Source organism: Panacibacter ginsenosidivorans (genome assembly GCF_007971225.1).
Taxonomy (GTDB): Bacteria; Bacteroidota; Bacteroidia; order Chitinophagales; family Chitinophagaceae; genus Panacibacter; species Panacibacter ginsenosidivorans.
This window is the reverse complement of record NZ_CP042435.1, coordinates 980,413-1,038,083: the sequence shown is the minus strand read 5'-3', so window position 1 is coordinate 1,038,083 and position 57,671 is coordinate 980,413. Positions and strand designations below refer to the sequence as shown.

General features: G+C 37.6%; 47 protein-coding genes and 1 other RNA gene (2 of these 48 only partly in view). 22 read left to right on the top strand and 26 right to left on the bottom strand.

Features of this window, described 5'->3' with window-relative positions; all coding sequences use genetic code 11:
• Both FRZ67_RS04360 and FRZ67_RS04355 read left to right on the top strand, forming a co-directional pair.
• On the top strand, positions 1-42 hold the 3' portion of the coding sequence (locus tag FRZ67_RS04360) for a vanadium-dependent haloperoxidase (RefSeq protein WP_147188366.1). The gene continues 1,317 nt to the left of window position 1, outside the view; the window shows 42 of its 1,359 coding nt (coding positions 1,318-1,359); its start codon lies beyond the left edge, outside the window; the stop codon is at positions 40-42.
• Between the two features lie 275 nt (positions 43-317).
• On the top strand, positions 318-2,006 hold the full coding sequence (locus tag FRZ67_RS04355) for a CRTAC1 family protein (protein ID WP_147188365.1): 1,689 nt from the start codon (positions 318-320) through the stop codon (positions 2,004-2,006).
• A gap of 202 nt (positions 2,007-2,208) precedes the next feature.
• On the opposite strand, the gene groL is transcribed toward FRZ67_RS04355, so the two are convergent.
• From groL to FRZ67_RS04340, 3 genes are all read right to left on the bottom strand, one after another.
• On the bottom strand, positions 2,209-3,843 hold the full coding sequence (gene groL / locus FRZ67_RS04350) for a chaperonin GroEL (protein WP_147188364.1): 1,635 nt from the start codon (positions 3,841-3,843) through the stop codon (positions 2,209-2,211).
• 127 nt (positions 3,844-3,970) lie between these two features.
• Complete coding sequence (locus FRZ67_RS04345) at positions 3,971-4,252, bottom strand: co-chaperone GroES (protein WP_147188363.1); 282 nt, start codon at positions 4,250-4,252, stop codon at positions 3,971-3,973.
• A 300-nt stretch (positions 4,253-4,552) separates the two neighbouring features.
• Positions 4,553-6,085 carry an aryl-sulfate sulfotransferase gene (locus FRZ67_RS04340; protein WP_147188362.1) on the bottom strand — a complete coding sequence of 511 codons (1,533 nt, stop codon included), beginning with the start codon at positions 6,083-6,085 and terminating at the stop codon, positions 4,553-4,555.
• 366 nt (positions 6,086-6,451) lie between these two features.
• Between FRZ67_RS04340 and FRZ67_RS04335 the strand changes: the two genes are divergently transcribed.
• Entirely contained in the window at positions 6,452-7,378 is a 927-nt protein-coding gene (locus tag FRZ67_RS04335) for a cation diffusion facilitator family transporter (protein ID WP_147188361.1), read from the top strand.
• A gap of 182 nt (positions 7,379-7,560) precedes the next feature.
• On the opposite strand, the gene FRZ67_RS04330 is transcribed toward FRZ67_RS04335, so the two are convergent.
• From FRZ67_RS04330 to FRZ67_RS04305, 6 genes are all read right to left on the bottom strand, one after another.
• Positions 7,561-8,217 carry a hypothetical protein gene (locus FRZ67_RS04330; protein WP_147188360.1) on the bottom strand — a complete coding sequence of 219 codons (657 nt, stop codon included), beginning with the start codon at positions 8,215-8,217 and terminating at the stop codon, positions 7,561-7,563.
• A 430-nt stretch (positions 8,218-8,647) separates the two neighbouring features.
• Entirely contained in the window at positions 8,648-10,795 is a 2,148-nt protein-coding gene (locus tag FRZ67_RS04325) for a right-handed parallel beta-helix repeat-containing protein (RefSeq protein ID WP_147188359.1), read from the bottom strand.
• A 148-nt stretch (positions 10,796-10,943) separates the two neighbouring features.
• Entirely contained in the window at positions 10,944-12,791 is a 1,848-nt protein-coding gene (locus FRZ67_RS04320; protein WP_147188358.1) for an alpha-amylase family glycosyl hydrolase, read from the bottom strand.
• A 171-nt stretch (positions 12,792-12,962) separates the two neighbouring features.
• Positions 12,963-14,363 (bottom strand): MFS transporter, encoded by a 1,401-nt coding sequence (locus FRZ67_RS04315; protein ID WP_147188357.1) that lies wholly within the window; start codon positions 14,361-14,363, stop codon positions 12,963-12,965.
• Positions 14,364-14,454: 91 nt separating this feature from the next.
• On the bottom strand, positions 14,455-15,738 hold the full coding sequence (locus FRZ67_RS04310) for a glucose-1-phosphate adenylyltransferase (RefSeq protein WP_147188356.1): 1,284 nt from the start codon (positions 15,736-15,738) through the stop codon (positions 14,455-14,457).
• A gap of 357 nt (positions 15,739-16,095) precedes the next feature.
• A complete protein-coding gene (locus FRZ67_RS04305; protein ID WP_147188355.1) occupies positions 16,096-17,514 on the bottom strand; it encodes a glycogen synthase in 1,419 nt (472 codons plus the stop codon).
• A gap of 144 nt (positions 17,515-17,658) precedes the next feature.
• Here FRZ67_RS04305 and FRZ67_RS04300 point away from each other — a divergent pair, with 144 nt between their 5' ends.
• Positions 17,659-19,110 carry an MFS transporter gene (locus FRZ67_RS04300; RefSeq protein ID WP_147188354.1) on the top strand — a complete coding sequence of 484 codons (1,452 nt, stop codon included), beginning with the start codon at positions 17,659-17,661 and terminating at the stop codon, positions 19,108-19,110.
• A gap of 112 nt (positions 19,111-19,222) precedes the next feature.
• A complete protein-coding gene (locus tag FRZ67_RS04295; protein ID WP_147188353.1) occupies positions 19,223-20,200 on the top strand; it encodes an ROK family protein in 978 nt (325 codons plus the stop codon).
• 150 nt (positions 20,201-20,350) lie between these two features.
• Here the strand turns inward: FRZ67_RS04295 and panB are convergent, their stop codons facing one another.
• Positions 20,351-21,169, bottom strand: a complete 819-nt coding sequence (panB, locus tag FRZ67_RS04290) for a 3-methyl-2-oxobutanoate hydroxymethyltransferase (RefSeq protein ID WP_147188352.1) — start codon at positions 21,167-21,169, stop codon at positions 20,351-20,353.
• Positions 21,170-21,432: 263 nt separating this feature from the next.
• Here panB and FRZ67_RS04285 point away from each other — a divergent pair, with 263 nt between their 5' ends.
• Complete coding sequence (locus FRZ67_RS04285; protein ID WP_147188351.1) at positions 21,433-21,990, top strand: hypothetical protein; 558 nt, start codon at positions 21,433-21,435, stop codon at positions 21,988-21,990.
• Between the two features lie 124 nt (positions 21,991-22,114).
• Here FRZ67_RS04285 and FRZ67_RS04280 read toward each other — a convergent pair whose 3' ends face one another.
• The 5 genes from FRZ67_RS04280 to panC all read right to left on the bottom strand — a co-directional run bounded on the left by FRZ67_RS04280 (position 22,115) and on the right by panC (position 27,178).
• Entirely contained in the window at positions 22,115-22,999 is an 885-nt protein-coding gene (locus FRZ67_RS04280; protein WP_147188350.1) for a Ppx/GppA phosphatase family protein, read from the bottom strand.
• An 86-nt stretch (positions 23,000-23,085) separates the two neighbouring features.
• Positions 23,086-25,152, bottom strand: coding sequence for a polyphosphate kinase 1 (gene ppk1, locus FRZ67_RS04275; RefSeq protein WP_147188349.1), 2,067 nt, complete (start codon positions 25,150-25,152; stop codon positions 23,086-23,088).
• Positions 25,153-25,229: 77 nt separating this feature from the next.
• Positions 25,230-25,721 carry a D-glycero-beta-D-manno-heptose 1-phosphate adenylyltransferase gene (rfaE2, locus tag FRZ67_RS04270; RefSeq protein WP_147188348.1) on the bottom strand — a complete coding sequence of 164 codons (492 nt, stop codon included), beginning with the start codon at positions 25,719-25,721 and terminating at the stop codon, positions 25,230-25,232.
• Between the two features lie 233 nt (positions 25,722-25,954).
• A complete protein-coding gene (gene panD, locus FRZ67_RS04265) occupies positions 25,955-26,299 on the bottom strand; it encodes an aspartate 1-decarboxylase (RefSeq protein WP_147188347.1) in 345 nt (114 codons plus the stop codon).
• A gap of 30 nt (positions 26,300-26,329) precedes the next feature.
• A complete protein-coding gene (panC, locus tag FRZ67_RS04260; protein ID WP_147188346.1) occupies positions 26,330-27,178 on the bottom strand; it encodes a pantoate--beta-alanine ligase in 849 nt (282 codons plus the stop codon).
• A gap of 111 nt (positions 27,179-27,289) precedes the next feature.
• On the opposite strand from panC, the gene FRZ67_RS04255 reads away from it, so the two are divergent.
• From FRZ67_RS04255 to FRZ67_RS04240, 4 genes are all read left to right on the top strand, one after another.
• Positions 27,290-28,108, top strand: coding sequence for a glycogen/starch synthase (locus FRZ67_RS04255; RefSeq protein ID WP_147188345.1), 819 nt, complete (start codon positions 27,290-27,292; stop codon positions 28,106-28,108).
• Positions 28,109-28,137: 29 nt separating this feature from the next.
• Positions 28,138-29,610, top strand: a complete 1,473-nt coding sequence (locus tag FRZ67_RS04250; protein WP_158638297.1) for a DUF4270 family protein — start codon at positions 28,138-28,140, stop codon at positions 29,608-29,610.
• A 156-nt stretch (positions 29,611-29,766) separates the two neighbouring features.
• Positions 29,767-30,894, top strand: coding sequence for a lactonase family protein (locus FRZ67_RS04245; protein ID WP_147188343.1), 1,128 nt, complete (start codon positions 29,767-29,769; stop codon positions 30,892-30,894).
• Positions 30,895-31,223: 329 nt separating this feature from the next.
• Positions 31,224-33,242: a T9SS type B sorting domain-containing protein gene (locus tag FRZ67_RS04240; RefSeq protein WP_147188342.1), complete on the top strand. Its 2,019-nt coding sequence runs from the start codon at positions 31,224-31,226 to the stop codon at positions 33,240-33,242.
• Positions 33,243-33,321: 79 nt separating this feature from the next.
• Here FRZ67_RS04240 and FRZ67_RS04235 read toward each other — a convergent pair whose 3' ends face one another.
• The 5 genes from FRZ67_RS04235 to thrA all read right to left on the bottom strand — a co-directional run bounded on the left by FRZ67_RS04235 (position 33,322) and on the right by thrA (position 39,676).
• The gene (locus FRZ67_RS04235) at positions 33,322-33,855 is read right to left on the bottom strand and encodes a DinB family protein (protein WP_147188341.1); all 534 of its coding nucleotides are present in this window, start codon (positions 33,853-33,855) and stop codon (positions 33,322-33,324) included.
• Positions 33,856-34,049: 194 nt separating this feature from the next.
• Positions 34,050-34,871, bottom strand: coding sequence for a hypothetical protein (locus tag FRZ67_RS04230; protein WP_147188340.1), 822 nt, complete (start codon positions 34,869-34,871; stop codon positions 34,050-34,052).
• A gap of 20 nt (positions 34,872-34,891) precedes the next feature.
• Positions 34,892-36,187 (bottom strand): threonine synthase, encoded by a 1,296-nt coding sequence (gene thrC, locus FRZ67_RS04225; protein WP_147188339.1) that lies wholly within the window; start codon positions 36,185-36,187, stop codon positions 34,892-34,894.
• A 96-nt stretch (positions 36,188-36,283) separates the two neighbouring features.
• The gene (locus FRZ67_RS04220; RefSeq protein ID WP_147188338.1) at positions 36,284-37,207 is read right to left on the bottom strand and encodes a homoserine kinase; all 924 of its coding nucleotides are present in this window, start codon (positions 37,205-37,207) and stop codon (positions 36,284-36,286) included.
• A gap of 24 nt (positions 37,208-37,231) precedes the next feature.
• Positions 37,232-39,676 (bottom strand): bifunctional aspartate kinase/homoserine dehydrogenase I, encoded by a 2,445-nt coding sequence (gene thrA / locus FRZ67_RS04215; RefSeq protein WP_147188337.1) that lies wholly within the window; start codon positions 39,674-39,676, stop codon positions 37,232-37,234.
• Positions 39,677-39,816: 140 nt separating this feature from the next.
• Between thrA and FRZ67_RS23345 the strand changes: the two genes are divergently transcribed.
• Positions 39,817-39,963 carry a hypothetical protein gene (locus tag FRZ67_RS23345; RefSeq protein WP_158638296.1) on the top strand — a complete coding sequence of 49 codons (147 nt, stop codon included), beginning with the start codon at positions 39,817-39,819 and terminating at the stop codon, positions 39,961-39,963.
• Between the two features lie 112 nt (positions 39,964-40,075).
• Positions 40,076-40,249 carry a hypothetical protein gene (locus FRZ67_RS23340; RefSeq protein WP_158638295.1) on the top strand — a complete coding sequence of 58 codons (174 nt, stop codon included), beginning with the start codon at positions 40,076-40,078 and terminating at the stop codon, positions 40,247-40,249.
• A 222-nt stretch (positions 40,250-40,471) separates the two neighbouring features.
• Here the strand turns inward: FRZ67_RS23340 and FRZ67_RS04210 are convergent, their stop codons facing one another.
• On the bottom strand, positions 40,472-43,003 hold the full coding sequence (locus FRZ67_RS04210; RefSeq protein WP_147188336.1) for a zinc-dependent metalloprotease: 2,532 nt from the start codon (positions 43,001-43,003) through the stop codon (positions 40,472-40,474).
• Positions 43,004-43,529: 526 nt separating this feature from the next.
• Between FRZ67_RS04210 and FRZ67_RS04205 the strand changes: the two genes are divergently transcribed.
• The 4 genes from FRZ67_RS04205 (at position 43,530) to FRZ67_RS04190 (ending at position 46,628) form a co-directional block, all read left to right on the top strand.
• The gene (locus tag FRZ67_RS04205) at positions 43,530-44,393 is read left to right on the top strand and encodes a MotA/TolQ/ExbB proton channel family protein (protein WP_147188335.1); all 864 of its coding nucleotides are present in this window, start codon (positions 43,530-43,532) and stop codon (positions 44,391-44,393) included.
• Between the two features lie 72 nt (positions 44,394-44,465).
• Positions 44,466-45,134, top strand: a complete 669-nt coding sequence (locus tag FRZ67_RS04200) for an ExbD/TolR family protein (protein WP_147188334.1) — start codon at positions 44,466-44,468, stop codon at positions 45,132-45,134.
• Positions 45,135-45,182: 48 nt separating this feature from the next.
• Positions 45,183-45,743, top strand: coding sequence for an ExbD/TolR family protein (locus FRZ67_RS04195; RefSeq protein ID WP_147188333.1), 561 nt, complete (start codon positions 45,183-45,185; stop codon positions 45,741-45,743).
• Between the two features lie 54 nt (positions 45,744-45,797).
• Positions 45,798-46,628: an energy transducer TonB gene (locus tag FRZ67_RS04190; protein WP_147188332.1), complete on the top strand. Its 831-nt coding sequence runs from the start codon at positions 45,798-45,800 to the stop codon at positions 46,626-46,628.
• A 390-nt stretch (positions 46,629-47,018) separates the two neighbouring features.
• On the opposite strand, the gene FRZ67_RS04185 is transcribed toward FRZ67_RS04190, so the two are convergent.
• Both FRZ67_RS04185 and FRZ67_RS04180 read right to left on the bottom strand, forming a co-directional pair.
• Positions 47,019-49,073, bottom strand: coding sequence for a M56 family metallopeptidase (locus FRZ67_RS04185; RefSeq protein WP_147188331.1), 2,055 nt, complete (start codon positions 49,071-49,073; stop codon positions 47,019-47,021).
• Positions 49,074-49,078: 5 nt separating this feature from the next.
• Positions 49,079-49,459, bottom strand: coding sequence for a BlaI/MecI/CopY family transcriptional regulator (locus FRZ67_RS04180; protein WP_147188330.1), 381 nt, complete (start codon positions 49,457-49,459; stop codon positions 49,079-49,081).
• A 354-nt stretch (positions 49,460-49,813) separates the two neighbouring features.
• Between FRZ67_RS04180 and FRZ67_RS04175 the strand changes: the two genes are divergently transcribed.
• Positions 49,814-50,104, top strand: a complete 291-nt coding sequence (locus FRZ67_RS04175) for an isoamylase early set domain-containing protein (RefSeq protein ID WP_147188329.1) — start codon at positions 49,814-49,816, stop codon at positions 50,102-50,104.
• A gap of 44 nt (positions 50,105-50,148) precedes the next feature.
• On the opposite strand, the gene mqnE is transcribed toward FRZ67_RS04175, so the two are convergent.
• The gene (gene mqnE / locus FRZ67_RS04170; RefSeq protein WP_147188328.1) at positions 50,149-51,315 is read right to left on the bottom strand and encodes an aminofutalosine synthase MqnE; all 1,167 of its coding nucleotides are present in this window, start codon (positions 51,313-51,315) and stop codon (positions 50,149-50,151) included.
• A gap of 156 nt (positions 51,316-51,471) precedes the next feature.
• Entirely contained in the window at positions 51,472-52,713 is a 1,242-nt protein-coding gene (locus FRZ67_RS04165; RefSeq protein WP_147188327.1) for an ABC transporter permease, read from the bottom strand.
• A gap of 339 nt (positions 52,714-53,052) precedes the next feature.
• On the opposite strand from FRZ67_RS04165, the gene FRZ67_RS04160 reads away from it, so the two are divergent.
• From FRZ67_RS04160 to FRZ67_RS04145, 4 genes are all read left to right on the top strand, one after another.
• Positions 53,053-54,330, top strand: coding sequence for a type IX secretion system plug protein (locus FRZ67_RS04160; protein ID WP_147188326.1), 1,278 nt, complete (start codon positions 53,053-53,055; stop codon positions 54,328-54,330).
• Positions 54,331-54,547: 217 nt separating this feature from the next.
• Positions 54,548-54,646: signal recognition particle sRNA small type (gene ffs / locus FRZ67_RS04155), an RNA gene on the top strand.
• 83 nt (positions 54,647-54,729) lie between these two features.
• Positions 54,730-55,383, top strand: coding sequence for a fructose-6-phosphate aldolase (gene fsa / locus FRZ67_RS04150; protein WP_147188325.1), 654 nt, complete (start codon positions 54,730-54,732; stop codon positions 55,381-55,383).
• 197 nt (positions 55,384-55,580) lie between these two features.
• Positions 55,581-56,456 (top strand): FkbM family methyltransferase, encoded by an 876-nt coding sequence (locus tag FRZ67_RS04145; protein WP_147188324.1) that lies wholly within the window; start codon positions 55,581-55,583, stop codon positions 56,454-56,456.
• A 12-nt stretch (positions 56,457-56,468) separates the two neighbouring features.
• On the opposite strand, the gene FRZ67_RS04140 is transcribed toward FRZ67_RS04145, so the two are convergent.
• On the bottom strand, positions 56,469-57,479 hold the full coding sequence (locus FRZ67_RS04140; RefSeq protein ID WP_147188323.1) for a potassium channel family protein: 1,011 nt from the start codon (positions 57,477-57,479) through the stop codon (positions 56,469-56,471).
• 170 nt (positions 57,480-57,649) lie between these two features.
• Here FRZ67_RS04140 and bamJ point away from each other — a divergent pair, with 170 nt between their 5' ends.
• On the top strand, positions 57,650-57,671 hold the 5' portion of the coding sequence (bamJ, locus tag FRZ67_RS04135; protein ID WP_147188322.1) for a BamJ family beta-barrel-assembly machinery protein. The gene runs 413 nt beyond the window's last position; only the first 22 of its 435 coding nucleotides appear in the window; the start codon lies at positions 57,650-57,652; its stop codon lies beyond the right edge, outside the window.

Here is a 57,671-nt window from a genome sequence, read left to right as displayed (position 1 = left end):
GGTAATAATGTTAATCATTTGCATTGGAAAAGGAATGTATAAGTACTAATATTTTTTATAAACCCGGCTTTTGTAACTAATGGCATCGCCTGTTGTGTCACTCGCTTATACGTTCGGAACTTTGTGCAGCAATGGATTACGAGTTTACGAAGTTCACAAGTTTACGCGTTGTTCAAATCCAAAGATCTCGTGAACAGGTAAACTCGTAAACTGCTGAAACTTTTACTTCGGTACAAGTGTGCGACGCAACGAAAGCTAAATAGCAGCAATATAGTTTGGCTCATAAAAAACTCCTTATAAAATATAACAACCAAAACATGTTTCGCCATTTATTTATTGTATGCTTTGTATTCCTTATTGGACAGAGTTTTTCTCAAACAAGATTCAAAGATGTAACTGATTCTGCCGGAATCAAACATGTGTTTAAAGTATACGAAGGCATGTTTGGCGGTGGCGCATGCGTTGTTGATTATAATAACGATGGGTTTGAAGACGTATATATCACCGGCGGCATGAATGATGATGTGCTGTATAAAAATAATGGCAACGGTACATTTACGAATGTGTTTGAACAATCAGGATTGAGTGTTACAAAAAACTATGTAACACAAGGCGTGTCAAGCGCAGATGTAAACCGGGATGGATTCGTTGATCTGTTTATTACAACCATAACAAGCAGGAATAAAAAGCAAGCCATACCAAGAGAAATAAATTTGTTGTTTTTGAATAATGGTAACGGCACTTTCAGAGATGCAACAAAAGAATATGGATTGGATCAGATGTATTCATTCAGCACAGGCGGAAGTTTTGGAGATTTCAATGCAGATGGCTGGGCTGATATTTATGTCGGGAATTATTTTAACCAATACGAAGGAAAATTGAGTGTTATAAATGATGCAACAGTTGTTGGCGCAAACCAAATTGCAAAAGGTTATTTGCTATTGAATGAAAGCGGCAAGAAATTTAAAGATGTGTATGGAGATTATGGATTGGATTATCGTGGGTTTGGTTTTGGTGGTGTGTTTACTGACTATGATAATGATGGCGACCAGGACTTAATTGTGAACCATGATTTTGGTTATAAGCGTACACCTGATATGTTGCTGCAGAATCAATATCCCAAAGAAAAATTTGTTGATGTTGCAAAAGAAAATAAAATGGATCTGCGCATTAACTCTATGGGCACTGCTGTTGGCGATTATAACAATGATGGTTTGATGGATTATTATTTTACGAACATAAAGTTCAACATGTTCATGGTGAATCAGGGTCCCGGAAAATCATTTATAGAAAAAACTTCAGAGTTGGGCCTGGGATCGTTTGCTATAAGCTGGGGCGCAAATTTTGCAGATTTTGATCATGATGGTGATGTTGATTTGTTTGTATCTAATGGTGATCTGAATCCAGATTGTCATCCGATGGCAGACTTCTATTTTGAAAATAATAATGGAAAGTTTACAGATAAAGCTTCTGCTTATGGGTTAGCAGATTATGGCATTGGCCGCGGTTCAGTTGTGTTTGATTATGATAATGATGGAGACCTTGACCTGCTTGTTGTAAACCAGGAAGCGGTATATCCCAATTATCCTGTGCCTTCCATTACAAGGTTATACAGGAACGATTCTGCAAAAGGTAATTGGATAAAAATTGCATTACAAGGTATACAGGCTGAGAGCCATGGTATAGGTTCAAAAATTGAAGTAGAAGCAGGTGGTAAAAAAATGATAAGAGAAATTGATGGAGGAAGTTCCAGCCATCTTTCTCAAAATTCTGTGATCGCACATTTTGGTTTAGGTAATGCAATTACCATAGATAAAATAACTGTTTACTGGACAGGTGGGAATAAGCAGACCATTACCAATATAAAGCCAAATCAATTGATAACGATAAAAGAGATTCCAATACCTGTTCAAAAGAGAAGCAATTCACTTATCTATATCTTAATTGGTGTTGCCTGTGTTGGCTTAATTGCTTTTATCTTTTTGAGGAAAAGGAAAGTACTCTAACCTCCTTGAAGGAGAACTTAAAAGATTGTTCTAAATAAGCTTTTAATACTCTCTTTAAATGCTGCTATGATAACACAATGATGAAGTGCTTGCGACGCAACAGGTGATGCTATAAAAAATTGCAGCTGGTATCACTAGATATACAAAACAAAAACCCCGCGTAACTGCGGGGTTTTTTATAATTCGTGTAATACGAATATGATTAATAATCCATACCCATACCACCACCACCTGGCATTGCAGGAGCAGCAGATTTAGGTTCTGGTTTGTCAGCAACCACACATTCTGTAGTCAGCAACATACCAGCGATAGAAGCTGCATTTTCAAGGGCTATACGTGTAACCTTTGTAGGATCAATTACACCGGCCTTGAAAAGGTTTTCATATACTTCTGTACGTGCATTGAAACCATAATCGCCTTTACCTTCTTTTACTTTCTGTACAACGATTGAACCTTCAATACCGCTGTTGGCAACAATCTGGCGTATTGGTTCTTCCAGTGCTCTTTTAACGATAGCAACACCGGTTGTTTCGTCTTCATTTACACCTTTCAGTTTTTCCAAAGATTCAGTAGCACGAATGTAAGCTACGCCACCACCTGGAACGATACCTTCTTCAACAGCAGCACGTGTTGCATGTAAAGCATCGTCAACACGGTCTTTCTTTTCTTTCATTTCCATTTCAGTAGCAGCACCGATATAAAGAACAGCAACACCACCGCTTAATTTAGCAAGACGTTCCTGTAATTTTTCTTTATCGTAATCAGAAGTTGTTGATTCGATCTGTGCTTTTATCTGGTTAACACGGGCAGTGATGTCTTCTTTCTTGCCTTTGCCACCAACGATTGTTGTATTGTCTTTATCAATTGTGATAGAAGCAGCCTGGCCTAAATAAGTAAGGTCTGCACCTTCTAATTTATAACCCTGTTCTTCGCTGATAACGATACCTTTTGTAAGGATAGCAATATCCTGCAGCATTTCTTTTCTGCGGTCACCAAAACCTGGAGCTTTTACAGCAGCAACTTTCAAAGTGCCACGTAATTTATTTACCACCAATGTTGCCAGTGCTTCACCTTCGAGGTCTTCAGCAATAATCACCAATGGACGGCCACTCTGCGCAACTTTTTCAAGAATAGCAAGAATGTCTTTCATTGCAGATATCTTCTTATCATAAATAAGAATGTATGGGTTCTGCAATTCAGCTTCCATCTTTTCGCTGTTTGTAACGAAGTATGGAGAAATATAACCGCGATCAAACTGCATACCTTCTACAACATCAACAGTTGTATCAGTACCTTTTGCTTCCTCAACAGTTATAACACCTTCTTTACCAACTTTCGCAAAAGCCTGTGCGATCAGTTTACCAATACCGTTATCGTTATTGGCAGAGATGGATGCCACCTGCTCTATTTTCTTACCGTCGTTGCCAACAGCCTGGGATTGTTTCTGAAGATTAGCAATTACAGCAGCAACTGCTTTGTCAATACCACGTTTCAGATCCATTGGATTTGCACCCGCAGCAACGTTTTTCAAACCTTCGCTTATGATAGATTGTGCAAGTACAGTTGCGGTAGTTGTACCATCACCTGCAATATCTGCAGTTTTTGAAGCAACTTCTTTCACCATTTGTGCGCCCATGTTTTCGATAGCATCTTCCAGTTCAATTTCTTTAGCAACTGTAACGCCATCTTTGGTTACTGCAGGGGCACCAAATTTTTTCTCTATAACAACATTGCGGCCTTTAGGTCCCAATGTAACTTTTACAGCGTTGGCAAGAACATCTACACCACGCTTCATTTTATTTCTTGCTTCAATGTCGAAGAAGAGTTGTTTAGCCATAATATTAGTTTTTTGGAATTTTTGATAAGTAATTTATGTACCAGGCGACATTAATGCCATTAAGCTTTTCTTGCGTCGCACACTTGTACATTTAGAATTTTACGCTGCAATCATTAGCACATAGCTATTAGATAATCGCCAGTATATCACTTTCTCTCATGATCAGCAGGTCATTGCCTTCGATCTGGATCTCTGTGCCGGCATACTTTCCATAAAGCACAGTATCGCCAACTTTTACAGAAACGGGCTCATCTTTTTTGCCGGGGCCGGCAGCTACAACGGTACCACGCTGAGGTTTTTCTTTAGCAGTGTCCGGAATAATAATACCACCAGCGGTCTTCTCTTCAGCACGTGCTGGCTGGATAATTACCCTGTCATGCAGAGGGGTAACATTGATCTTTTTAGCCATAATTGTATAAATTTAAATTTAGTGAACAGTTAATTGTACGTAGCCCGTCCGCGATTACTGTGCCATGTAGCCAAAAAAAGCCAAAATTTCACTTTTTGTCTCTCGTCTTTTGATAGCTGCGAGTTTTGGCAGCAAGAATCGGGATGGCAAAGAAAGGAGATTGCCCGGCTGTGACAAAATTTCATTTGTGAATGCTACGGTAAGATTTGTTTCTTCAGTACAAGTGAGTGACACAACTAAGCTGCCCTATAACACTACAGCTGGTTATCAAAAATTGCTTTTCTGTTGTTAGTCTTTTCATTACAGATATAATGTAAGCCGTTCTGTTCTATGGAAAGTGATGCCGTAAAGCGATTGCGGAGGAGTAAGCGTGGCTTCAAATAAAATATTTTGTGTAGCATAATCAAGCTCAATAACCTTACCGTAAATGGTTATATTATTAACAGCACCGGGAGAAAAAATTACATGATTATCATTACTTAAAAAATCAACATCTGAAACAATACCCGAAAAGGTTGCTGCGCCTCTTTCTTTTCCATATGCCCATATTTGCTTTACAGTTTTATGAGCTGTATTAATTTCAAATTCAACAGCACGGCTGTATTGCCCTGCACCGCTGAAGTTTCGGTTATCCCCACCATTATCAAAAACCATCACATTACCATTGGGCATTAATAGTGGTGCGTGCTGGAACCAGTTCCATTCAAAATCGGGGTCATTGGTATAACCATCCAGTACATCCTGATCGGTAATGGGCTGATCATTTTTATTTAAAGGCTGCAATAAAAAATTATTAAGATCAATGCCATTGCCTGAATTACCCCAACCTTTATGACAACCCATGATCCAGACTACATTATTATTTTCATCCAGTTTTACAAGTGCCTGCGTTCTTCCTGAAATAATGATGGTATTATCGCTGGCATCATAGATAACCGCATTTACATGTATCCAGTCATCAGGATTGGTAGTAAGTGTTTGCCTGCTGTATCGCAAAGATGCATGCAGGTCCCATGTTCTTATTATTTGTTTGGTACTCCTGTCTATTTCAATAATATAATCTTCTGTAGTGCTGTTTCCCTGTTTGCTTACTGTAACTAAAAAATTACCATTGGGCTTTTCCTGCACATTATGGTGAAACTGGTACCCCGGAAATGTCCAGGTATCTATGATATTTCCGAGGAAATCTATTTCGTAAATGGCGTTGGAGTGTATATCGCCAAAATAAAGATCGCCATTTTGCAAACGTTCCATACCATCATCAAAAAATAGATTATTTAAAACAGGGCTTGTCCTGAAATCAAGATACCAGCGTATATCTCCGGATGCATCAAATATAAAAGGGCTCTCCGGAAATGGATTATCCTTATAGCCGAAATAGCTTACCAGCGTCATGCCCCGCGCCATCAGCGTCACATTTTTAGTGTCAATAGTAATTGCGGGAAAGGTTGCTGCAGGCAATGCTGATGTTTTTATACTGTAAGATTTACTTCCTAAAACTAAACCAGAAACATCTTTAAAAGTAAGTTCAACTGTATTGTCATAATCAGCATATAAGCCCAGCACAGGAATGTTGTGCGCAGAACTTACCTCATCAAAGTCTTTGACCACATCACTTTCTGCTTCATGTTTGCCAACAACACGGATGGATATTTTTGTTGCTACAGATGTTTCAAGCAATATACTGGCAGTAAGCGGTGAGTAGGGGTTAAGTATTACATGCTCATTGCTTACAGTTACATTGCCACCGGGTTGAGAAACATCCTGTTTTTTGCATGCTGTAAATGATACAATTAAAAATAGAAAGACCGTTTGAAGCTTTAAATATTTCATTATGGCATTTTATTAAAGCAGTAGTACACTCAAACATAATCAAAATTCTTTTTATCGTCAGGTGTGCTTAAATGTGAAATGATGATGAATACAATTATTGTCCGGGCTTTAGAAAACTGCTCAGCATTGTTGCGTCGCACACTTGTACTGCAATAAATTATTCGTCTTCAATGATGCGAAAAGAACAGAACGTACAAGTGAGTGACACAACAAAAGCTGCTCAATAACACTGCAGCCTGTAAACAATAAAATCATTACTCCACAAGGTTGCAAAAAAACAATGTTTGCAAAACTGCTTCTTTGTTTTTTGTATTTATTTTCGGCTCGAAAAACTGCTGCATATTTTTATAAATATAATTCTTAAAAATGAAAGAAAGCCATGAGCACGTACACCATCACCATCATCACAATGTTACACTCACCAATGTAAACAGGGCTTTTGTTATTGGCATTACTCTAAATTTTTTATTTGTAGTAATTGAAGTAATAACAGGACTTTATATTCATTCACTCTCGCTGCTTTCTGATGCAGGGCATAACCTTGCAGATGTTGGCGCACTGGCACTTTCGCTGCTGGCTTTCCGGCTTATGAAAGTAAAGTCAAACAAAAAATATACCTATGGTTACCGCAAGACCTCGATACTGGTGGCGTTGTTCAATGCGGCAGTTTTGCTGATCTCTATTGGCGCCATTGTTTATGAAGCGCTGCACAGGTTGTTAAACCCTGAAGAATTGCCGGGCAAAACAATTGCTATAGTTGCAGGCATTGGTATTGTCATTAATACAGTAACGGCATTGTTCTTTTTCAGCAATAAAGAAAAAGACCTTAATATAAAAAGTGCGTACCTGCATTTAATGAGTGATGCTGTTGTGTCGCTGGGTTTGGTAATTGGCGGTATCGTTATTTTTTATACCAACTGGTTTTGGATAGACAGCCTGCTGAGTATTATTATAGCTATAGTAATTCTTTTGAGCACCTGGCATTTACTTAAAAGCAGTTTGCGTTTATCGCTGGATGGAGTGCCTGAAGGTATAAGCCTTGATGATATAAAAGCAACAGCGATGAAAGTGCCTGGTGTAGCCGGCTTGCACCATATTCATATATGGGCCATCAGCACTACAGAGAATGCATTAACGGCACACCTTGTTATTAATAATAATGCAACTAACGAGCAGGAAAAAATAATTAAGCATGAACTCAAACATGCACTGCAGCATAAAAATATTCACCATATAACGCTGGAGACGGAACGCGAAAATGAGCCTTGCGGGAAAGAAGAATGCAGGGATTGAATTTTTTTGGGACCAGCGGCGGGAATTCTATTAAGCTATGGTTGCGTCGCACACTTGTACAATTGTTTTTATTTCAACAGGAAGGCTTTTTATTACACACAAATAAAACAGGCCCTGGGAGACTAATTGCTTTCCCAGACCCTGTTTGTTTTAACTACCTGCTAAGCAGGTATGAAATTATGTTAGCCTCTTCTTTTTAATTTTAAATCTGCAAGCAGCTTTATTTGATTGTCTATATCCACTTGTTGATTTTTCTGGTCAGCCTGGTTATTGGTCAGATCATCCTGGTATTTCCTGATTTTATCGGCCAGTTCTTTTTCATCTTTTTGCAAACCTGCTAATTTATCCTGGGCAGCTTTTACACTGGCTTCCTGTGCTGTTATATCCTGTTCAAGACTATATGCAGTTGTTTTTTCAACAAAGCTGTTTAGAAAAACTTTGGAACTATCCCAAAGCGCCGGATCATTTTCAGGCGAAACAAAATTGTTATTTCCTTTGCTTATAAGCATGTACAGCGTACTGTTATTTTTTTCTTCATTGTTTTTTTGCACCACTTTAAAATACATATCCAGCTTTAATGAACTTAATGAAGACATGGCTACATTATTGAATACATAGAAGCCATCAATTTTATGTTTCTTCCAAAAAAGAGCGCCTTGTGTTTCCGGATTATACCCTGTTTGTTTCAATTTCAATAAAATTGTTCCTTCTGCATCTTCTGTATTGCTTGGTAGCTCAAGTACAAGTGCCGGCTGCATTTTTTCGTTGTATTGAATAGTTGTAGACGAGGATTGCGCTCGTGCTTCTGTTATACCTATTGCAAGTATAATCATAAGCATATATTGCTTTTTCATTTTTTATTTTAATAAACGGTGGTAATAAAAAAGAGGAGGAGTGGAGAAGAGAATATTAATACCGTGAATGCAGGTAAATGTATGCTTATTATCCCCGCCTACCTAATATTATTTGGTTTGCTGAAGAATGATAACGTTTTATATAATGCTTTTTGTAAGGTGAGTTGATTCATCCCGAAGTAAGTAATTGGTCTATTTTGCTTCGAAGAGCTATCATTTCTGTCTTTACGGCGTTCATTTCAGATAGCGCTGTGACGACTAAAATAGCATACTTCAATTGCTGCCATTAAAACCAAACAGTACCAGTGAGTGACACAACAGCCGATGCCACAAGGAACAAAAGCCGGCTACCAAAAATTCTTACTTAGAGAAATAACTAAAACTCAGGCTGGCGGCGAGGGTGTACGGGTGCAAATTATTTTCTGTAAGGTTTTATATAAAATATCAGATCAGCAAGTCCATCATTTTCTGCATGCACTATCAGGAATGTATGTTTTCCTTCAAGATGCATTTTTACGGAGTGATGCGTGTTTTCATCAAGCTCTGTGAACTTTTTATTCCATGCATCAATAACTTTTTTCTTATCTATAAAAAGTTTTACCATGTCATCAGCTGTTACACTTATTTCGTAATCATCTGCGGGAAGGTTCATAGTAGTAGTAGCAACAACTGCAAATGAATCTTTAGGAAGCCCGTTACCGGGTGAGCCCCACCAGGTATAATCAATTTGTTTTGTTGTGGTACTAAAATCAGGATCGGGGAGGGCATTGATAAAACTTTTATAATTATTATTAGGATTATTTGATCTCTTCCATTTATAAAAGTTTACATTCCATGTAGACAAAGGATCAAATTCGTCATAACTGAATATGTATGGTTTACCAGCATCATATTTTTTGCCAAACATATCTGTAAATGCAGAACCGGTGTATTGCAATTGAATAGAACGATCTTTTACAGAAGAGTCTGCTTTTGCAATAACCTGGTCGCCGATGGAATTGATTATTTTGAAGCCATTGCTTTTTATTTCTTTCCAACTGCCGGGTTGGTGAAGAATAGAAAAATAATAATTGCCATTGTTTATGCTGTCAAGAAACAAAAGCGGGTAATTAAAATCATATGGCCCCCACGGAGTAATACGGATATTGTTGCGGCCGTAATGAAAACTATTGAATGGGATTGTTTTATTTGGAATAAAATTTATTGCAGTGTCTTTCTTATCTAAGTTAAAAGAAGCTACGCGATCATTTTCGCGTGTTGTATCAAGTGTGCTTATCCTTTCGCCTAATTTATAAGACTTATCGCAGGAGTACTTACTGTTCCATGCGAGCAACAAACTGTCTGACCCCATTATATCATAAACAATTTTTTCATTTTGAAACCTGTTACCGGCTATCTCGTAATCTTTGCTTTTGGTGTTTCTCTTTTTTGCATATGCCCAATCAGCAGGTTGCTTTTCTCTTGACCATAACTTGATGGATGTATTATTGTTGTTGAATCCATTTACCAAGATGCTGTTCATTTGTCCATGTTCAATGGCTATGGCAATATTGTTATTTAAAAACCTGTTTTCGAGAATAGATGTATTGTAACTGTATCCACCCCATATGCCATTATCACAGCCGTTGATCGTATTTTGCCTGATATAATTCCTGCTAAACGTTACTTCAACCCCATTTGTAGGTGCATAAGAAAAATCGTTACTGTAAATAATATTGTCGTTACAGCCGCCTTCTCCTGTATCCATTGTATGCTGACCAGCCCAGAGAAAGAATCCATCACCGCTATGTGTTACTGAATTATATGCAAAAATGTTATTGCTGCATTGCTCGAATACAAGAATGCCAGCACTATCCTGGCCACGATAATATTTTCCAGAACTGAAACCTCTTACATTAAAGTCGAGCCTGTTATGGTAAACGTGGTTGTAACTGCTTCTATACATGCCAATACCCAATGCAGAATTGAAAGAAAAATTATTATCATAAACTTCGGCACTATCGCAACCTGTCATTAATAAACCGCATTGACTATTATTTACAATATTATTTTTAATGGTTGCTTTAGTGCAATGGTTAAGATAAATACCTGCACCATATCTTAACCATTCATTATTTTCATTATGATGAAAGCTCATCCAGTCGCTGATGTCTTCTCTTTTCCAGTTACTGTGTAATTGCTGCCGGTAGTTATAACTGAAGTTGCTGTTGTCGATAGTTAGGTTGGAAACACCATCAGCCAGTACTGCTATCTTATAGCCATGAATGTTTGCATTTTTTAAAACAATATTTGAAGAACCTTTTTTGATAAGAATTGCAAGCCCATGAAATAGATCTGGGTGTTGCATGTCAGTAGAATCCTGCAATATTGCATTGTTGAAATCAACAACAATATCTTTCCCGTCAATAATAATCAATGGCTTCTTTAAAGAAGTGTCGGCACTAAGAAAATAATTGCCGGAAATTATTGTAACAGACTCATTAATTATCATTCCTTTCTCTAATGGAATTTCAGCAGCAGTAAATAATGGGAACAACAGAAAGAACAATGTGCAATATTTCATGAGCTAATTTACACAAAGCCATGCTCATGAGAAAACAGAAAGTTGAAGTGTGCGACGCAACGATGTTTAATACATGCACTACAGTCGGGCTCATAAAAAAACTTCATGCATTTTTAAGCATGAAGTTTTTTATTTTTATTCTAAAGGTTTATTTCTTCAATTCCAGCACCCACATTTCATTGGAACCAATCTGTGGCTTATCTGTTGTATTGTAGGTTTTATCATCTGTTATGCTTATTGCTTTTGTAAATCCCGCAGTGCGTTCTGCATATTTTGTAAAATCAATTGTTTTTGCTGCATCTGAAGTATTCATTACGCACATGATTGTTTGGTTGTTATCATACCTAAAATAAACATACACCCCAGCGCCCGGAATGAATTGCATCATCTTTCCTGTTTTAAGTGCGGAAGAAGATTTTCTGTAGTTGCCCAATGTCTTTACAAGATTCTGTACGACCATTTCATCATCACTCAATCCTGCACCGGTGAATGCATTCCTGGTATCACCATCCCAGCCACCCGGAAAATCAAGACGCACCCAGCCATCGGGATTACTTATACCTTTCATCAAAACTTCTGTGCCATAATATATTTGCGGAATGCCTCGTGTAGTAAGCAGCCATTTAATTGCCATTTTTTGTTTCGCTACATTTTCATCTAAAACAGAAAAGAAACGCGACATATCATGATTATCAAGAAAAACTACATTCTGTGTGGGATCCTGGTACAGGAAGTCAAGACTGGCTGTTTGGTACAACTGGTTTACACCCCAAGGCTCTTGTGTTAATGCAGGTTGTATACCACGGAACAAAAATTCAAAATCTACATCTCCGGTAAGATTGCTTTTGAATTTGGTGTTGAAAATATTTTTTGCAAAATATGCCTGGTTGGCAACACTCTCGTTCCAGTTCTCACCAAACATAGTAATCTTAGGATATTCGTTATACAAAGCCTGGTTACAATTATTCATGAAGTCAAGATCGCAATATTTGTAGGTATCAATGCGCCAGGCATCTACGCCAAATTTTTCAACACACCAGATTGCATGTTCAATTAAAAAATTAGCAACATAAGGATTGCTTTGGTTTACATCAGGCATCTGAGCAGTAAACCACCCGTCTGCCATTTGTTTTTTTTCTGCTGTGGATGCATGAGGGTCAAAGAATACCTGTTCTTTATAATTTGGTGGTGTAAATGTTGGCCATCTGTGCAACCATGTGCTGTCGGGAGGATCCTGCAGCATCCAGTGATAATAGCCTACATGATTATACACAGCATCCTGCACCAGTTTCATACCACGTTTATGCAATTCGTTACTTAATTGCAGGTAAGATTTTTCCCCACCAAATCTTGGTTCAATTTTATAATGGTCAGTAAACGCATAACCATGCTCTGTACGGTCAGGCATATCGTTCTCAATAACGGGTGTCATCCACAACGTAGTGGCGCCTAGGCTTTGAATGTAATCGAGATGATTGATGATACCTTGCATATCTCCACCATGACGATGGTATATGGAGTCTCTGTTTAAAGATTGATCTCTCATGCCTGCAACATGATCGTTAGATGGGTCACCATTACTAAAACGATCAGGCATTAAGAAATAAATAAAATCAGATGATTGCACACCCTGCGCATACGAAGTGCCATTACCTTTTCTTCTTGCATCCAATGGCCATGCAACTTTGCTTGTAGATCCGTTAGACGCGAAGACAATATTTACGGTGCCTGGTTTTGCAGTAGATGCAATACTTATATCAACTGCAAGATATTTACTGTTTGAAAATTTATGCGTGCCGGTGATTGTCACACCGGGATAACTGATTGTTACTTTTTCATTGCTTAAACCTTCATGATCGCCACGAACGATCAGTTGTATTTTGTTATGCTTCATGCCCACCCACCAGTTAGTTGGATACACCTGTGCATATTGCGCATAAGTAAAAACTGTAAAAAAACATGAAATAAAAATCAGCAACAGTAGTTTCTTTTTCATCTAATTAATTTTTAAAATTTTTGTTTGCAAACTGTATCAAACAAATCAGCTTTGGTTGTGTCACTCACTTCAGTTTTCTTTTCATTGTTGAGCAAGGAACAGAAAGTACAAGAGTGCGACGCAACGAAGCTAAATCAAGGAATAACAGAGGGGCTAATAATTAAATTGATTTTATACTGATCGATTTTCTTCTATTTCGAGTCTTGCTATTTCCGGACTTTCAGTAACAAACCTTCTTTTTTCCTTTACTATAAAATAGCAGATAACTGCGGCAATAACCATCATAACACCTCCGATCTGCACGGCAAGCATGCGATTGTTATCCAGCAAATGCTCCATTATCCATCCAAAAAATAAAGAGGCAATTATTTCAGGGAGCACAATAAAGAAATTGAAGATTCCCATATACACACCTATCTTATCTTCTGGTAAAGCCCCGGCCAGCATTGCATACGGCATAGATAAAATGCTTGACCATGCGATACCAACACCTGTCATACAGATATATAATTCAAAAGGCTGCTTTACAAAGCCAACGGAAATCAACCCGATGGCACCACACAGTAAACAAACAGAATGCGTAAGCTTTCTGCCGATATATCCAGCTATTAGCGGTAATGCAAGTGCGAACAAGAATGAAACAATATTATAGTATGATAATGTAAGACCTCCATACTCTATACCCTTTATATAGTTAGGATCGCTGGTGCTGGTTGCATTAAAAACATTTCTTGCAACGGCGGTATTGTAATAAAACCACATTAAGAATAACCCTGGCCAGGTAAAGAATTGCACTAATGCTAACTGCTTCATTTTTGAAGGCATATTTTTTATAGCATGTAATATTTCTGTTACACCTCCTCCAAAACCTTTGTTGCTTTCTTTTACTTTCTGTTTAAAATTAATATCTGCAGGCGGATATTCTTTGCTTGTAAATACAGTGTATAAAACAGATACTAAAAAAATGGCGCCGCCTGTATAAAATGCAAATTTTACTGAAGGCGGAATTCCTCCTGTGTCAGAACTTGTAGATATCTTAAAAATATGCGACATTATCCATGGCAATGCAGATGCAATGCTGCCACCAAGACCAATCAAAAAGCTCTGCATAGCAAAGCCTGAAGTGCGTTGCTCTTCCGGTAGTTTATCTGCCACAAATGCTCTGAATGGTTCCATAGCAATATTGCCAGATGTATCAAGAATCCATAATAAACCAGCTGCCATCCACAACGATCCGCTATTGGGCATCATGAACAAACAAATGGTACTTAACAGTGCCCCAACAAAAAAATAAGGCCTTCTTCTTCCCCATGTAGGATGCCATGTACGATCGCTCATGTAACCAATAATGGGCTGCATTATTAAACCAGTTAATGGCGCAGCCAAAAACAATAAGGGTATTTGTTCCGGTGATGCTTTCAGGTATTCATAAATAGGACCCATATTAGCCCTCTGCAGGTCCCATCCAAATTGAATTCCAAAGAACCCAAAACTCATATTGAATATCTGCCTGACATTTAGCCTTGGTTTATAGCTTGTAGAAGCAGTTGATGTAGTAACAGCAGCGGCCATAGCAATCGTTTAGTTTATTAATATGTAAAAATTACACAACGCCGAAAATACAATAAAAAAACATCCTGCCAAGAGGATGTTTAAAACAAAATTATATTACAAAACCATCAGGTAAAATAGCGCCTTTCTTTACTACCACTATACCATCTTTTACGGTATATAGTGTGTGGTCTGTATTTTCAAGATGCGGCCCGCCATTGATGCGCACATCATTCCCTATACGGCAATTTTTATCAACGATGGCATTCTTTATATAGCATCTTTCACCAATACCTATTTTCGGAATTCCTTTGGCTGCATTTGCCGCCATTTCTTCCAATGTTTCATAATAATCATTACCCATTAAATAGCAACTTACTACTGTGGTACCATGACCAATTCTTGTTCTAATCCCCAGCACACTTGTTTCTACACGGCTTGCAAATACCAATGCTCCTTCTGCTACAACTGTTTTCTCCAATGTTGTTCCACTGATCTTTCCGGGAGGCAACATTCTCGGTCTTGTATAAACAGTTTTTGTCTTATCAAATAAATTGAAAGGAGGGATGTCCTGTGTAAGCGCAAGGTTTGCTTCAAAAAAAGAATAGATATTTCCTATATCAGTCCAGTAACCATCATACTGGTAGCTTACAACCTTATAATTGTTTATAGAATTTGGCATGATCTCTTTGCCAAAGTCTGTAGCCTCTGCATATTCATCTTTCAATAACCTGTCAAGTACAGAGCGGCTGAAAACATAGATACCCATTGATGCAAGATAGATCCTACCCTGGTTGCGCATTTCATCGCCGGTATCGCTTACCCATTCGCCAAGAATATCTTTTTTTGGTTTTTCTATAAAACTGGTAATAATATTTTCGCTGTTTGCTTTAAGAATTCCAAACTCCGGCGCTTCACGGTCTCCCACAGGAATAGTGGCTATAGAAATATCAGCACCTTTTTCGCGGTGCGCATTTATCATTGCTTCAAAATCCATCTGGTACAATTGATCACCACTTAGTATCAGTACGTATTCATAATCATTGTTGGCAATATGGCGCAAACACTGGCGCACCGCATCTGCTGTTCCCTGATACCAGCCGGGATTATCCGGCGTTTGTTCTGCTGCAAGTATATCAACAAAGCCTGTACTGAATGCACTGAAGTGATAAGTGTTCTTGATGTGTTTATTAAGCGATGCGGAATTGAACTGCGTTAAAACAAATATCCTGTTGATCCTTGAATTTATACAGTTGCTGATAGGTATATCAACCAACCTGTATTTGCCTGCAATAGGAACTGCGGGTTTAGAACGTGCTGCTGTTAACGGATACAATCTTGTACCGGCTCCGCCACCGAGTACCACGGAAATAACTGACTGGGTTATGGAAAACATATTGTTGAGAATTTATGTGTAATTGTTATGGCTTGCTTTAATAAATATAAGACGTTTATAGTATGAACATAAAAATTATTAGTGATAAATTTTTATGAACGCATCATAACATTCATTTGCCTGTTTTTGATGTTATCTTGATAACATATGGTATCGTCGGTTGTGTCACTCACTTGTACGTTCAGAGCCAAACTCATCGGGTGAAAAGTGAAGGTGAAAAGTCAAAACACAATATTCACTTTTTACTTGTTGGTAAATGCAATGCAGTACAAGAGTGCGACGCAACGAAAGCTTAATGATATTCTATTGCCGGGTTCAAAAAAAAATAAATAAAGAGCTGTTGAATTGAGGAGAGAGTTATTTAAGACTGCTGTAAACATTTATGTATTGTTGTACGGCATTTTCCCAGCTATTGTCTATACTCATCATACGTTTGCGCATCCATTCAAGATGGGTTGGGTTATTGTTGTAGAGATCAATGCCACGCCAGATAGAATGCGTAAGATCTCCAACACTTGCATGGTTGAAGCGAATGCCCCAACCCTGGAAATCTCCCATATCTACAACCGTATCTTTTAAACCACCTGTACTACGCACTACCGGCACAGTGCCATATTGCATGGCATACATTTGATTAAGACCGCAGGGCTCAACACGGCTGGGCATTAATAAAAAATCTGCACCGGAATACATAAGATGACTAAGTTTTTCATTATAACCGATAACAGCATTGTAAGCGCCGGGATAAGCATGCGTTAACTGGCTCAGTTGCCACTCTACATGTGGTTCACCGCTGCCTAGTATAAGAAAATTTGCCTGGCCCTGGAAGTTGTACATAGAAGACATGATGGTATCGGGAAGAATGTCTGCAGCTTTTTCGCCAACAAGCCTGCCTATAAAAATGAACAGTGGTTTGCTGCTATCAAGACCGAACTGTTCGCATAATAATTTTTTATTGGCCAGCTTACCTTCTTCCACATCTTCAACAGAAAAATGATTGTCAATATATTTATCTGTTGCAGGGTCCCACACATCTGCATCTATACCGTTTAATATACCAATACATTTTCCTTTTTCATATTCAAACAGCGCTTCAAGTCCATTAGAGTTGTAGCGAAGTTCTTCCATATAACTCCAGCTAACTGTAGTAACCTTCCATGCGTTCTTTACTGCAGATGCAAGTGGGTTAATAGAGCCTGCCCATTCCAGCATACCGCGTTTCCAACTGTCCCATCTTGGAATATAAATACTTTTGTCCCAACCCATCCATCCCTGGTATTGTGCATTGTGTATGGTAACAACAGTTGGTATATCAGCAAGTTTGTTGTAGTCGTAACAATACTTCATCATAAAAGGTATAAGACCTGTATGATGATCGTGGCAATGCACCACATCTGGTTTATGTTGCCAGTGACTGAGCCAGTTTACTACTGCGATCTGGAATGCAGTAAAGCGTTCGGTGTCATCATCATAACCATAAACCTTTTCACGATCGAGAAGGCCATTGATATCTATAAGGTAAAGATCAAAACCAAGTTCATTGTGTTTTTCTTTTATTACAGTAAAATCGAACCATCTTTCACCAAGATTACTATGCCCTTTAAAGTCAACCACCCATTCGTTCTGGTAAAGAAATTTAGTACGGTACATGGGCATTACAACTTTTGCGTTATGCCCCATACTTACCTGGTACTTTGGCAATGCACCTACCACATCGCCAAGACCACCTGCTTTAGCTACGGGGTAGCATTCTGCGCTTACATGAATTATTTCCATGATTGTGCAATAGTTAAGTTATTCCTCGTATTCATTAAAATCGTGGATGAAAGTAACGAATCGTATTAATACTTTTAAAATTTTTAGAAAGATAAAATGTACTTAATTTACGCAGCCATTTCATAAACCAACATAAACTTACCAATGAGTCAACAAACCAAATGGTCCCAGTTCAGTGTATTAATCATTGTGTTCTTTTTCTGGGGCTTTGTAGCAGCATCTAACGATATTCTTATTCCGGTGTTCAAAGAGAAACTGCATTTATCGCAGGTTCAATCTCAAATGGTCTCCTTTGCGTTTTATGTGGCCTATACTGTGGGTTCAATTATTTACTTTTTTGTTTCAAAAGCAACAGGTGGAGACATACTAAACAGGATTGGTTTTAAAAATGGTATTTCACTTGGTCTTATTATTTCTGCGCTGGGTACACTTTTATTTTATCCTGCTGCACAAACCGCTTCTTTTACATTAATGATCACAGGTCTGTTTATTGTTGGACTAGGTTTCTCCTTGCAACAAACTGCAGCCAATCCGCTGGCTATTGTAATGGGAGATCCGAAAACGGGTCAACAAAGACTAAGTATGGCAGGAGGCATCAATAATTTCGGAACCACGATCGGCCCGTTGCTGGTAAGCTTTGCTATATTTGGTACAGTTGCAGTTGGCGCTACAGGTGTGGCAAGCATTGAAAGTGTAAAGACACCTTATCTTGTTTTAGGAGCATTGTTTGTAGTAGCAGCCATCATTTTTAAATTCTCTTCTGTTCCTAATAAAATAGATCTTGAAAAAGTTGCTGATGAAGAGGCTGAAGATGCAACAAGAGTCTTGCATAGAAAGAGCGTATTAAACTATCCTCAACTGGTACTGGGTATGATAGCCATATTTGTATATGTGGGCGTAGAGGTATCTACCGCATCTAATCTTCCTGCTTTTCTGGAGCAACATCTTCAAATCTCTACAGATAAGATCGCACCGTTTATTTCATTGTATTGGGCAAGTTTAATGATTGGCAGATGGGCTTCTTCTGTGGGCGCTTTTGATGTAAGTAAAGGTGCAAAGCAAATACTGAAATTCCTCATGCCTTATGTTGCATTTGGTGTTTTCTTACTGGTAAATACAATTGCCAGCCATGATGTAACACCATTTTATTATTATCCATTTGTTATTGTTGCGATGATCATTGGTGATATTATGAGTAAAGGCAATCCTGCCCGTTTGCTGCTCATTTATTCTGGCATGGCGATCGTGGCTTTATGTATAGGCATATTTGCGGATGGTATGGTAAGCGCTTATGCATTTATAAGTGTGGGTTTATTCTGCTCAACATTGTGGCCATGTATATTCACGCTTTCCATAGCTGGTTTGGGTAAACATACCAATGAAGGTGCGAGCCGTTTAATTATGATGATCATGGGCGGTGGTTTTATAAGCATTTTACAGGGCTTTGTTTCAGATCATTTCACGGGTATTCAATGGTCCTATATTGTAGGTATTTTATGTTTTATGTACCTGGCATTTTATGCAATAAGAGCAAAAAGTATTTTGAAAGCCCAGGGTATAGATTATGATCACCTGGAAAGCAAAGGCGGCCATTAATGATCGTGTTGAATATAATTTCAAAAGTACAAGTGTGCGACGCAACAAAAGCTAAATCGATAACTGAAAGTTTGGTTCATAAAATCTATTATTTATAACGATTAATTTAAAAATGGCAACATCAAAAAACGCCGTAGAGCCTTTGGTAATTGGAATTGATATTGGCGGTACGGGTACAAAGTTTGGCATTGTGGACCGTGTGGGCAACGTATTATTTTCAAGCCAGATGTCTACTAAGAAACATAAGACTATTGAAACATTTATAGATGATCTGTACAATAATCTAAAACCTCTTATAGACAAAGCCGGAGGTGTGGGCCGTATAAAAGGTATTGGTGTAGGCGCACCTAATGGTAATTATTATTCAGGCACTGTTGAGTATGCACCAAACCTGCCGTGGAAAGGAATACTTCCACTGGCTAAGCTGGTTCAGGATAAATTTAAATTGCCTGTGGTGCTTACCAACGATGCAAATGCAGCGGCCATTGGCGAAATGATGTATGGTGCTGCACAGGGTATGAAAGATTTTATTATGATCACGCTGGGAACCGGTGTGGGCAGTGGCATCGTTGCCAATGGACATTTAATATATGGTCACGATGGTTTTGCGGGTGAACTTGGTCATACCATTATTATTCCTGACGGAAGAATGCATGAAGGAACGGGTAAAAGAGGGTCGCTTGAAAGTTATGCTTCTGCAACAGGTGTAACATTAACAGCACTTGAACTGTTGAAGAATACTAAAAAGAAAAGTGTGCTCAGAGATGTAAAGCCTGAAGAAATAGATTCTAAAAAAGTTTTTGATGCGGCTATTGCGGGTGACGAACTGGCCAAAGAAATTTTTGAATATACCGGAAAAATTTTAGGTATGGCATTGGCTAATGCCGTTATGTTTAGCAGCCCCGAGGCTATTATTCTTTTTGGTGGGTTGACAAAAGCAGGTGAACTTATTCTTAAACCTACACGCGAACACATGGAAGCAAATCTTATCCAGGTATTCCAGAATAAGGTAAAAATTCTTGTTAGTCATTTAAAAGAATCTGATGCTGCTATTCTTGGTGCAAGTGCGCTTGCATGGGAGATAAAATAAAGTATAAAAAGTAAATAAAGTATGTAAGTAAAAACATCGCATAAGTTATGCGATGTTTTTGTTTTTATAAGCCCGACTGTGTGACTATTATTAAGCTTATGTTGCGTCGCACTCTTGTACGTTCTTATTAATACTCAACATTAGGCGACACTAATATTGTTCCTGGTCATTAGGAAAATCATTGCTCTTTACATCGGCTATATATTTTGCAACAGCGCTTGTAACCTGTTCATGCAGGTTAAGATACTGTCTTAAAAAGCGTGGTTTAAATTCTGTGTTAATACCAAGCATATCGTGCATTACCAATACTTGCCCATCACAATATTTACCGGCGCCAATACCAATAGTTGGTATGTCTAAACTTTCACTTACTTCCCTGGCAAGTGTAGCGGGAATTTTTTCAAGTACTATTCCAAAGCATCCTGCTTCCTGCAATAACAAAGCATCTCTTCTTAGCTTATCTGCTTCTTCCTGTTCTTTTGCACGTACATTATACGTACCGAACTTATAAATACTTTGTGGCGTAAGACCAAGATGCCCCATAACAGGCACACCTGCAGAAACAATACTTTTGATGCTGCTTAATACTTCTTCGCCACCTTCTAATTTTACTGCATGCGCACCGGTTTCTTTCATGATGCGGATAGCAGATGCCAATGCGATCTGTGAGTTGGACTGATAAGAACCGAATGGTAGGTCAACCACCACCAAACAGCGGCTTACACCACGTATCACGCTTTGCGCATGGTAGATCATCTGGTCGAGTGTAATGGGCAATGTTGTTTCGTGACCGGCCATAACATTACTGGCACTATCGCCAACGAGCAGCACATCTATGCCGGCGCTGTCAATGATACCTGCAAATGAAAAATCGTAAGCCGTAAGCATGGAGATCTTTTCTCCATTGGCTTTCATCTTCAACAATGTGTTGGTAGTAACTTTTTTTACTTCTTTAGCAGCAGCTGACATCTGAATTGATTTTTAGTTTGAGAGAAGACTGAATATGACCCTGCTTTAGAATAAAACATATCCAGATGCCGCCGCAAAGATGGGGAATTTATAAATAGGTTTATTGTTTTTAGTTTATTGTTTGTTGGGGTGCAGTAATGCTATGATGCTTTGGTTGTGTCACTCACTTGTACGTCCGGAATAATATTCAAAAAGGGTAGAACTATAATTGGTTGTTTTGGTTAAGACAAATTTATATATTCGTAAAAGCAACCCAATCCAACATGAAAAAATTTATTATAAAATACAAAGGGACTATTTTATTTTACTCAATACTTATTATTGCGTTTTGGTTTTTTAAACCCTACCAGAATAAATTCTATTTAGATGCAGACATAAATGCTTTTAAAAGCAAATACTATATTAGTATGCTTTTGGTAGTTGGATTATCCCTCTTAATTGTGTTTTTTGTGATTGCATTTCTTAAGTTAAAAAATATTAAAGACTCTTTGATACTTACGCTTTATTCATTGTTTTATATAGCAACTCTTTTATTCTTTGGGCAGGATCTTATACTTGCTACAGTTTTATTTATTAATCGACAATTTGATAAAGAGCAAATAACGAAGGATTATATTGTTACGTCCTTAGCAGGTAATCCTATTGAAAGAAATAACTTTTTTCTTTTCGATCTTGAATCCAAACGCATAAACTCAGAAAATAAACTAATCGATAAAGTTTATAACGCAAAACTCAATACAAAGGATACTATTAATGTAAAATTTGAGAAAGGCTTATTCGGTATAAATTACCTTTCAGGTAATATGGTCGTTAATAAATAATTATTGCCTGAACTGAAAAGTATTTTGAAGCGATTATGTTTTTTTTGCTGAATAGAATTTTTAAAAGTACAAGAGTGCGACGCAACAAAAGCCTTATGCCTATTCTACAATTTAGTCCAAAAAATTATTTCTTTTTCAATTCTTCATACAGGCTTTGAATAAGTCCATCTGCCAAACCAATTTTTGGAACATATATTTCGGGAATATCTGCCCAGCGCATAACATTGATGTAGATCTGTAATGCAGGCACAAGAACATCTGCACGGTCTTCGCGGAGTTTGTAAATGCGTATGCGGTCTTCGAGAGAGAAGCTGGAAAATTCTTTATAATAATCCTTTAGTAATTCAAGCGGCAGCGGCTTGCCATCTTTCTTTTTACTCAATGAAAAAATTTTATTGATGTTGCCACCGGAGCCAATAGCAATGATGGGCCACTTACTTTTTGTGTTGTTCTTGAGGTGATCACGCATGTTATCCCAATGCTGCTCGGTAACCATATTTTTTAAAAGCCTTATGGTGCCGATATTGAAAGATTCTTTGTATCGCAATTTGCCATCTGCAAAAAAAGTAAGCTCTGTACTGCCGCCGCCAACATCAATGTATAAATAGGAATGATCTTTTGAAAGATTTTCTGCAATGTGGTTCTCGTAAATGTAAGAGGCTTCATCATCGCCGCTGATGATGCTTATTTCGATGCCTGTTTCCAGTTTTACTTTTCGGATTACATCGTTGCTGTTTTTTGCATCACGCATGGCGCTGGTGGCGCAGGCTTTCAAGTGTTTAACGCCATATACATTAAGGAGATGCCCATAAGCTTTCATAGTTTGAATGATCATGCCCAGTTTGGGTTTTGTGATCTCGCCTTTTTCAAATACATCAAAACCCAATCTAAGCGGAACACGCACCAGGTTTATTTTATTGAATTCAGGTTTGCCATTCTCTTTTTCTGTTACCTCTGATATCAATAAACGTGCGGCATTACTTCCTATATCTATTGCTCCCAGCTTCAATGATAATTATTTTATGAAAGAAGATTGATAATATAAAAGCATCTCAAAAAGAATACCGCTATTTCCTGCGCTTCAATTTCAGTTGCTTAACCCTGCTTCGGAATTTTATTGTATAAATAATTATACGTCTCGATTTGAGAACGTACTTTCTTTTTGCCTGTGGAAGGTACATAGTTATTTGACAGCTCGTTATCCAAGATCCTTGCCTTAACATTATCTCTTAACTGAATGTGGATAATATCTTTTAATTCCTGTTTTATATCTTCATCTGTAATTAATGCTGCAGCTTCCACGCGGTGATCAAGGTTGCGTATCATCCAATCCGCGGAAGAGATATATACTTTCTCATTTCCATTGTTGTGAAAGATAAGCACACGTGCGTGTTCGAGATATTCATCTACAATACTAACTGCGTGCATACGATTTTTTAGTTTTTTCTGCTCAGCCTGTGCACAGTATATACCTCTTACCACCAGATTGATCGTTACTCCTGCTGTTGCTGCTTCGTATAATTTATTAATGAGTGATACATCACTCAATGAATTCAGCTTAGCTGTAATAGCGGCTGTCTTTTTTGCTCTTGCATTTTTTATTTCCGCATTTATCAGCTGCAGTAATTGTTTGCGCATGCTTGTTGGACAAACCATTAATGTTTTACATGCTTTCAAATGATTGATACCAGTCTTGGAATTTTCAATGAAACGAAAGATGCGGTTGATATCGGCCATTATATTGCGGTTGCTGGTAAGCAGGCAATGATCTCCGTAGACTTTAGCCGTTTTTTCATTAAGATTACCGGTGCTTACAAAACCATATTGAATAATTTTTTTGCCACTGCGTTTTTTAATGAGGCATAGCTTTGCATGTATCTTTATATTAGGGATGCCTATCAGTACTTTTACGCCTTCTTCTTCCAGCACTTCTTTCCATTCAAGATTGGCTTCTTCATCAAACCTGGCTCGCAGCTCAAGCATTACGATCACTTCTTTACCATTGCGTACTGCATTGATCAATGCATTTACAACTTTAGAATTAGAGGCCAGTCTGTAAGCCGTTATTTTGATCGTGGTTACTTCAGGGTCAATGGCAGCTTCACGTAAAAGATCAATAACAGAATCAAATGAATGATAAGGAAAATGCAGCATAATATCCCTTTCTGTAATTACATCTGTAACGCGTAAAGAATGCAACAAAGCCGGGTGTGCAAAGGGCTGGCGCCGGGTGCTTTTGGATTTAAACACATCAGGGAAATCCATGAAGTGCCTGAAATTATGTATACGGCCACCTGGAATAATGTTGTCTTTTCTGGAAAGATTTAAACGCTTCATCAGGTATTCAAGTAAACCTGCATCCATCTCTTTGTCATATACAAAACGCACAGGCTTTCCCTTGCGCCTGTTCTTAAGCCCATGTAATATTTTCTGAATAAATGTGGTGGTAACATCATTGTCTATATCAACTTCAGCGTCTTTGGTTACCTTAAATACATGTGCGCTAAAATGGTCATAACCGAAATAAGAAAAGATATACGGCAGGTTAAAACGAATAACGTCTTCCAGCAGAATGATGCGTTGTTCACCGCCAGGAGAGGGAAGCAGTACAAAACGGCCAACAGATTTACTTGGTACTTCTATCAGTGAGTATTTATGATCATAAGCAGAATCTTTTTTATGCATTACCACACCAAGGTAAATGCTCTTTTCCCGCAGGTAGGGCAGTTGAGGAAGGCTTTCGATCATCAATGGAATAATATTAGAGCGAACCTGCTCTTCAAAGAATTTTTTTACAAATATTTTCTGATCTTTTGTAAGGTGTGTATCGTCAACAAAAAATATTTTTTCTTTTTTCAGCTCCTGTAAAATTCCATCCCATATACGGTTAAATTCACTCTGTTGTTCCAGTACTATTGTTTGAATCTCATCCAGTATCTGTTGTGGCTTTTCTTCCAGGTGCATGTTGGCTCTTTTACCGCCCAATTGTATCATGCGTTTAAGTGTGGCAACGCGTACACGAAAAAACTCGTCCTGGTTGTTAGAGAAGATACCCAGGAAACGTATTCTTTCCCTTAATGGTACACTTGCATCATTGGCTTCCTGTAAAACCCTTGCATTAAAACTTAGCCAGCTTATATCTCTTGGTGTAATATTTTTCATAAATGAATACAATGCTTATCGTCAAATATATATAAGCATGCGAAGAGTGAATGTTAAGTTTTGGATAGGAAAAAACGCTAAAGTGCTCTTATTTTTTGTATAATGCCAGTGGTGGAAAAGCCCTGCATAATGGGATTTATAACAACTCTGCCACCTCTCGCCATTACTTCTTTTGCGCCAACAATTTGTTCCATTGTGTAGTCGCCGCCTTTTACCAATATATCCGGCTGCACAATATTAATCAGTTCGAGTGGTGTGTCTTCATCAAAGATCACCACTGCATCAACAATTATTAAAGACGCAAGTATTAATGAACGTGAATGCTCATTGTTAACAGGTCTTTCGGGACCTTTCAGTCTTTTGGTGCTTGTATCGCTGTTAACGCCCAGCACTAAAATGTCTGCTTCTTTAGCAGCCTGCGATAATGAAAAAATATGTCCTTCATGAAGTATATCGAAACAGCCATTTGTAAATGCTATTGTTTTACCGGTAACTCTTGCTGCTGCTAAAAAATGTTGTAAACGTTCTCTCGTAAATATCTTTTGCTGAATGCTTGCTATATTTTTCATACGGGTACTAACTTAAGTTTTTTATTCTTGTGAGCCAAACAGTATTGCAGGAATTAGGCTTATGTTGCGTCGCACTCTTGTACTGAATGCATTTATCAACAAAGTGAAAAGTGAATATTATGTTTTGACTTTTCAACTTTCACTTCTCACCCATGAATCAGGTTCTGAACGTACAAGTGAGTGACACAACAGGCGATGCCACAAAGGTTAAAAGCCGGTAAACAAAAAATAAATTATAATTTATTCCCTTCTTTAGGAAATACCAGTGATGGTTTGAATGATATGGCTTCTTCGAAATCCAGGATTGCATATGATATGATCACCACTACATCTCCAACAGCACCTTGCCGGGCGGCAGGGCCATTTAAACATACAGTACCACTGCCCCGTTTACCTTTTATAAGATAAGTTTCGAGCCTGCTGCCGTTGTTTACATTTACTACCTGCACTTTTTCATTCTCTATCATATTGGCGGCGTCCATCAGGTCTTCATCAAGTGTAAGGCTCCCTACATAGTGCAGGTTTGCTTCTGTAATTACTGCCCTGTGCACTTTTGATTTTAATATTTCTATTTGCATAGCGCGGCAAATGTAGCAAAGTTCTTTAAATCAGTTTAGCGGAAGGTTGTCGATGAGTCTTACACCTTCGATGAATGCCGCTGTAAGTACTACGAGCTTTTGGCCTGCGTTGTAACTGGAAACAGGCGCAAGAGAAAATGCATCGCAAACGACAGTGTAATCTATTTTTTCAAAACCGGCTTCTATGATAAGTCGCGCCGCTTCTTCTCTCAGTTGCTCCAGAGGAAGTTTTAACAAATTGTTTTTTATATATAAATGTGCTTTATAAATGGCGGCTGCATTTTCTTTGGCCACGGCAGATAAGCGCATATTGCGGCTACTCATAGCAAGCCCTGATTTTTCTCTTTGTGTTGGTACAATATTTAAATGGGTTGCCAGATTAAAACCAGTAATGAGTTTTTGTATTACCATGCATTGCTGGTAATCTTTTTGACCCATATATAAATTGTTTGGCTGTATTGTATCAAGCAGCTTATGCACTATACGGCACACACCCTGGAAATGCCCGGGCCGGTAAAGCCCTTCGAGTATGCTTTCCAGAAAGCCCAGATCGTATGCAGGAGCGGGTTCCAGCCCTTCCGGGTACATTTCTTCTACTGAGGGCATAAAAAGAATATTGTTATCTGCTTTGGCCAGTAATTCAATATCTTTTTCAATGGTTACAGGATATTTTTCAAAATCTTTTTTATCGTTGAATTGTGTGGGGTTCACAAAAATACTTACGACCGTTATATCATTAGCGGCAAGGCTTTGTTTTATGAGTGCAACATGACCATTGTGTAAAGCTCCCATAGTGGGCACAAAACCGATGGTTCCTCCATCATTTTTTATAGACTGAAGCTTAACTATAAGATCTTCGTTTTGCTTAAATATTATCATGAGTTAGATTGGTAAAATACACAGTATTTACTTACAGTGCGGGAATTAAAAGCATTTTCTTACCTTTGCCACCCTGTTTTTTTAAAAATTTTCGCCTAATATCGGTCACGAATGTCAACAAAGAAAAGAATTTTATTCATTGCAACAGAAATGTCTCCTTACCTTGAATTGACGGAATTTGCAGAGGTCGTAAATAAGCTTGCTATTAAGAGCAATGATTCAGGCCTTGAAGTGAGATGCATAATGCCCAGGTTCGGAGTAATAAATGAAAGAAGGCACAGATTACATGAGGTAGTAAGATTATCTGGTATCAATGTTTCCGTTGATAATGATGATTATCCTTTGCAGATCAAGGTTGCTTCATTGCCTAATGCCAGACTTCAGGTTTATTTCCTGGATAATGAGGACTTTTTCAAAAGGAAGCAGATATTTCATGATGAGCATGAAAAATGGTTTGATGATAACGACCTGCGTACTATTTTTTTCTGCAAAGGAGCCTTGGAAACAGTAAAGAAATTTGGATGGCCACCAGACATTATCCATTGCAGCGGATGGATGACAGGTTTAATACCCTTGTACATAAAGACTGCGTATAAAAGAGAGCCTGTTTTTAGTCATAGTAAGATCATTTACACAATTGGTGAAAGCACTTTTAAAGAGAAGCTTGGTACATCTTTTCTTGCAAAAGCCAGTATTAATACCAGCATAAAAGAAAAAGATATGGAAGCATTTAAAGATGCCAATAATGTTGCTATGTTTCGCGGCGGTGCTACTTATGCTGATGCCATTAGCTTTGGTGCCGAAAAAGTAGATAAAAAGCTTACTGATGAATTTTCAAAAGTAAAAGGTAAAAAGGTATTGCCCTTCGCAGGATGGGATACTGATTTAACAGAGTATTTAGAATTGTATAACGAGCTTGCGGCGAAGTAATTGTAACTGATTTTATTAATCTATCTTTTGTGAAGAAACAACTCCCGTTATTAATAATACTGGTTTTAGCTATTGCATTTATTACTGCGTGTACAAAGATTGTTACTACCGATATCGGAGGTGACCTTATACCGCCAATTGATGGGGTTAATACCAAAGAAATGTTTCTGGATGTAACTTCCAAGAATATGAAAGATACGATAGTTAAAGTTGGTATAGGTACCCCAAATGCCCTTGGTTATATAAGCAATGATCCACTGTTTGGAAAAACAAGTGCATCAATTAATGTAGAGCTCAAACCATCTGTCTTTCCTGTTTATCCTGTTAATGGTACAGACATTAAAATAGATTCAGTTGTTCTTGTGTTAGGTTATAGTGGCGTGTGGGGTGATACCACTGTACCCCTTGGTTTTAGAGTATATAAAATAAAGAATACAGATGCAAGCGCAGACGTATTAAGGTCAGATACTACCTATGCTACAAATTACCAGGTCGAAAGAGGCGATGAACTTACAGAAAACTATGCTGCTGCCAACATTGATATAACCAAGCTGAATGATTCTATTTACCCATTTGAAGAGGCTGCAACCAATCAACTAAGGATAAGGCTTAATAAGTCATATGGAGATGAGCTGCTAAATGACTATGATACAACCTCAACGGGGGCATACCATAGTGATTCACTTTTCCAGCGTTTTTTTAAAGGGTATCAAATTGTTCCTGAAACAGGAATGGGAAATGCACTTTTAAAAATAAACCTGCTGGATACCAACACTAAGCTAGCAGTATATTATAATTTCAATATAAAAGATTCTATAAATAAAAGAGACACAGCCGTTCGCTATTACAGAACCAACAACTATAGTTGTGGAAGCAGTAATTATGTAACAAGAGACCGCAGTGGAACAGCCATACCATCTTATATTCCCACTAACGGAAATATAAATGACAGCCTTTTATTTATCGATGCAAACCCTGGTATTTATACTAAGATCACTATAGATAGTCTTGCAACACTGAGCAATAGAATCATACATCGTGCGGAACTGGTGATGGAGCAGGTACCCGGTGACCCAATCAATGATGCATTATTTACAGCACCTAACTTATTCCTGACACCATATAGTTTGGATTCTATGCGGCGTTTTGCCTTACCACATGATGTTTTGATTTCCAATGGAACCGTGGGTAACCAGTTGAGTTATGGTTGCATCCCTAACAAAAAAATAGATCCCATTACACAACAAACTATCTATTTCTATACGTTCGATATTTCACGCTATGCACAAGGCATCGTAACCAGGCACGAGAAAAGTTATCCATTGATACTCTATGCACCGTCAAACGATTATATTTATCCTCTTGAAACTTCTATTTACCAGGTTTATACAGGTACAAGCGGTCCATTGAATACACCCGCAATTGGCAGGGTAAGATTAGGGGGCGGTAATAGTGTTAATCATAAAATGCGCTTACACATAGTATACTCTGACATACAATAACGCAGTCAACATAATTTAAGATCACCCGCTGATACCAAAAGTTAGCGGGTCTTTTTTTGAATATTGGTTTTCTGAACATACCCTTGTCAAAACCTTAACTAAATATTTATCTATATCATTTATCTTCGGAGTTCTTAAAAATTAAACAATTCCCTCATGAAAAAATTTTTGCTCGCCTGCTCTCTTTTATTTGCGGTTGCCGGTTTTGCACAAAACCCTATCCAATATTTGTTAGTAGGAACCTACACTACTGGTGGTAAAAGCGAAGGCATTTATGTATACCGCTATAATCCGAATAAAAATGAAGCAACGCAGGTTAGTGTTGCTAAAGGCGTCGAGAATCCTTCTTATTTAGCCATCTCAAGAGACCAGAAATTTGTATATGCCGTTAACGAAAATCATGGAGATAAAGGCGGGGAGGTAAGTGCTTTTGCCCTGGATAAAACAAAAGGTGAACTGGTTTTTTTAAATAAGCAATTAACAGGCGGTGATGATCCTGCATATGTTACCGTAGATTCAACAGGTAAAAATGTTATCGTAGCAAACTACAGCGGCGGAAATATAAGTGTTTTAAAAACCAACGCAGACGGTTCTTTGCAGCCTGCCGTGCAAACAATAAGTCATGATGGTTATGGTGTAAATGTGGCCCGCCAGGAAATGCCGCATCCACACTCTGTGGTACTTTCTCCTGATGAAAAATTTTTATTTGTAGCCAATCTTGGCAATGATAGATTGTATCGTTATGCCTTTAATGCAAACGATGCCACCAATCCTTTAACGCCACTAGATCCTCCCTACTATGAAGTGCCGGATGGAAGCGGCCCCCGTCATTTTACATTTCATCCCAATGGAAAATTTGCTTACCTGCTAAATGAATTGGCCGGTACTATCATCGTGTATGAATACAATAATGGAACGCTAAAAGAAATTCAAACCATCGTATCTGATAACACCAATTCAAAAGCAGATAAAGGAAGTGCAGATATTCATGTAACACCTGACGGAAGATTTTTATACACCAGCAACCGCGCTACAGCAAACGATATTGCCATGTATAAAGTTTCATCTGATGGTAAACTTGCGGAGAATGGTCACCAGGCTGTTGGTATGCATCCACGCAATTTTATGATCGATCCTACAGGAAGATTTTTATTGGTTGCAAACCGCGACAGCAACAACATCCAGATATTTATCATCAATAAGAACTTTGGTATTTTGCAGGATAGCAATACCAAGATAGATGTACCAATGCCTGTATGTTTAAAAATGGTGCCTGTAAAATAATATTGTATTTTTTGTTTGCAAACTGCAGTAAAACTATTGAGCTGTTGTTGTGTCACTCACTTGTACGTTCGGAACAATGAAAGAGCAAGTTTACATGTTCACGAAGTTTACTAGTTTATACATTTGTTATATTCTAAGAACCTGCGAACACGTAAACTTGTAAACTGTATAAACTTATTCTTCAGTACAAGAGTGCGACGCAACGAAAATGACCAAAGAACCAACTGCCGGAACCATAATTATCAGCAGAATTTAATCGTACCGAAAATCTTTTATTGCAACGTTTTGCCTGTTTAGCAGGTCTTTAGTTGTTTACCAGTTACTTTGATATGTCGTTCATAAAATATTTATGTATCACAATTTGTTATTTGTTTCTGGGCTCTGCTGTTTCAGCACAGCCCTGTTCCGCTTTAGGGCAAACACCTTCCACAGCCTTTCCGGTTTGTGGTGTTGATACTTTTTCTCAAACTATTGTTCCTCCCTGTAGTAACAGAGGCCTGGCGGTACCGGGTTGTGATCCTACAGGGGCTTCTTATGCTGATAAAAACCCATTTTGGTATAGATTTACCTGTTTCGCCAGCGGCGATCTGAGTTTTACAATAACACCAACAGATCTGAATGATGATTATGATTGGCAGCTATACGATATTACAGGACATAATCCTGACGACGTTTATACAAATGCATCATTAGTTGTTACAGGAAACTGGTCCGGGAGTTATGGTTTAACGGGTGCAAAATTTGGTGGTTCCTCAAATATTGAATGTGCATCAATACCCACTGATAATGTTCCTACATTTAGCCAGATGCCTTATTTAGAGCAAGGGCATACGTATCTTTTAATGGTTAGTCATTATACAGACTCCCAGATAGGTTATAAACTTTCTTTTGGCGGCTCTGCAGGTATTACAGACCCACTTGATCCTGACTTTGCATCAAGCAGCGCAAGTTGTGATGGCTCGCAAATACGCGTTAAGCTTAATAAAAAGATGAAGTGTAAAACGCTTGCAACAGATGGCAGTGATTTTTTTATTAAAGGTGCTCTTGCAAAAATTAAATCTGCAGAAGCAATTGGTTGCGATAATAGTTTTGAATTTGATTCATTAATAGTTACGCTCCAGGAGCCGCTTACAGCAGGCACTTACCAGCTCGTAGCAAAAAATGGTATAGATAGTAATACCGTACTTGATAATTGCGACAGAGGCATTGCAATAAGCGATGAAATTGATTTTACAGTTTACAAAGTTGCGCCAATACCAATAGGTGATCTTACACCTGTGCAATGCGCACCAGATATGTTGCAGTTCACTTTTATAAAAAATATTCGTTGCAATAGTATTGCACAAGATGGCAGCGATTTTATTATTACAGGTCCGCATTCTGTTAATGTTGCATCTGCTGAAGGCGTTTGCGTAGATGGGCTTTCAAGATTGATAAATGTAAAACTTGCATCACCGGTTGTATTGGATGGAACATATACTATTCAACTTGTAAAAGGTTCTGATGGCAACACTGCCATTGATGAATGTGGCGAGGAAGTGATTGAAGGAGCTAAAGATTTTACTGTAAAAGATACAGTATCGGCAAATTTTACTTACGAGCTTATTCAGAATTGTGCCGATGATCAGGTGAATCTTTTTAACAATGGAGGCGCCAGTATTACAAGCTGGAAATGGTACTTCGACAATGTTGATTCCAGCAGCTTACAAAATCCTGTAAAATATTACAGCGGTTTTGGGTCAACTACAATAAACTTATCTGTTACCAATGGTTTTTGTTCTGACACTGCACAACAGGTCATTACACTTCCTCATGATGAGCTGGATGCCAGGTTTTACGGACCCGCTATTTATTGCCCCGGTGAAGTGGCGGTTTTTAAAGACTCAAGTATTGGAAATATTGTTGGATGGCTCTGGAGTTTTGGTAACGGGCATACAAGTAATTTGCAAGTGCCACCAGCGCAAACATATTACACTGTTGAAAGAGAAAAACTATTTCCTGTACAACTTATAGTGCAAAGCAACAGGAACTGTTTCGATACATCTCTACAATATTTAAAAGTAGCCAGTAACTGTCATATAGCTGTGCCAACAGCATTTACGCCAAATGGCGATGGTGTAAATGATTACCTCTATCCACTCAACGCATATGAAGCTATCGATCTAACTTTCAGCGTGTATAATCAATTCGGGCAAAGAATTTATTTAACAAGAGACTGGACACAAAAATGGGACGGATCATTTAACGGCCACCCACAACCAACGGGTGTCTATGTTTGGATGCTGCAGTATAAAGACCTTTCAGGGAAAGCATTATTTTTTAAAGGAACAACAGTGTTGATGCGATAATGTTTTTGTACAGGCAGTTGAATAAATATTAAGCTTCTGTTGTGTCACTCACTTATACGTTCTGCTCATTACTCAACGATCAGCGTTTTAAATATCTTTCTCTTATGATACCTATATGATGTATCTCATGACCAAGCACGAGATAGCCTACTGATCTTACGGTCATATTTGACCTGCCTGCTGTGCCCCTGTGTAAGATCATTGCGTCTGTAAAGCTTCTGAATAATTCAAGCGTGGAATCTCTTACTACTGCATACTCACGAATGATATCTTTAAAATTTCTTTGATCAGCATTGCTCACATTTGCATATTTATTTTCATCAAACGCGGTTAGCACAGTTTCGTCTTTTCTTGCAAAACGCAATGCACGGTAAGTAAGCACACGCTCTACGTCTATAATATGCTGCCACATTTGTTTAATACTCCATTTACCAGGCGCATAACGGTATTGAAGATCCTGCTCTGTTAACTGGTGTAAAAAGGTAAGTGTTTTGTTTAGAGAATCCTGCAGACCTTCTATCAGGTCATTGTAATATACCAGTTGAATTTCTGCGGCAAACCATTCAGGATATTCATCTGAAGTTGGTTTTGTTATGATAAGCTGGTTGTTCATAACATTATATATTAACGTGTATAGGAAGAATTGAAAGTTACACCGTTTTTTAAAAAACCTGCTTTTAAAAGGCTGGTAATTTTTGACGATTAGTGTAAGAATGTACAAGAGTGCGACGCAACAGGCGATGATAGTAGTAATGCGGTTTGGCAAAAAATAAATCCTTTAATCTCATGAAAGATAAGAATTACTTATTAGTAAGGAACTAATGCATAACGAACTTCTAGGTCTTTGATCTCTTTAAATTTTTTTGAATTGAAATAATAGGAAGTATAAGAGCCGTTAAAAATATTGTGTTTATCAGTTACAGGTACAGTAAGTTTTAATGCAGTGCTATCATAGGAAAGTGGCGGAATTTTCTTTATGCCTTTTAATTCAATGGAATTAATTGCAATAAGTATTCTGTTCTTTTTTCCGGGCAAAATATTCGGCTGTGATAATGAACTGTCTTCTATGCAAAATGTTTTTATTTCCTGCCATGGTTCTGTTGTACGGCCTTGTCCATAACCTTTTGCAAGAAATATCTTCCTGTCTTTTGTTGTAATGGTATAAATAGCCGTGTATCTTATTTTAGGATTTTCGGGTTTAGATTTTATGAACTCCTGCTTTTGTTGCTGTAAGTATATTGAGTCTTTTATTTTATAAAGAATTACCGATGCATAATCAATTTTAGAATCTCCTAATCTTGTGTCCCAGGATACAATGCAAAATGTTTTATCGGCAGATTTAATAATTGTAAGCAGGTTAAAATCAAGCGTGTCTTTTACATTCATAATAATACTCTTCCAGGTATTGAGAAGACGCGGAATTGAGTCAACGGCTTCTTTTAATTGCTGTGTATTTTTTTGCTTGTACCTGAGTTCTTCTACTAAATGGAATTGATGATCTACTGTACTGAAAAATTCTGAAGTTGAGTCAGTGACAGCAGTAGCCTCCGCATATGTATCGTATATTGATTGTGTGTATGCAGCAGTTGTATGTAGTAAGATAAAGGTTATAAATAGGATATATTTCATAAACAGTTACATGCTGACGATCATGCCTGCATCATCCAATCTTTAAACGCTTCAAAGCCTGAAGATAACATAACACTCTTTTTAGATTTGCTTAAAAGATGCTGAACGCTTTCAGGAATTTTTATAGTGACGCCTGTAACTTCTTCTACTGTATCAGGAAATTTTACCGGATGGGCAGTTTCAAGAATAAAACCTTTATCATTTGTATGATATTGTAAATAATCGTCTAATGCTTTGTATGCAACAGCGCCATGGGGATCTAAGAGATATTGATATTGCTGATAAACTTCTTTAATAGTTGCTTTAGTAACAGCGTCGTCGATGCTTACACTACTGAATAGTGATTTTAAATTTTCAATTTTTTGTGCAAACAATTCCATAATACGAATAAAGTTACTGGGGTTGCCAACATCCATTGCATTGGAAATGGTTGCTACAGCTTGCTTTGCTTTGTATTCCCCTGTTTGTAAAAATTCAGGAACAGTGTCATTGGCATTGCATGCAGCAATAAAATGTTTTACCGGCAAACCGCTCATGTATGCAACAATGCCTGCACAAATATTTCCAAAATTGCCGCTGGGTACACAAATGATCGGAGGTTCTTCATGGTGCCATTGCTGGTATGCAAAGAAATAATACAACTGTTGAGGTAACCATCTTGCAACATTTATTGAGTTAGCAGACGTTAATGAAAATTTTTTATTAAGATCATCATCAATAAAAGCTTGCTTTACGATAGCCTGGCAATCATCAAAATTGCCTTGTACTTCGATGGCTGTAATGTTCTGCCCAAGTGTTGTTAACTGCAGTTCCTGTATCGGGCTTACTTTTCCGGAAGGGTAGAGGATGATAACATCAACGCCTTCTACGCCAAGAAAACCATTTGCAACTGCGCCCCCTGTGTCGCCGCTGGTAGCAACGAGTACTGTTGTATGTTGCTGACTGTTGCGGTTGAAATAACCAAGACAACGGCTCATAAATCTTGCACCAACATCTTTAAATGCAAGTGTTGGCCCGTGAAATAATTCTAATGAAGAAATATTATCTGTGATCTTAACTAAAGGAAAATCGAAGTTGATGGTTTCTACAACGATTTGTTTTAGTATATCATCGGGAATGCTTTCACCAACATAAGGTTTCATTACAGTAAATCCGATTTCTTCCTTACTGTAATTTTTAATGTTTTGAATAAACTCTTTTGATAATGTTGGAATGCGTTCCGGAAAATATAATCCTTTATCGGGTGCCTGTCCTTTTACTGCTGCTTCTGCAAAAGATACATTTGGTGATTGGTGATTGAGGCTATAATAAATCATTATGAATAGTCAATAGTAAATGATGAAAAATATTATGCTGTACAAGTGTGCGACGCAAGGAACGATGACGAATGATTTACGGTTTGGTTCATAAAATTATTCGCTTACAAGTTTTACACCTTGCTGATTAATAGTTGTAACATGCGTGTGATAATCGATGCCGATCTTTATAAACACATCTTCCATTTCTTTTGCTACAGCATGCGCCGTTGCAGCATCTTTACTGAGCATGAAAATTGAAGGTCCGCTGCCGCTGATGCCACCGCCTAAAGCGCCGGCATCTTTACTGCGCTTTTTTACCTCATCAAAACCGGGAATGAGAATGCTGCGCACCGGCTCGATGATAACATCTTCAAGAGAGCGACCGATAAGATCGTAATCACTTTTGAGAAGCCCTGCGACAAGTCCCGCAATATTTCCCCATTGTTTAATAGCATCTTTTAACAACACTTGTTGTTTAAGAATTTGTCTTGCATCTGAAGTGCGCACTTCAATCTGCGGATGCACAACTGTAACATGTAAGAGCGGCGCTTCGATGCTTACAATATCTAATGGATGAATGGCACGAATAAGTGTGACACCACCATAGATGCAAGGCGCAATATTATCCGCATGTTTTACACCACTTGCAACCTTTTCGCCGAACATGGCAAAGCGCACAAGATCTAATTTGCTGAACCGGTTACCAAGTAAGTAATTCGCCGCAACTACAACGCCGGCAGCGCTTGCAGCGCTTGAGCCTATACCGCTTCCGGGTTTGATAAGTTTGGTAGAGCGGATGATAAAACCTCTTACGTCAGGTGTTTCATCCATTAATGCAAGCATGGCTGCACCGCTTACATTTTTTTCAGGATCAGTTGGTAAATTATAGTCGTCGTTGTTGATGATATGAACGCCAGGCTCATCTGTTATTTCTACTTCAAACTCATCGCAAGGTTCATTCAATGCAAAACCTAAAATATCAAAACCGCAAACCATGTTGGCAACCGTGCCGCAAGGAAATGCTTTTACTTTTTTCATTGTTTGTTATTCGTTGTTCATTGATTATACTCTAGCCACTCTTATGATGTCTGCGAATACACCGCTTGCTGTAACATCAGCACCAGCGCCTGCACCTTTTACAACCAGAGGTTGTTCAGGATAACGTTGTGTGTAGAATAACACGATGTTGTCTTTGCCATACAAATGATAGAAGTCGCTGTTTGAAGGTATGTGTTGCAACCCAACCGAAGCTTTACCATTCTCATATTGTGCGACAAATTTAAGTTTACAATTTTTTGCAGCAGCTTCATCATACAAAGCTTTAAAATGAGCTTCCTGTTTGCCCATTTCTGTGTAGAAATCTTCAACGCTTCCTTCAAAGCAACTGGCTGGTAAGAAGTAATTATTGGTAATGTCATCCATTTCAATTTGTTCGCCTGCTTCACGTGCAAGGATCATGATCTTGCGCATAACATCTGTACCACCAAGATCAAGACGCGGATCTGGTTCTGTATAACCTTCTGCCTGTGCCTGACGAACTACTTCGGTAAATGGTTTGGTACCATCATAATTATTGAATACAAAGTTTAGTGTGCCCGAAAGAACTGCTTGTATTTTATTTACTTTATCACCACTTCTTCTTAGATCGTTAAGTGTGCCGATGACAGGTAAACCTGCACCAACATTTGTTTCGAATAAGAAGAGTGCATTGTATTCTTTGGCGAGTGATTTTAGTTTGCTATAACTTTCATAAGAAGAGGAAGCTGCTATCTTGTTACATGCAACAACAGAAACAACTTTTTCTAAAAGCTTGTTGTACACCGCTGCCACATCAGGATTTGCAGTTATATCTACAAAAACCGAATTGCGTAAATTCTTTTGAATAACCGTTTCTACAAAAGCATTTAAATTCATTACTTCCGCTTTCTCCAATTCTTCTTTCCATATATTAAGATTGATCTCATTGCCATTGTCTACAAACAACATTTTGCGACTATTTGCAATACCTGTTATGCGCACTTGTAAATTCAAATGCTCTAATAAGAATTGCTGTTGTTGCTTTAATTGATCCAATAATTTACTGCCAACATTTCCTGCACCAACAATAAAAACGTTGAGCTGCTTGTATGTTGTTTCAAAGAAAGCTTCATGTAAAACATTTACTGCTTTTTTTACGTCATCACTGGAGATAACTGCAGAAATATTTCTTTCAGAAGAACCTTGCGCAATAGCTCTTATGTTTACTGCATTTCTTCCAAGTGCACTAAACATTCTACCTGCAATGCCGGTATGATGACGCATCTTATCACCAACTAATGCAATGATTGAAAGGTCTGTCTCGATCTTCAATGGCTCTAATCTCCCCTGTGTTATTTCAATTTCAAAAGTTGTGTCAACAGCCAGTTTAGCTTTATTTGCATCGTTTGTATTTACGGCAACACAAATAGAATGTTCCGATGAACTTTGTGTAATCAAAATCACATTTACTTTCTCACTTGCCAATGCTTCAAATAATCGTTTGGAGAAGCCTGGAATACCAACCATACCACTTCCTTCCAAACTTAATAATGCTATGGAATTAATACTGGAAATACCGGTAATTATTTCGCCTTGCTGATCAGATGCGCCAGTAATTACGGTCCCGGCTTCATTTGGCGCAAAAGTGTTCTTAACCCATGTTGGAATATTCTTCTGCATCACAGGTTGAATAGTAGGAGGGTAGATAACTTTTGCACCGAAATGAGAAAGCTCCATTGCTTCCTGGTATGAAGTATGTGTAATGGTCTTTGCATTAAGTACCCAGCGTGGATCTGCAGTCATCATGCCGGTTACGTCTGTCCATATTTCTAGTGACGAAGCATTAACCGCAGCCGCAAAAATTGCAGCAGTATAATCAGATCCACCACGACCAAGCGTTGTTGTATTCCCATGATCATCACTTGAAATAAAACCCGGTGCTAAGAATAAATTTTTATGCGATGAAGTAACTGTGTAAGCGATCTTATCATTAGTAACACTAAAGTTTACTGCAGCAAAACCATAGTTGCTATTGGTCTTTATCAGTTTTCTTGAATCAAGCCAATCATGTTCTAAGCCTTGCGATAACATGAATGCTGAAATGATTTTTGATGAAAGTAATTCACCAAAACTTATAACCCTATCTTTTGTGCGCAGCGATAATTCCTTCAAATAAAAAACACTGTTACAAATTTCGTCCAGTTCATTAAAGTGTTGTTTTATCATACTTAAGCAACTACTCTGGTGTGTTACAGGAAGTAATGCTCTTGCCGTATCCAAATGTTTTGTTTCCAATTTTTGCAATACGTCTTTGTAAGCTTCATTGCTTTGTTCTGCTAATGTTCCTGCTTTTATCAGCAAATCTGTTACTCCGCCTAATGCCGATACTACCACTATTTGTGGATCACTGGCTGCTTTTATAATGGCTAACACTTTTTGTATATTCTCTGCATTGGCAACTGAGGAACCTCCGAACTTTAAAACCTTCATATAACTTTCTTAAGATGTGATTTTTATGTTTGTTTTGGTTAATACCAGCTTTTGTTTTTTATAGCATCCCTGTTGCGTCGCAAGCACTTCATCTTTTGTAAAATTGGCGTCTTTAAAATAAAGTATGTAATTTTTCGTTTATGTATCCACACTCTTTGAGTGCTAAAGATATTCTTTTGAAAGCTTCCGTTGTGGAACAGGGGATGATATGGCAATGTACAACCCTTTACAGGGTTGTAATAGTTGTTGATGTAGAAGCTGTGAGCGCTACAGACAGAATCAGTTGAATGTTATGATTAAAATGATTGTTCATTTTGTGGTGGCAAGTTAAAGGTATGAGTGTTTATAACAAGCGTTAGCATAAATTTCTTTTATACTTTTAAACCCGAATAACTATTTATGGAAACCATTGAACTCAAAAAGAAGCTTATTGAAATGATTGAAGCCATTGATGATGAAGAAATATTGTACCTGATAAAGGAAGATATTGTTTTTCAAGTTACTTCAAAATCAATTACGGATACAACAGCTGATCATAAAGCTGAGGAACACGGTTTAATGATTGTGAAATAGTACAACGTTCTTTTTTGGAGCTTAGCTAAAAATTATGCAAAGCTTATTGGTGAACTATTATATTTCAATAATAAAGATATACAGTACAAAAGTGCGACGCAACGTAAGCCTGATAATTGTTCTTAAGACAGGCTCATAAAATGTTTTTTACTAACCCATCCAGATAAAGTAAAAGTCCCGCAATGTTGCAGGACTTTTTTTTATTATTTGTAATCAATTTTATTACTTCGGATCCAGCGCTCTTTTTATTCTTTCTGCAACATCCTGTAAATGATACTTACTTAATTTATCTGTTGTGCCGGGAATGGCAGCAAGAATATCGCTTCTTAATGAAACAAGATGTGCTCTTACAATAGAAGGAACATCTGTATTCTTTACGTTTGTGCTAAGCAGTGCAACAAATGCAGGCGGTAAACCGCTGATAGCTTGCACAGGAGCGGGATTTAAAATACTTATGAGTGCTTCTGCATAAGCCTTTTGCAAATTGCGACGCATGTTATCGATTGGTTTCTTTGACACTAGCTCGGTCCATAGACCTTTCTTAACATCAGTAAGCATTTCATCAACCTGGTAAGTATTGTTAGTACCAAAACGATTACTGCTAATGGCCATAATATTTAAGCGTGATGGCCTTAATAAGCTGTTTAATACATTTATTTGCACGTTGCCCACCATTTCAGTGGACGTTGGATTGCTGATTTTGTTAAGAATATTTTTATCGAGCAGCCATGTGGGTGTCTCAAATAATTGTTTCTGTAAAAAATTTACGGCATCTTTTTGTAATGCTTTTGGAGTTGGCTCATAAACGTCTCCATTCTGTTCAACACTTTTGGGTGTTTCATAAATGCCGCCAACATTTTTTGTAACATGATTCATATACCTGTTGAACTGAATAACTACCTGACTATACATTTCATCAAGGTTGTCATATTTATCGGCCTCTTCTTTGGTCCATGTGGGTAAATTAGTAATAATACGTTTTAAATTCTTAATGCCATATTCACTTGCCTTCATGGCGTTATCACCCAGGTCTTCTGTTTGGGAGCGTGGATCGTATGGATTTATTTCTGTACCAAACCACAAGCGCGGGTTTGCACTAAGACTATCTAAGATCCATTTGTTGGTTATCTTTTCATCTGCATCTTCATCTTTTGTATTTGTTAATGTGTAACCCCATTTGATGGCCCACATGTCATAGTCTCCTATGCGTGGAAATAAACCTTTTTCTGAAATACCGTCTTCGGGTTGTGCAACATAGTTAAAACGTGCATAATCCATAATTGACGCTGTATGGCCGTGCGCTTCTACCCAGGCTTTATTACGCAGTAGCTCTACGGGGGTTTTACTGCTGCTTCCCATATTATGACGTAGTCCCAACGTATGTCCCACTTCATGTGAGGAAACAAAGCGAACCAATTGTCCCATCAATGAATCGTCAAATTTCATCTTCCTTGCCTTTGGATCAACTGCTGCCGTTTGTATAAAATACCAGTCGTGCAATAATTGCATTACATTATGGTACCATCCAATATGACTTTCTAATATCTCGCCACTACGCGGATCATGAATATTCGGCCCATAAGCATTTTCAATGTCTGATGCAAAATATCTAAGTACTGCAAAGCGTGCATCTTCAAGACTCATTGTTGAATCATTTTCAGGCCATTCTTTACCCATAATAGCATTTTTAAAGCCAGCTTTTTCAAATGCTTTTTGCCAGTCATTGATGCCTTGTATCAGATATGGTCTCCATTGTTTGGGAGTTGCAGGATCTATATAATATATGATTGGCTTTTTGGGTTCAACCAATTCTCCACGCTTCCATTTTTCTATATCCTGATCTTTCGGCTCAAGACGCCACCTTACGATAAAAATATCATCCTGCACTTTTTGTTGATTATCGCTAAACACCGTATAATTATCAGCAAAATATCCAACACGTGGATCAAATTTTCTTTTGGCCATTGGTTCTTTTGGCAAAAGAATAAAAGAAGTATTCATTTCAAATGTTACGGCACCTGCCGCAAAAGCTCCTGGAAGTCCAGACGAAATAACAACTCCTCCACCTCCGCCAAAATTCGGCATGGCATTGTAAGTCTTTACGGTTTTAACTTCAATATTTACCGGGTAACTATTAATATTTTTAATATAGCTTCTTTCTGGTGCAAGATTAGCAAGATTGAGAGCTCTTTTTCCAAAGGGGTCAATGCTGATGACCTGGTTATCACCATTAAAGAAATTGGTAACATCGATTACTAAACCTGTTGAATCCTTACCACGGGATTTTGCTTCAAAGGCAGCGGCGATAGGATTAACATTGGAATTACTTACAGCCTGATATATCTGGTTGGTAGAATCTGCAACGCTGATGGTAGTAATAACACGAAGAAATACATTTTTATTAGGCCCTTTTTCTAAGCTGATCACCTGCTCATTTGCAAGTTCACCTCCATATACGTTACCTCCGCCTGCTACTTTACTAAATCTTGTAACTGCCATTATCTGGCGATTAAACATAGAGTCTGGTATTTCAAAATACCACTTATCTTCAACTTTATATACATTAAACAATCCTTCTTTTACTATTGCTTTATCAGTAATAATATCTTTAAATTTTTTGAGTCCGTCTTTAGGTTGTGTTGAATCTGTTTTGCTAACAGTCGGAGGTAAAACAGGAGTATCTTCTTTTTTCTTTTGGGCATAAAGGCTGATGCAAAGTAAAACTGCCGGCAGCAGTGCAAAAAATTTCTTCATAAATTAATATTAGTTGTTTGATCAAAAAATAAATTTACAGGAATATCAATTACAAGCGGAGCTGATATTGGTTTATCTGGTTATAAAATATTTTAGCGGCAGAATTATTTTTTTACGAACATTTAAAACTATGGCATCGTTCCTTGCTACGCTCAGTTCATCTTTTGTCTATGTGTTATTCAGCCCGATGAAAATTTTAATCTTTTTTTCTACAAAGAGTTCTATTATGAAATGCCGTTTTAAAAAAAATATATACTACCAGTTGGTAAAATGCTTTCCTGTTCTGCATTACAGGGCAAACAGTGTGATTGTTTTTTATACTAACAGTTGTTACAAACAAAAATTATATTTCTGTAACACTATATAGTTGATTGTGTTCAAACTAAAAGTTGGATACAATAAATAAAGTTTTTAATTTGTGTGCCCAATTAAATTAATTGCTTTAAACTTGTTTTTTGTATATAAATTTCATTAGAATTGTACTTTTAAAAATCAAACCAATTTTTTACTTAAAATCAATTGTGTCATGGCTGAAACTAAACCAACTGCAACAGCAGCATCAAAGAGTTCTACTTCCGTACAACCTGTAAAGAAGAGTAATTCCATTTCATGGATTGCGCCACTTAGCTGTATTATTCTGGGTTACATAATCTGGCGTTTTGTTATTGGTGCTGAAAGTAACTTTACTAACCCGGATCCTGCAGGTGGATTCTGGCCTGATCACCAGGGAGCAAAAGGCAACATACCCCGTATGTATTTAGGTGGTATCATTGTGCCGATACTTATTGGTCTTTTGCTTACTGTTATAACATTTGTGATAGAAAGATTTCTTACCGTTTCTAAAGCAACAGGGAAAGGTAGCGTTGCCGAATTTATACGTAAGGTTCAATATCATTTGGCAAATAAAGATATTGACAAAGCTTTAGCTGAATGCGACAGACAAAAAGGGTCTGTTGGCAATGTAATGAAAGCAGGTCTGCGTAAGTATAAAGAGATGATCTCGAACACGGAATTAGCCACGGAGCAAAAAGTACTTAACATTCAAAAAGAGGTAGAAGAAGCCACAGCGCTTGAATTGCCAATGCTTGAGAAAAACCTTGTATTCCTTTCTACGATTGCTTCAGTAGCTACATTGCTTGGTCTGCTTGGTACGGTAATGGGTATGATACGTTCATTCTCTGCTCTTGGTGAAAGCGGCGGTGGTGAGGCTGCTCAAAAATTATCACAAGGTATATCTGAAGCCTTGTATAATACAGCACTTGGTATCGGCACTTCAGCAATTGCTATAATTATGTATAACGTATTTACTACAAAAATTGATGCTATCACATATGGTATTGACGAATCTGGCTTTACATTGACACAAAGCTTTGCAGCGAACTATAAATAATCATTTAAACATGATAATTTGTGGAAAGTTGCGTGATCTGCATCTAATTAGTGAAGTTTTAAAAATTATATAATGGCAAGACCGAAAATACCACGAAAAAGCACTTCAGTTGATATGACAGCGATGTGTGATGTGGCTTTCCTGTTGTTATCTTTCTTTATCCTTACTACAAAGTTTAAGCCTTCGGAAGCTGTTCCTGTGGAAACTCCAAATTCAGTTGCTGCTAAAATAGCTCCTGAGAAGGATGTAGTTATGATATCGCTTAATAAAGATGGAAAGGTATTTCTTTCAACAGGAGATAATACTTCTGACAAACAGAAAAAGCACGACATTATTGCATCTGTTAATGAATCACGGGGGCTTGGGTTGTCAACCACAGATATTGACGCTTTGGTTAAAGCACCATTCATTGGCGTTCCACTCGCTCAATTAAGTCAGCAGGCAAGATTAAAGACAGAACAAATGACAGCCCTTACATTGCCTGGAATTCCTTGTAAAGACACTGCAAACAATGAAATGATAGATTGGATGCGGGCTGTTTCAGATGCGTACCAGGGAACAAAAGTTAATCTTTTGCTTAAGGGCGACAATGTTGCAAAATACCCCAGCTTTAAGAACGTGCTTACCGCTTTTAAAAAGAATAAACTTTTTAAATTCCAGATGGTTACCAATCCGGAAAGTGTGCCTCAGGGTACTGAACTTTGGAAAGCAAACATGAGTGGAAAAGCAAGAGAAGAATAATTTCATGCTTTGATAAATTTATTTGTTTAACTAAAAAAATTATGCGTCATGGCAGAAATGGATACCTCGGGTGGAGGTGGGAAACATAAAAAAGGTCCCGGAGTCAAAAAAGGGAAGAAGATGTCTACTAGAGTAGACCTTACGCCTATGGTTGATCTTGGATTCCTTCTTATAACATTCTTTATTTTCACCACAACGATGAGCCAGCCAACGGCAATGAAATTAAATTTGCCGGATGATACTGCAACACCTGAAGAACAAAATAAAGCTAAAGAATCCGGGGCGCTTACAATACTTCTTGGTAAAGACAATCATGTTTTTTACTATGAAGGAATATTAGCACCCGACGGTTCAAACTTTAAATCAAGTAATTTTAAAGAAATACGGGATGAAATCATCCATAAGAAACAAACCACTGATACCGCAGATTTGGTAGTGGTAATAAAGCCAAATGATGAAAGCAATTATAAAAACGTGATTGATATACTTGATGAAATGTCTATAAATGTTATTAAGAGATATGCTTTAGTAGATATTTCGCCAATAGAAGATCAGATGATAAAAGCTACAGAAGGCGGCGGGACTGCACCTGCTACGAGTGGTCAGTAAATTTCTTTTATGGAATTTCCCGGTATTTGAATCTTATAAAATAATTTCTTTACGATGGATACTAACAAAATTCTAAGCGCAGACATTCTCGATATTGTTTTCGAGGGGCGAAATAAAGAATATGGGGCATATGATCTTAGAAAGACTTATCAAAAGCGACTAATTATTGCTGTTATTTCTATGATCGCTTTTTGCATTCTTATCTTTATTAGTGTTGCTCTGGCAAAATTTGTGGCTTCTGATAAGCCGGTGCAAATGGTAGTACAGGATGTAAATCTGGCTGATGTAAAACAGGAAGAGAAGAAGCCTGAACCACCACCACCACCACCGCCAAAAGTTGAACCGCCAAAAGTGGAGATAACTAAATTTACACCTCCTAAGATTGTGAAAGATGAGGAAGTAAAACCGGAAGAAAAGCCACCTGAACAAGACAAACTTGATGATACCAAAATTGGTACGATTAATCAGGAAGGTGAGAAGAGTGATGTTGTAGCGCCACCTGTTGAACAGAGTACTGGCCAGGTCGAAGCTCCCAAAGCTCAGGAAGAAGATTACGATAAGGAATTTAAAACAGTGCAAATTGAAGCGAAGTTTCCTGGTGGTCAAGCTGCATGGATCAAATATCTTCAAAGAAATCTGAATAGCGATACTCCCGTGGAAAATGGTGCTCCTCCGGGAAACTACACAGTTATTGTATCATTCCTAGTGGATAAGAATGGTAATATTTCTGAAGTGCAGCCCTTGAATGATCCTGGTTATGGTACGGCAGCTGAAGCTGTTCGGGTTATCAAAAAAGGACCAGCCTGGTCGCCTGCTGTGCAAAATGGCCGCAATGTTATTTATCGTCAGAAACAAAGTGTAACATTCCAGGTTGCTGAGGGATAAAGAGAACTGAAATTAATATCACTACAAACTATAAATGTCTCCATTAATGGAGACATTTATAGTTATACCATAACGTAACCAACCTAAAGAGTTCTCAGATATTAATAATATATTATACCTAAATACCAAACCAAATATACAGGATGTAAATGTTGAAAGCAATTTTATGACACAATTAGGATTGTAACACGTTCTTGTATTCTGCTTGATTGTAAAGTTCGTTAAGCGTAAAATTAATTTTATTTCTTATTAGAAAAATTTCAATAATACTGTTTTCAGATAATGAATCATTAGCAGATTAAGCATTGCTTAATAATGAAAAAAAGTACAAGTGTGCGACGCAACGAAGTTTAATAGTAGCTATCCTGCAGGGATCAAAATAGTTAAAAATTACTGGCAAACATCAACAGTAAATGTGTATGATTTCGTAACGCCATTATTGCCTACAATTTGTACGTTAATATGTTTAATATGGCTTTTAATGTTTTCCGGATTATGCTGAATAATTATAATAGCGGCATCAGGATTTATAATAGTATCGGTTTCCGAAATTGTATCTAAATAATCTGTATAGGCAACAGTAGAAACAGGAGCAGGTGCTTCATATTTTTTCGGTGTAGCTTTAAAATTAAGTTCAGCAAGTGTAGATTCATCGACATTAAAGATGTAATCATCACGCTTCATATCACTCCAAACTTTTAAAGGCTTATTTGCAACAATTGAGGTATGTGTTCTTTTTTGCTCCTTTTCTTTTTTCTTTTGCTCCTGTATTTGTTTTAATTGTAGTTGCTCTTTAATCAGATCAGACTGCAATTTTTTATCTAGAAGACTTTTTAAAAAGTTGGTTGTATTTAAAGAAATGTTAGTTTTATTCGATATAGTCTGCATTTGTTTTGTAACCTGCTCAAGAACGTCATTTATTTGTATTTCACTGGTAAGCTCTTTTTCACTTTCAGATGTAGCAGTTACCAGCTCTGCTTTTGCTTTTCGAAGATCATTGTTCATGCTTTTCCAATCAATCTTTGCAAGCTCTTTCTGTGCAAGATTATTAATGGCAGCTTCTATAGCAGTAGAATCTGTAAGACTTACTCCCCCAATCTTAATATTGGTTATTGCTGTTTTTGCTTCACTCATTGCTTTTTCTGCATCTTGCTGAATAGATGGTAGTTCATTCTCAATATCATTGTGTATTTCTCTGAATGTTTGCATTGCAATCGGAGTAACCTTTTTTACTATATCTGTGGCTGCAGGTAATGTTTTACTTGCCTTATTTGCGGCAATATTGATGCTTTGCTCAACGGTTGTTTGCAAAGGTTTTGCAAACAGGTAATAAAATGGATTATAGAGCGGGTTATCAACAGTAGCAGTAAATGGTTCAACGAGTGTCTTTCTGTTATTAGCAGCAGGAGTTAAGTTTCTCTTTGCGTTATTTGCGGCAGGATTAAACCAGGCAACTGTTGTAAGCATTACTGTTATCAACAGCAACGCAAACAGATGATTACGGTATTGATGTGTTTTCTCCTGCTGGTTAAGCATACGTTTTACCCTGGGGAGCAATTCTCCTTTATTACCCGATGCCTGCATCGCAAAAGAAGGTTGTGTTTGTATGTAGGCTATTCGTAATAAAGCTTCCGCATACATAGCAGGTTTATATTGAAACTGCAATACCCAATCATCGCAACTGTTTTCTCTTTCCTTTTTGATTAGTTTACCAAGTAATTGGGTAAAGGGATTAAAAAATAATGCAACTTCTATAACCGTGATAATAATATTGATAAGGTAATCTGCCCGTTTAATATGAGCCAGTTCATGCAATAAAATTGCCTCTAACTGGTCAGGTGTTAAATGATTAAGACTTGCAATAGGGACAAGTATTAATGGTTTTGCAAAACCCAATGTCAGCGGGCTTTTAACCAGTTCTGAAAAGTAGAAGGTTACATTTTTATTTATACCAAGATAGCCAGCTGTTCTCTTTACAAAAAGTCTCCATTCAACATCTGCTTTTATTAGCCCTTCTGTTTGGATTTTTTTTATATATAGGTAAGCTCTTGTCAAACGCACAGCAAGAAACAACAGCATAAAAAGATAAGCAACTGAAAGATAAGGTAGCAGTTGCTCTGTCTTTATAATGACATACATTAAACCTGACGATAGATTATTTACAGCTGGCTCATAAAATGAATAGTTGTTATCTGCAATGCCTGCCGATTGGGCATTTGCAATTACATCGCTGCATTGTTTGTAATAAAACTGAAGTGTAAAAAGAAACCATACAAATCCTGCAAACTGTGCTGTTACGCCTGTAAAATATCTTTTTGAAGAAGAAAGCTTTCCTACATTGTTTACAAGCATAACAATTATCCATAACAGGGCTACCTGCCATAAACTATTGAAAATGGCATAACCTAATGCCTGTAAGAAAGCTGATTGCAGTAAGCTTTGCATAATTGCTATTGCTTTTTAAGATCGTTAAGCATTTGCTGAATTTCTTCCAGTTCTTCTTTACTTGGTTGTGACGATCCCAGTGCCTGCATTACCAGTTGCGATGCAGAGCCCCCAAATAGTGCATCAACCATTTTGCCAACCATTTGTTGCTGTGTTTTTTCCTTACTCACGTTGGGCTTGTATATATGTGTCTTATTACTGTCATCCCGTTTTACTAAGCCCTTTTCAAACATTATCTGCATTAATTTAAGCGTAGTAGTGTAGCCACTGTCTTTATATGAAGCAATATGTTCATGTACGTCTCTTACCGTGGCACTCCCTTTATCCCACAATACCTGCAAAATTTCAAGCTCACCTTCAGTAGGCTTTATCTGTTTACTTGTCATATTACGATTAATTTCGTACTAAAATACGAATTGAATCGTAAAGATCGTATGTGAGCATTATTTTTTTTTAAATCTTAACAATTAATAATGCCGTTCATCAAAAAGTGAATTTGAATTTTTGGAGCCGTGCATTGGATTTTCATAGCATCATCGTTGCGTCGCACTCTTCAACATTTTATTTATTATGAAGCATTAAGTATTGACTTTCAGTAATAAAATGTGTTATTCACTATTGTGAAAAAGAAAAGGCCTCGTTTTTTTATACAGGCTTTATTTTTGCAGCAATTGAATATTCGAATTCCGGCGTTGCAGGCTATATGAAGCAGTATTTATTCATTAACAAAAATTAAAAAAATGGTACAAAAAACATACTTCAAAACGAAAGACTATTGTAAAGTAAAATTTTCTTTTACTCCTGAAAATGCCGAAACAGTAGAAATTTTAGGCTTAAACAGCGATTGGGAAAACTCGGTTATCATGAGTAAGAAAAAAGATGGCAGCTTTACAGCTGATGTTTCTTTACCAAAAAACTCCAAACACGAATTCAAATACAGGGTAAATGAAACTGAATGGTTGAATGAGCCTGAAGCTGATGAACAACAACCAAACGAATTCGGTGGTATTAACAGTGTAATTATTCTTTAAAGCATAAAAGCCGATAAGGTTTTCAAACCCTTATCGGCTTCATTTTAATTATACAAGGGATTTACTTCCATCTCAGCAATATCGGTGTCTTTATAATTTTTTATTTCATTGTATAGTGTATCCCTTTCTACAGGTTCTCTTCTAACCTGTTTGATCAATGATACAAGTTGTGCTGTGGAAAGGGTAGGAGACTGCTCTTCACTTCCTGCCATGGAATATATCTTTGTGCTATCATCAATCGTTCCATCAAGATCATTTACGCCAAAAGATAAGGTTAGTTGAGAATTCTGCCTGCCAAGCATTGGCCAGTATGCTTTCAGGTGCGGGAAGTTGTCCATGTACAACCTGGAAACAGCATACATTTTCATATCTTCTACCACAGAAGTTTCAGGAACATGGCTCATATCATTATCCTTATTCCTGAATTTAAGCGGGATAAAAGTATTGAAGCCATGTGTTTCATCCTGGAGGTTGCGCAATCTCTCCATATGGTCTATGCGGTGCCAGTATTTTTCTATATGGCCATATAGTAATGTTGCATTACTGTGCATGCCTAATTGGTGCGCTGTTTTGTGGATCAATAACCATCCATCAGCATCTACTTTATCTGCGCAGATTTGCTGCCTTATTTCCGGATGAAAAATTTCTGCACCACCACCCGGAAGAGAATCAAGACCTGCAGCCTTTAATTTTTTCATTCCCTCTTCTACTGTCAATTTTGCTTTGCGAAACATATAATCAAACTCAACGGCAGTAAAAGCTTTTACATGCAGATCAGGGCGATGTGCTTTTATTTTTTGTAATAATTCAGCAAAAAAATCAAGATTCATTTTGGGATGAACACCACCAACAATATGAACTTCAGTTATAGGTTTGCCATCATATTTCTTTACCTTATCAAGCATTTGCTCTATGCTTAATTCCCAACCCTCTTCCCTGTGTGCATATAAACGTGAGTATGCACAGAACGCACAGGAAAAAACACAAACATTGGTAGGCTCTATATGAAAATTGCGATTGAAATAAGTTTTGCTGCCATGCATTTGTTCCCGTACCCAATTAGCCAAAGCGCCTAAATATGAAAGCGAGCCTTTTTCAAACAGCATAACACCTTCATCAAAATTTATTCTTTCCCGGGCTATAATTTTTTCACCGATTCTTTTGAGATCTGAATCTGTTGTTGCATTTACGATCTGCTGCACATTTATCATGTCATTCAATTTGTATGCAAAGTTAGGAGGTGGGTAATTAATGAACAACGTACAATGAACAATAAATGTAATTATAAATGCTGCGTTAAGTGCAAAGCGTACAAGTGAGTGACACAACAAAAGCTCAATAGTAGTAATGCAGCTTGTAAAAAAAATCTATCTAAACTGAATGGCTTTTACCGGCTTTATCGTTCTTACAAAAAGTGTAGGTAATAAAAGCGAAAGAAAGCAAACGAAAAGTGTTCCCAGGCATACCAACACAACCTGCCACCAAATTATTTCAACCGGCGCCGATGATACATAATAAGCAGCCTCATCTAATTTTATAAAGCCTGTATACTTTTCTATCAACGCAATGCCTACGCCAAAGAGCAGCCCAAAGCCAATGCCTTTTGCAGATATGATAGATGCATGATAAAGAAATATTTTTTGAATGTTCCAGTCATCGCTGCCAACCGCTTTTAATACACCAACCATGCGTGTTCGTTCTAACACCAATATCAACAGGCATGTAATAAGATTAATGATAGCAATGATAGACATTACAATAAAAATAACATTGCGGTTTACATCCTGTATATTAAGCCAGTCAAAAATGAAAGGATAAATTTCTTTTATAGAACGGCTGATCCAAGTGCCTGGCAACTGACTGGGGCCATCGTATAATGCATCATTAACGGCTTCAATATTTTTATAATCATCTAAAAAAACTTCATAGCCGCCTATCTCATCAAACTGCCAGTTATTTACACGCCGCAGCAAACGTATATCGCCAATAGCAAAGGTTTTATCAAACTCTTCTATTCCCGATTTAAAGATGCCTTTTACCTGTAATCTTCTTGTACTGCTACTTTTATTTTCAGAAGAAATAAAATATATATTGATGCTGTCGTTAACGTTTATTTGTAATTCATCTGCTATGAATTTACTTACCATTATTTGCTTGCTGTAAAGCGTATCATTAAAATCTATCCAGCTTCCTGCCACAAGAAAAGATTGCATGTTCGAAAAATCATAATGCGCATCAACACCTTTAAACAAGATGCCTTCTATCTCTTTATTTTTTTCAAGTACGGCCGACTTCGTTGCAAAAGGTTGTATATGCTTTATACCTTTTGTTGTATTCAATACCTGCAATACAGTATCGTTCTGCATAAGCGGCATCTCCTCTGCAATCATAGCTTTACCGCGTTCATATTCCTGTATATGAAGGTGGCCCCAAAAACTGAAAACTTTATTACTTACTGCGCTTTGAAAGCCATTTACAAATGCAAGCGTAAGTATCATAGCTGCAACACTCAATGCAGTAGCGGCAGTAGCCAGCCTTATAATAAAACGCGAAAAGGTACGCTGGTTGGTAAAAGCAATACGCTGCGCTATAAAAGATGATACATTCATTTAATGCGATAAAACTACGTTGCTAAACGGTTGCAGCAAAATGAAGAAAATAAATAACATTTTTTTGTACCAGGCTATGGAACAGATATTGAGGCTTTTGTTGCGTCGCACACTTGTGCCTTCTGTACATTATTCACCAGGTTTATATGTTTATAAGTTCATGCTTTTATGCGTTCCGTTACTGCAATATCTTCTTCGTGAATATGGAAGCCTGTGAACACGTAAACTCATCAACTCATAACATTATAAACAAAAAAACGGTAAACAATTAAACTTTATTTACTGCGTTACAGCATTACAGAACTAAAATTTATCGTACGTTTATTTTAAATTTTACGGATGAAGTTATCACTCCAATTGTTTTGCCTGCTATTTATATCTGTACCAATTTTTGCCCAACGCAACCCTGATAGTACTTATTTACCCAATATACACGGGATAAAATTTTATGCATATGGAAACCAGTTAAGTTATCCGGTTATAGGTCCCGGCTCCACTGCGTCACTTGAATTACACTTTGACGACCTTGATGCTAAAATAAGGAACTATAGTTATACTTACCAGTTATGCGATGCTGACTGGAATGTGCTTGATCTTAGCCCGCTCGATTATATCCAGGGCTTTACACAAAACAGGCTTAACCAATATCGTGTTTCTTCCATTGCACAGGTCAGGTATATTCATTACCAGGCAATGCTGCCGGAAAAAAATTGTGTACCTGTCAAATCAGGTAATTACCTGCTAAAAGTGTTTCTAAATGGGGATACTTCAAAACTTGCTTTCACAAGGCGCTTGCTGGTACTTGATAACCAGGTTCCTATTGCTTTAAAAATTACGCAGCCATATAATTCGCAACTGATGCGCACACACCAGAAAGTGCAGTTTAGTATAGACAAGGGTAAACTGAATATTTTAAATCCACAACAGCAATTAAAGGTAGTAGTGCTACAAAACTATCGCTGGAACAGTGCAGTAACAGGTATGCAACCACAATTCATGCGTAACAATATTTATGAATACAATGGCGAAAGAGATTTTCTTTTTGAAGCAGGCAAAGAATATCGTTGGGTAGACCTGCAGAGTTTCCGTTATCAAAGCCCAAGAATAGAATCGATTGATAAAACAAATCTTCCTATGGATGTTTATGTAAGAGCTGATCCACAGCGTTCACAGGAAAGATTTTTAATGATGCAGGATTACAATGGTGGTTATTATATACAGGGAAGCGATGTGAATAATGCATGGTGGCAGGGCGATTATGCCAAGGTGCATTTTACTTTTTATCCAAACAGCCTGCCTCTATTTGCAGGAAAAGATATTTACATTATGGGCGAGATGACTGCCAATGCACTAAATGATTCAACCAAACTAGAATTTAATGAGGCAAAAGGTGTTTATGAAATAACACTGTTATTAAAACAGGGGTTTTATAATTATACTTACGTTACAAAAGAAGCCGGCAAAAAGAATAGTAAGCCTGAGACAGCGATCACAGATGGTGATTACTGGGAAACAGAGAATAGTTATACAGTGCTTGTCTATTATCGTTCATTAGGCAACAGGTATGATGAATTGCTGGGTATGGCCACGATCAATTCTAAATTTGGTACACAGTAAGAATAATAACCGCAAAGACGCAAAGGCGGCAAGTTTTATTTTTCCTGACGTCTCTCCGTCACTGCGGTTTTTCTTCATGGAACAATGTACAGAAAGATGCAGTGTGCGACGCAAGAGGCGATGCTATAAAATACCAAAGCCGGGTTCATAAAAAAAATCCTTGTTTGTGCATTTTATTTTATCTCTTCTAATTTCAATTCATACACTATATTTGCAGCGGCAGGTCTTACACGACCAGCTCCCTTTGAACCTCCCCAGGGCAGGAATGCAGCAAGGATATTAGGTTGAGCGGTGCGATGTAATTAGCCTGCCTTTTTTCTTTTACCCCATAACCCCTGAAGGGGATATAATATCAGGGATTATTTACAAAAACAGACGCTCCGCCCGGAGCATGGCTTTATGAAATTTTTTATTGATACCGCCAATCTTTCGCAGATCAAAGAAGCACATGACCTTGGAATTCTTGATGGTGTTACTACCAATCCATCGCTGATGGCCAAAGAAGGCATAAAAGGTGAAGAAGCAATTACTGCGCACTACAAAGCAATTTGTGAAATTGTGGAAGATGGCGACGTAAGTGCTGAAGTACTTTCTACAGATTTTGCTACGATAGTTGAAGAAGGAAAAAAGCTGGCTGCTATACATCCAAATATTGTTGTAAAAGTTCCGATGATAAAAGATGGTGTGAAAGCCATCAAGTGGTTTACTGATAACGGTATCAGAACCAACTGCACATTGGTATTCTCTGCGGGCCAGGCAATACTGGCTGCAAAAGCAGGCGCAGCTTATGTTTCACCTTTTATTGGTCGCATTGATGACAGCGGTTGGGAGGGTACAGAACTCATTGCGCAGATATCAAAGATTTATACGTTACAGGGTTTTAAAACAGAAATATTGGCGGCATCTATCCGCAATCCAAATCACATTATCAAATGTGCTGAATTGGGTGCCAATGTTTGTACATGTCCGTTGGAATCTATTCTTGGGTTGCTTAAACATCCGTTAACAGACATTGGGCTTGCCAAGTTTTTAGAAGACGCAAAAAAATTATAGACATAATAATATTGCCAAGAGATACACTGAACAGGATTCATTAATACCTTGTTCAGTGTTTTTGTTTTAAGACAATTATGAGCCCTGCTGTCTTGCTGTTATGAAGCTTTGGTTGCGTCGCACACTTCAGGGGTTATAGCATAACAGAGCATTGAAAATAGTTGCCATAAAATAACAATCAGGTTTATCAAAGATCAATGAAGTATATACTGCATTATAAATATTATCTCTGCCGCGTACTGGCTAAAGCCGGTCTCTTAAAATATTTCTCATTCTTTTTTACGATCAGGATCAATAACAAAAAAATAAACATTCCTGTTATAAATGGGAATGGATATTTCAATTTATTTCCTGTTAAAGAAGCATGGATGGAAACATTGATACAAAAATGTCTTGCTGAAAGACAAGGTTGTATTATTGATGTTGGTGTAAACCTTGGGCAAACGCTTTTAAAGATCGCTTCATTTAATAATAAGGTTGATTATTATGGGTTTGAACCTAACCCGGTTTGTTATAATTACAGCAAAGAGTTAATAAAAAGAAACGATCTGCCTTCTTTCAAAATATTACCAGTCGGGCTTTCAGACGATGCGGCAGTAGTAAAATTATTTGGTGATAATGATCATGCTTCCGGTGCAACTGTTGTAGAGGGTTTCAGAAATAATACAAAAAAATATAAAGTTATACATCATGTGCCGGTACTGCGCGGTGATATTGTTTTAAATGATGAAAATATCAATGCCATAAATTTTATAAAGATAGATGTGGAGGGTGCAGAACTTGAAGTAGTAAAAGGGCTACAGCAAACATTGCAAAAATATAGACCAGTTCTTATATTGGAAATACTGCCTGTTTATAGTTTAGAAAGCCCGAATGGTAAAATGCGTAAAGAAAGACAGGATCAGCTATTACAGCTTTTGCGTGAAATGCAATATGATTTGTTTCTCATAAAAGAACAGGAAGTTAAACTTAAAAAACTGGATGATATTCCTGTGCATGGAGATATGGGCAGCACAAATTATTTATTGGTCCCTTCAACTTCATCAAATCAGTTTAGTGATATGCTATCGTAGCAATTACAAAATCTATCCTTCTTCTACATTATGTTTCATAGCATCTATTTGTTGCCTTGTACCAAGCACAATTACTTTCATGCCTTTTGAAATAATTGTTTCTTCAGGAGGATTGATGATAAATTTCCCATCACTGTTTTTTATACCGATACAATTGACACCTGTTTTCTTCCATGCCATAATAACGTTTAAAGACTTATCACGAATCTCGGGTGGAAGCTTAATATAATCAACAGATTCCATATTTATACTTTCGCCTTCTTCACCATTCAGATAATCTATAAATTCAATTACATCTGGTTTCGAAACAAGTGTTGCCATATGCGTACCACCAATTCTGTCTGGCATTATCACATGATCTGCACCTGCTTTCTTAAGCTTTGCAGCAGAACCATGTTGCGATGCGCGACTTATAATTTGTACGTCTGAATTTAACGAACGTGCAGATAAAACAATGAACACATTATCCGCATCTTCGGGCAAAGTAATGATTATTGCTTTTGCTTTATTGATGCCGGCCTTTGCCAATACTTCATCTTCTGTTGCGTCACCGCTAACATAGATCAGCGATTCATGATCACGAAACCACTGATCAAGATGATGGGTGTTTTTTTCAATCACCACGAATGGAACTTTGTGTGTTAAAAAAGTTACTGCAGCCTGCTGACCATTCCTGCCAAAACCGCAAATGATCACATGATCTTTCATTTGTTCTATTGCTTGCATAAGTTTTTTATTTTTAAAATAAAGCGCCATTTCGCCACTTATAAGAAATTGTGTTAACCGTGCAATTGCATAAGTAAAAGTGCTGAAGGAAGAAATAATCAGAATGATGTTAAAGATTTTTCCTGCAGTGGAAAGCGGTGCTATTTCCTTATAACCAATTGTTGTAACGGTAATCACCGTCATATAAATTGAATCCAGCAGTGAATAATGTTCAATAAGCATAAAACCAATGGTGCCCGTTGCCATTATCACAGCTATTATCAAAAACCAGGCAACTAAAGAAAATCGCTTAGTCAAATTCAGGTTGTTTTATATAAAGATATTGTTTTGTTTTTTTATCAACCCACCTGCAGTGCTGATGTTAAGCTTTACTTGCGTCGCACTCTTGTACTTTTTATAATGCTATTGAGCTATTTTTGCAGCCCGATAATTTATTTCATCTTTCATTTCAAAAAAGATTATTCATCATGAGCATATTTGATAAACTCA

Coding starts and splice junctions, on each gene's coding strand:
- FRZ67_RS04355 (WP_147188365.1), top strand. CDS start 318: ATGTTTCGCCATTTATTTATTGTATGCTTTGTATTCCTTATTGGACAG.
- groL (WP_147188364.1), bottom strand. CDS start 3,843: ATGGCTAAACAACTCTTCTTCGACATTGAAGCAAGAAATAAAATGAAG.
- FRZ67_RS04345 (WP_147188363.1), bottom strand. CDS start 4,252: ATGGCTAAAAAGATCAATGTTACCCCTCTGCATGACAGGGTAATTATC.
- FRZ67_RS04340 (WP_147188362.1), bottom strand. CDS start 6,085: ATGAAATATTTAAAGCTTCAAACGGTCTTTCTATTTTTAATTGTATCA.
- FRZ67_RS04335 (WP_147188361.1), top strand. CDS start 6,452: ATGAAAGAAAGCCATGAGCACGTACACCATCACCATCATCACAATGTT.
- FRZ67_RS04330 (WP_147188360.1), bottom strand. CDS start 8,217: ATGCTTATGATTATACTTGCAATAGGTATAACAGAAGCACGAGCGCAA.
- FRZ67_RS04325 (WP_147188359.1), bottom strand. CDS start 10,795: ATGAAATATTGCACATTGTTCTTTCTGTTGTTCCCATTATTTACTGCT.
- FRZ67_RS04320 (WP_147188358.1), bottom strand. CDS start 12,791: ATGAAAAAGAAACTACTGTTGCTGATTTTTATTTCATGTTTTTTTACA.
- FRZ67_RS04315 (WP_147188357.1), bottom strand. CDS start 14,363: ATGGCCGCTGCTGTTACTACATCAACTGCTTCTACAAGCTATAAACCA.
- FRZ67_RS04310 (WP_147188356.1), bottom strand. CDS start 15,738: ATGTTTTCCATAACCCAGTCAGTTATTTCCGTGGTACTCGGTGGCGGA.
- FRZ67_RS04305 (WP_147188355.1), bottom strand. CDS start 17,514: ATGGAAATAATTCATGTAAGCGCAGAATGCTACCCCGTAGCTAAAGCA.
- FRZ67_RS04300 (WP_147188354.1), top strand. CDS start 17,659: ATGAGTCAACAAACCAAATGGTCCCAGTTCAGTGTATTAATCATTGTG.
- FRZ67_RS04295 (WP_147188353.1), top strand. CDS start 19,223: ATGGCAACATCAAAAAACGCCGTAGAGCCTTTGGTAATTGGAATTGAT.
- panB (WP_147188352.1), bottom strand. CDS start 21,169: ATGTCAGCTGCTGCTAAAGAAGTAAAAAAAGTTACTACCAACACATTG.
- FRZ67_RS04285 (WP_147188351.1), top strand. CDS start 21,433: ATGAAAAAATTTATTATAAAATACAAAGGGACTATTTTATTTTACTCA.
- ppk1 (WP_147188349.1), bottom strand. CDS start 25,152: ATGAAAAATATTACACCAAGAGATATAAGCTGGCTAAGTTTTAATGCA.
- rfaE2 (WP_147188348.1), bottom strand. CDS start 25,721: ATGAAAAATATAGCAAGCATTCAGCAAAAGATATTTACGAGAGAACGT.
- panD (WP_147188347.1), bottom strand. CDS start 26,299: ATGCAAATAGAAATATTAAAATCAAAAGTGCACAGGGCAGTAATTACA.
- panC (WP_147188346.1), bottom strand. CDS start 27,178: ATGATAATATTTAAGCAAAACGAAGATCTTATAGTTAAGCTTCAGTCT.
- FRZ67_RS04255 (WP_147188345.1), top strand. CDS start 27,290: ATGTCAACAAAGAAAAGAATTTTATTCATTGCAACAGAAATGTCTCCT.
- FRZ67_RS04245 (WP_147188343.1), top strand. CDS start 29,767: ATGAAAAAATTTTTGCTCGCCTGCTCTCTTTTATTTGCGGTTGCCGGT.
- FRZ67_RS04240 (WP_147188342.1), top strand. CDS start 31,224: ATGTCGTTCATAAAATATTTATGTATCACAATTTGTTATTTGTTTCTG.
- FRZ67_RS04235 (WP_147188341.1), bottom strand. CDS start 33,855: ATGAACAACCAGCTTATCATAACAAAACCAACTTCAGATGAATATCCT.
- FRZ67_RS04230 (WP_147188340.1), bottom strand. CDS start 34,871: ATGAAATATATCCTATTTATAACCTTTATCTTACTACATACAACTGCT.
- thrC (WP_147188339.1), bottom strand. CDS start 36,187: ATGATTTATTATAGCCTCAATCACCAATCACCAAATGTATCTTTTGCA.
- FRZ67_RS04220 (WP_147188338.1), bottom strand. CDS start 37,207: ATGAAAAAAGTAAAAGCATTTCCTTGCGGCACGGTTGCCAACATGGTT.
- thrA (WP_147188337.1), bottom strand. CDS start 39,676: ATGAAGGTTTTAAAGTTCGGAGGTTCCTCAGTTGCCAATGCAGAGAAT.
- FRZ67_RS23345 (WP_158638296.1), top strand. CDS start 39,817: ATGTATCCACACTCTTTGAGTGCTAAAGATATTCTTTTGAAAGCTTCC.
- FRZ67_RS23340 (WP_158638295.1), top strand. CDS start 40,076: ATGGAAACCATTGAACTCAAAAAGAAGCTTATTGAAATGATTGAAGCC.
- FRZ67_RS04210 (WP_147188336.1), bottom strand. CDS start 43,003: ATGAAGAAATTTTTTGCACTGCTGCCGGCAGTTTTACTTTGCATCAGC.
- FRZ67_RS04205 (WP_147188335.1), top strand. CDS start 43,530: ATGGCTGAAACTAAACCAACTGCAACAGCAGCATCAAAGAGTTCTACT.
- FRZ67_RS04200 (WP_147188334.1), top strand. CDS start 44,466: ATGGCAAGACCGAAAATACCACGAAAAAGCACTTCAGTTGATATGACA.
- FRZ67_RS04195 (WP_147188333.1), top strand. CDS start 45,183: ATGGCAGAAATGGATACCTCGGGTGGAGGTGGGAAACATAAAAAAGGT.
- FRZ67_RS04190 (WP_147188332.1), top strand. CDS start 45,798: ATGGATACTAACAAAATTCTAAGCGCAGACATTCTCGATATTGTTTTC.
- FRZ67_RS04185 (WP_147188331.1), bottom strand. CDS start 49,073: ATGCAAAGCTTACTGCAATCAGCTTTCTTACAGGCATTAGGTTATGCC.
- FRZ67_RS04180 (WP_147188330.1), bottom strand. CDS start 49,459: ATGACAAGTAAACAGATAAAGCCTACTGAAGGTGAGCTTGAAATTTTG.
- FRZ67_RS04175 (WP_147188329.1), top strand. CDS start 49,814: ATGGTACAAAAAACATACTTCAAAACGAAAGACTATTGTAAAGTAAAA.
- mqnE (WP_147188328.1), bottom strand. CDS start 51,315: ATGATAAATGTGCAGCAGATCGTAAATGCAACAACAGATTCAGATCTC.
- FRZ67_RS04165 (WP_147188327.1), bottom strand. CDS start 52,713: ATGAATGTATCATCTTTTATAGCGCAGCGTATTGCTTTTACCAACCAG.
- FRZ67_RS04160 (WP_147188326.1), top strand. CDS start 53,053: ATGAAGTTATCACTCCAATTGTTTTGCCTGCTATTTATATCTGTACCA.
- fsa (WP_147188325.1), top strand. CDS start 54,730: ATGAAATTTTTTATTGATACCGCCAATCTTTCGCAGATCAAAGAAGCA.
- FRZ67_RS04145 (WP_147188324.1), top strand. CDS start 55,581: ATGAAGTATATACTGCATTATAAATATTATCTCTGCCGCGTACTGGCT.